Below are 56872 nucleotides of genomic sequence, written 5' to 3'. Positions count from 1 at the left end.
GTTGGAATGCAGGATTTAGGGGCAGCTGGACTTACCAGTTCTTCCTCGGAGATGGCAGCAAGAGGAAACTCGGGGCTCCGGCTTTACCTGGACCGGGTACCGCTCCGAGAAGAAGGGATGACCCCTTATGAAATTATGCTTTCGGAGTCCCAGGAGCGGATGCTTTTGGTGGTGGAAAAGGGATATGAAGAGGAAATAATCAAGATTTTCAAGAAATGGGATTTAAATGCGGTGGTGGTGGGAGAGATTACCGCTGGGGAAGATATAGAAATATTTTTTGGTAATGACTGTGTGGCCAAACTTCCCTACCGCTTGTTAACCGATGAAGCTCCCGTTTATGACCGCCCTTATTTAATTCCAGAGAATAAAAACTTTGGGAAAATCGATCCGGTAGAAGTAGATTGTGGGGAAGCTCTCCGCCTCCTTTTACAAAACCCCAATATTGTCCGGAAGAATTATGTATATGAACAGTACGACCATCAGGTAGGCATTAATACTGTAGTTAAACCGGGATATTCCGATGCGGCAGTTTTAAGGCTAAAGGGTACCAAAAAAGGGGTTGCTGTTAAAACTGACGGTAATGGCCGCTATGTTTACCAAAATCCCCGGGAAGGGGCTAAAAGGGCGGTCCTGGAGACGGCCTTAAATTTAGCAGTTACCGGGGCAAAACCTTTGGGACTTACCAACTGCTTGAACTTTGGCAACCCGGAAAAACCGGAAATAATGGGGCAATTTGTGGAAGTAATTGCGGGGATGAAGGAAGCGTGTGAAATTTTAAATATTCCCGTAACCGGTGGGAATGTTAGTTTTTACAACGAAACCGGAGAAAAAGCTATTTACCCTACACCGGTTATCGGGATGGTAGGTTTAATTGACGATTTGGAAACAGAACTTATTCCCATGGCTTTTAAGACCGAGGGAGATTTAATTTACCTCCTGGGTGAACCCACCGGGGAATTAGGCCAAAGTGAATTTTTAAAGGAGTTTTTTGGGGATGTTCTTGTTCCGGTACCACCGGTGGACCTTCAGGAGGGGAAAAAAATAATTGAGCTTTTACCTTTGTTAAAAAAGCAAGGACTCATTAACTCTGCTCATGATGTGAGCGAGGGCGGAATTGCGGTTTCCCTTTGTGAGGCAGCTTTTGCCGGCAATAAAGGGGTAAACCTTGATTTTACTACTCCCCTTTTACCTCAGGAGTTTCTTTTTTCCGAAAAAATCGGACTGGTGGTAGTCTCGGTTTCAAAAGAGAAAGCAAAAGAGTTTGAAGAGGCGGTAAAAACTTCCGGTATTGGCCTTTTAAAGCTTGGGAAGGTAGAGGGAGAGGAAATAGTAATTAAGATAAACGGCCGGGTAGAAATTGAAGAGAAGCTTTTTAAGTTAAAAGCTTTATATGAGGGGGGCCTAGCTTGGGCGCTGAAATAAGAGAAGAATGCGGGGTGTTTGGCATTTATGCTCCAGGTTACGATGTTGCCAGACTTACCTACTGGGGGCTTTTTGCTTTGCAGCATCGGGGTCAGGAAAGCGCGGGAATTGCGGTTGGCGATGGAAAGGATATTAAACTTCACAAAGGTATGGGGCTGGTGGCGGAAGTTTTTAGCGAGGAGAAACTAAACGAGTTAAAGGGTTTTGTAGCTTCAGGACATGTGCGCTATTCGACCACCGGCGCCAGCGTACCGATAAATGCTCAGCCGTTGGTATTTCATTATAAGTTAGGAAAAATTGCTTTAGGCCATAACGGCAATCTGGCCAACGTTTTGGAGTTAAAGAAAAATCTTTTGTCCCGGGGAGCGATTTTTCAAACCACTACCGATAGCGAAGTAATTCTTAATGTTATTGCCCAGTATGCCCAAACGGATTTAGTGGAAGGTATTTTAAAGGCGATGGTGGATTTAAAGGGAGCGTATTCGCTGGTAATTATGACCGAAAACCAATTAATAGGGGTTCGCGACCCCTGGGGCTTTCGGCCCCTGGTCCTGGGGCGCTTTAAAAATGGCTATGTCTTAGCATCGGAATCGGCAGCTCTTGATACCATTGGGGCGGAATTTATTCGGGATGTGGAGCCGGGGGAAATTATCGTTATTGACGAAAAGGGGCTTAAAAATTATAAGTTTCTCCAGGGAATGAGGCACTCTTTTTGTATCTTTGAATTTATCTACTTTGCCCGGCCGGATAGCATCATAAACGGTTATCATGTAAATACTGTCCGGCGGAAAATGGGCCAGGTTTTAGCTAAGGAGTACCCGGTTAAAGCCGATTTAGTGGTGCCGGTGCCTGACTCGGGTACCGCTGCGGCCCGGGGTTATGCTGAGGCTTCAGGGATTCCCCTGGAAGAGGGGTTGATGAAAAATCGGTATGCTGGGCGTACTTTTATCCGTCCGAGCCAAAGGGAACGGGAAATTGGCGTGAAGTTAAAGTTAAACCCTATTCGGGAGGTTTTAAAGGGTAAAAAAATCGTGGTTATTGACGATTCCATTGTCCGGGGAACCACCAGTAAGCAAATCATAGAGCTTTTAAGAGATGCCGGTGCAAAGGAAATTCATTTATTATTAAGTTCTCCGCCGTTTATCCGTTCCTGTTACTACGGAATAGATATTTCCCGGGAGGATGAATTAATTGCGGCCAAGTACACCCTCGAGGAAATAAAAAATTATATTGGGGCTGATGGGCTTTACTATTTGTCATTGGAAGGTTTGCTGGGGATCTTTAAAGAACGGGAATTTTGTCTTGCCTGCTTTACCGGGGATTACCCGGTACCGATAAATTAAGGCTGGAGGGTAAACCATGGAGGAGTTAACTTATAAAGCTTCGGGCGTGGACATCGATGCGGGCCTTGATGCTGTCCGGCGCATTAAATCGGAAGTGGAGAAAACTTTAAACCCCAATGTTATAGCCGGCATTGGCGGCTTTTCCGCCCTTTATCGCCTGGATGTATCCGGTTATAAAGAGCCGGTGCTGGTTTCCTCTACCGATGGGGTGGGAACAAAGCTTAAGATCGCTCAGACGCTGGGAAAATACGATACCATAGGCATTGATTTGGTAGCGATGGTGGTTAACGATTTACTCACCGTAGGAGCTAAACCGCTGTTTTTCCTGGATTACGTTGCGGTGGGCAAGCTAAATCCGGAACAGGTAACGGACTTAGTGAAGGGAATGGCTCAAGGATGCCTGGAAGCGGATTGCTCCCTGGTGGGGGGCGAGACTGCGGAAATGCCCGGCGTTTACCATCCCGGAGATTTTGATATTGCCGGCTTTGGTGTGGGGGTTGTGGAAAAAAGCAAGATAATCGATGGAAGTTCTGTTAAAGCCGGTGATGTCATGATTGGCGTTGCTTCTTCGGGGATCCACAGTAACGGCTTAAGTCTTGCCCGAAAGGCTCTCCTGGAGTACGGTAAATATCATCTTACCGATTATATCGAAGAGTTTGGGAAAACCCTGGGGGAAGAACTTTTAACACCTACCCGGATTTATGTAAAGCCGGTCCTTGATTTATTGCAAAGGGTGGAGATAAAAGGCATGGCTCATATTACCGGCGGAGGGATTTTAGATAATCTTCCCCGGGTTTTATCGGAAGATGTAGAGGCACGGCTAACCGTAAACTGGGAGGTACCAAAAATTTTTAAGTTAATTGAAAAATCCGGGAATGTGCCGCGAAGCGAGATGTGGCGGACATTTAACATGGGCATTGGTTTTATTTTAATCGTGGAGGAGGCAAAGGTTCAAGAAGCAATTAAGACGTTAGAGAGTTTTAATTATAAATCATGGGTAATTGGAGAAATCACTGCTGGGGAGCGCAAGGTGATTATAAATGAGTAGGGAGGAAGGCGATGTTAAACCTGGGGGTATTGGCTTCAGGACGGGGGAGTAATTTTCAGGCGATTATTGATGCGGTAGAACGGGGAGTTTTGCCGGCAAAAATAAAAGTACTGGTGACCGATAATTCTAATGCTTATGCTATCGAACGGGCCAAGCGGGCGGGTATACCCTGGCATTACTTTGACCCTAAAGGTTTTAAAAGTAAAGAGGAATACGAAAAGGAGATAGTGAAAACCTTACTTTCCTATGATGTTGATATGGTATGTCTTGCCGGCTATATGCGCTTAATTGGCAAACCTTTGCTTTCTTCTTTTCCCATGAGGATTATTAATATCCATCCGGCGCTGTTACCGGCGTTTCCTGGGCTTCATGCCCAGAAGCAGGCTTTGGATTACGGTGTGAAAATTGCCGGCTGCACCGTGCATTTTGTCGATGAGGGGATGGATACCGGCCCCATTATTTTGCAGGCAGCGGTTCCGGTTTACGATGACGACAGTGAAGAAAGCTTAAGTGAGCGGATATTAGAGCAGGAACACCGGATTTTGGTAGAGGCGCTTAAGCTTTTAAGTGAAAACCGCTTATTGGTAGAAGGACGGCGGGTAAAAATCTTGCCGGACAGGGGGGAAGAACATGGAAAGTAAGCGGGCTTTAATTTCCGTTTACGATAAAAGGGGTATAGTGGAATTTGCCAGGAAATTAGTAGATTTAGGCTTTGAAATAATTTCTACCGGGGGAAGTTATAAGGTTTTAAAAGAGGCCGGTATCCCGGTAACGTACGTAAGTGAGATTACCGGTTTTCCGGAAATTTTAGAAGGACGGGTAAAAACTTTGCATCCGGCAATTCACGGTGGTATCCTGGCCAAAAGAATTGAGGAACATTTAAAGGAACTAACATTTCAGGGGATTAAACCAATTGATTTGGTTGTAGTAAACCTGTATCCTTTCCGGGAAACGGTGGCGCGGGGTGCTAATTTAGAGGAAGTTATTGAAAATATAGATATTGGTGGCCCCACTTTAATCCGGGCAGCAGCTAAAAACCACCGGTACGTGACGGTGGTGGTTGATCCGGAAGATTATGCGGAAGTGGCCGAATATTTGAAAAACGGGGAGGTTCCGCCTGACGTCAGGGAAAGGTTAGCTTTAAAAGCGTTCCGCCATACCGCCAGTTACGACATTGCTATTGCCAATTATTTTGCGGGAAGGTTAGAAGATGGGGGTTTTCGGAAAAAATTATATATTGAAGCGGAACAGGTGGAAATGCTGCGGTACGGGGAAAATCCCCACCAGCGGGGAGCGGTTTACCGGGTGGAGGGACATCCCGGATTGGTGGGAGCAGAAATTTTAAACGGTAAAACCATGAGTTTTAATAATTACCTTGATGCCGATGCCGCGTACCGGTTAGTAGGGGAGTTTCGTGAGCCGGCGGCTGCCATTATCAAGCACACCGTACCCTGCGGTGTGGCTACCGGGGAAAATTTAAAGGAAGCTTACGAAAAAGCGTATGCCGGTGACCCCGTGTCAGCTTACGGTGGAATTGTTGCTTTTAACGGTGCGGTTGATGAAAAGGTGGCTGAGCTTTTGGTTCAGCATTTTTACGAGGTTATAATTGCTCCGGACTTTCGTGGTGAAGCCTTAAAAATCTTGCGGGAAAAGAAGAATTTACGGGTTATAAAGGCAAAACCGCTTGCTTTAGATGAAATTAATTTAAGGCAAATAAGCGGGGGACTGCTGCTGCAAGAAAAAGATGGAAAGCTTTATGAAGAATTAAAGGTAGTAGCAGGTAATAATTTAACAGAAAGGCAAAGGGAAGATATAGTTTTTGGCATAAAAGTAGTGAAATACGTTAAATCCAATGCCATAGCTGTTGTAAAAGACAGGATGCTTTTGGGAGCCGGAGGTGGGCAGACCAGCCGGATTGAAGCGGTAAAAATTGCCCTTAATAAAGCCGGGGGTAAAGCCCGGGGAGCTGTGGTGGTTTCCGATGCCTTCTTCCCCTTTGCCGATTCTATCGAAGAACTGGCTAAAGCGGGGGTTTCGGTGGTAGTAGAGCCGGGAGGAGCGGTGCGCGACCGGGAAGTAATTGAGGAAGCAAGAAAAAGGAATATAACCCTTGTTTTTTCAGGAATTCGGCATTTTTTACATTAGGAGGGGGTTTAAGTGAAAGTACTGGTAGTGGGAAGTGGTGGCCGGGAACATGCTATAGTAAAAAAACTTAAAGAAAGCCCAAAAGTAACAGAATTACTGGCTGCTCCGGGTAATGCCGGTATTGCTCAGGAGGCGCGTGTAGTTCCGGTAGAAGTTGATAATTTAGCAGGGCTTTTAGAAATTGCTTTACGGGAAAAAGTGGATTTAACGGTGGTGGGACCCGAGCTTCCCTTAACCCTGGGTATTGTAGATTATTTTAACGAACATGGGCTTTTAGTTTTTGGGCCCAACCGGGATGCGGCCCAAATTGAAGGAAGTAAAAGTTTTGCTAAAGAGATTATGAAAGAAAACAATATTCCAACGGCTTTCTCTGAAACCTTTGATAATTTTGCTGCTGCCCGGGAGTATGTGTACCAAAAAGGGGTGCCGATAGTCATTAAAGCCGATGGTTTGGCGGCCGGTAAAGGAGTTTACGTTTGCCAGGAGTTAGAGGAAGCGCTGAAGGCTTTAGAAGACATTTTTATTAAGCGAATCTTTGGTGCTGCTGGGAATAGGGTAGTTATTGAGGAGTACCTGGAAGGTCAAGAGGTAAGCGTTCTGGCTTTTACCGATGGGGAAACGGTGGTACCAATGGTACCAGCCCAGGACCATAAAAGGGTATTTAACAACGACCAGGGACCCAATACCGGGGGGATGGGAGCTTATGCACCGGCTCCAATATACACCCCCGCAATTGCTGAAAGGGTCCAACAAGAAATACTTCTACCAACAATAAGGGGCCTTAGAAGTAAGGGAATAACTTACCGGGGAGTTCTATATGCAGGGCTTATTTTAACCAGGGAAGGGCCAAAAGTTTTAGAGTTTAACGCCCGCTTTGGTGACCCGGAGACCCAGGTCATTTTGCCCCTGTTAAAAACCGATTTGGTAGAGATTATGCTGGCGGTGGTGGAAAAAAGGCTTTTCGAGGTAAAAATCGAATTTCTGCCCAAGGCCTGTGCCACGGTAGTATTGGCCTCCGGCGGGTATCCCGGAAAATATGAAACCGGCAAAGTTATCCATGGTCTTGACCGGTTACCGCCGGGGGTGGTGGCGTATCATGCCGGAACAGCTTTCAATGGGGATGATATTGTTACCGCCGGTGGTCGGGTATTAAATATAACGGCGGTAGGGGATACCCTCAAGGCGGCTTTAGCTCTTGCCTATGAAGGAGTTAAGGCCGTATCCTTTGAAGGGATGCACTACCGCACCGATATTGGCCAAAAAGCATTGAAATTACAATAGGGCTGTTATTCAATTCGATAATTACTTACTTCCTCCGAAGCCATAGGTATAACCTCTATGGCTTCTTTATTTTTCGGATTATTTGCCCGGAAGAAAACCACGGTAACTTTTTGCTCCTTGGGGCAGTCGGCATAGCGGGCGGTAATTTGGGCTGCGGTTTTAAGAGCAACATAAGAAATATCACTGCCCGTTACCACGGCCAGGGGCCCTTTAAAATCTTGCACCCGCATTAAAAGGTCCTGACCCTCAGCAGATGCTTTTAAAGCTTCATTTTCCTCGTGGTTGCGGCCAACAATAAGCTTTGCTCCAGAGCTTAGCCGAAACTGCCGACCAATGTTTAATCGTTTAATTTCTCTTAAATTATACTGTCCGTACTTTATTAAATCTAAAAGCTTTTTCCCGTATTCCACCTGGGTTAAAAGGCAACCGCCGGCGGGTGATGGGTAATTATGAATACCAAATTCTTTGGCTAAGGCCATTTGGGGTTTACGGTTACGGCCGGAAAAACCAAGAAGTTTTTCCCGGTCAATGAGTCCTAATCGCTCCGGTAGAGTAGGAGGGAGGTTTTTAGCCGTAAGCGGCCGTACTAGGATATCTTCTACTCCCGCTTCCCGGGAGGTTTGTTGCATCGAGTGGCGCATCTGGGATTTCGGCCGCTGTCCCAGCACTTCACCGCTTATTAAAAACGAAGCATTATATTTTGGTAAAAGCTCTTTGGCCTTTTTTAACATAAAAGCCCGGCAGTCAATGCAGGGATTCATGGCTTTGCCATAACCGTATTTAGGTTTTAAGATTAACTCTAAATAATCTTCACCCAGATGTTCTAAAATAAGGGGGACGCCTAATTCCTTGGCTTTTTCTTTTATATATTCGGTTTTTACTTCTGAGACGAAAGGATTTATAAAATGAAGGGCAGTTACATCGGCACCGGCTCTTTGAGCCACTTTTATGGCTAAGATACTATCTAGGCCTCCGGAAAAGAGAGCCAAAGCTTTATTATTCATTAAATTTTCCTCCTTTTAAAGCTTCAACTAATAATATATCGTACTTTAAAAAGAAACAAAAGCTTAAATTAATACCTGCATAAAAAAACGGTTCTACCAAAGGCAGAACCGTTTTACGGTCGTCTTTTTTTATCAAAAACAATGCGATACTGGTTTAGTTCCTGCTCAGTTGCTTTTTCAACCTTAAAAATTTTATTTAAGGAATCATTCCAGATTTTAACTGGTAAGTCCTCCTCAGGAGCGTCGGCGTAACGAGCGGTAATTTTTGCTGCTAATTTTAAGTCTTCTTCCACCGGATTTCCCTGCACTAAAGTCGTGGGACCAACAAAACCGTCTACTTTTAAGAGAAACTCTTCCGGTTTTTTTAAAAAAGAAAGGAGCTCGTTTTCCTGAGCATTTCTTCCTACGATAATTTTGGCTGTGGGTGACAGGCGAAAATGACGCCCAAATTTTAAACGGTCAATCTCTTCAACCGTTAGCCTACCGTTATAACGAATCAGATCCTGCACTTTCCCGGCAAATTCTTTTTTGGTTAAAAGACAACCTCCCGAGGGGCAGGGGTAATCGTTTATACCAAAATTGGCCGCAAGTTCCATCTGGGTTTTCCGGGAGCGACCGGAAATAGCTAAAAGTTTATCCCGGGAAACGTACCCCTCTTGCTCGGCAATCGTTGGAGGAAAGTGCAGAGCCGAAAGGGGGCGAAGAACTAGGCCCTGGATTCCCGCTTCCCGGTCAATTAAATTTATGGCGTCCCGTCGCTGCGAATTAGGTCGCTGCCCTAAGACTTCTCCGGTAATCATAAATTTGGCGCCGATTTCTTCCATAAGTTTTTTTGCTTTTTTAAACTTTAAGATCCGGCAGTCAATGCAGGGATTTAAAGCGCTACCATATCCATGGGGTGGATTTTCCACAATTCTTAAATATTCATCGCCGCAATTTTGGACGTGTAATTTTATCCCTAAATCCGCAGCAAGCTTGGTTGTGGAAGCACATCCCTGGCCTTTAGATAAACAGCGGCAAAAAGGGCTCGTAAAATTAACCGCTTCGACGTCTATGCCTTGTTCTAATAAAAGCTTTATAGCCAAAGTACTATCGAGTCCGCCGGAAAAGAGTGCCAGCGCCTTAACCATGCAAAACACCTCCCTTAGGGACGGTTCTATTGGAGAGTATTTTCTACACTAAAAAGAAAATGTTCTCTTAGAACCGTCTCTAAAAGTAGTATTTTACGAAGTGTAATACAATTAAAAGTATAGCGAAAAAAAGGGAAGAAGACAACCGCGAAATATTGACAAGAAAATTTTAGTATATTAAAGTATTAAAATAAGATAACCGTAAGGGGTGTTGCGATGTTTAAGTACGAGGGAAAGCTTAGGGAACCGGCGTTAGATAGTTTATTTGAAGCGATACTGTCTTTGCAAAATTTAGATGAATGTTATGCTTTTTTTGAAGATATTTGTACCATAGCTGAGTTAAAGGCCCTGGCGCAGCGCTGGGAAGTGGCTAAAATGCTCGAAGCAGATAAGACTTATCAGGAAATAGTCCAAAAAACCGGTGCCAGCACGGCAACTATTAGTCGGGTCAAACGGTGTCTAAATTATGGTGCTTCTGGTTACCGCTTAATGCTTGCTAGACTAAAGGAAGAAGGGAAGTTATGAGAGAAAATTTTAAAGAATTGCCGCCTGGAGTAAGAGATTATTTGCCAGAGGAAGCCCGGGTCCGAAGACGGCTTGAAAACTTGTTTGTAGAACTGGTGGAAAAGGAAGGGTTTCAGGAGATTTTAACCCCTGCCTTTGAGTATTATGAAACCTTACGGGAATCCCAGTCGGAATCCGAATTAATTAAATTTGTAGACCGTACCGGGGAGCTTTTAGCTCTTCGGGGAGATATGACTACTCCCATTGCCCGGGTGGTTTCTACTAAACTAAAACATCAAGAGCTGCCCCTGAAAATATTTTATGCGGCGACCGTTTTTTCTGGAAATTTTTCCGGTAGAAACAGACTTAGGGAGTTTAAACAGTTAGGGATTGAGGTTTTTGGGGACATTACTACTAAGTTAGAAGCATCTCTAATAAAGTTAATGGCGACTTATTTGCTAAAAGCCAAGGTCAAGAACCTGGAAATTTCGCTGGGACATGTGGATATTTTAGTCGGGCTCATTGAAGAGTATGATTTAAACCAGCACTTTCAGGAAATAAAAAATGCCTTAAACCAAAAAGATTACGTAGCCTTAGAAGGTATCTTAGAACGGGCCGGAAAAAGCCAGGTTGTCCGCGAAAGCCTGGTGGATTTTTTGCAGCAGCGGGGTGGTAAGTCAATTCTCAAAAAAGCAAAAAAACTAATTCAGCACCCCAAGGCGCAAAAAGCTTTTACCCAATTAGACGAAGTTTTAGAGAACCTAAATTACGCCGGTATCAAGGAATTAAAACTGGACTTTTCTTTAGTTCGGGATTTAAACTACTACACGGGACTGGTGTTTGAAGCTTATACCCCTTATCTTGGCTATCCCTTAGGGGGCGGGGGACGTTACGATTTTCTCTTAAGAAAATTTGGTTGGGATACTCCGGCCTTTGGTTTTGCCCTGGGCCTGGAAAGAATTATGGAAAGTATTGCTAATAGTATTGACAAATAATTTTTTTAACCGTAATATTTTAGTATATTACTAATTTAATACTTTAATATAATAAAGTGAGGCAGCAAAATGAAAAACGGTTTAACTTTTGCTTTACCTAAGGGAAATTTATTTCCGGATACTGTTCAACTTTTATTTAAGGCAGGCTTACTAAAAGATAAAGACATCCTTTTGGACGGTAGAAAACTTGTAATTAAAGATGAACCGTATACCTTTATTATTTGCCGGCCAACGGATATCCCGACCTTTGTGGAGTATGGAGCGGCCGATTTGGGTATAGTGGGTAAAGATGTGATTGAGGAGCAAAGACGGGAAATATTTGAACTATTAGATTTACAGTACGGGAAATGCCATTTTGCAGTGGCGGCAGCAAGAGATAATCCAAAAGTTCATGATTTGGGAAAACTTACGGAAATAAGGGCTGCCAGCAAATTTCCCGAGGTTACCCGTCGGTTTTTTAAAGGTCTTGGGGTGCGGGCGGAAGTTATCAAAATGCACGGAAATGTGGAGTTAGCGCCACTGGTGGGTTTGGCCGATGTAATTGTGGACCTGGTTTCTACCGGGCGAACTTTAAGGGAAAATAACTTAATTGAAATAACCAAGATAATGGATATTACTGCAAGGCTTATTGCCAACCGGGTGGCGGCCCGGGTTTATGACCGGGAGATTAAGGCAATAGTTAAAAAGTTTAAAAATTTAGTTGGGGGCGAAAAAGATGAAGTTAATCTTAAATAAAGAAGAGCTTTTAAGTAAATATTCCCGACGAAAAGCAATGGAAGAAGACTTAGAGCAAAAGGTAAGAAAAATTATTTATGAGGTGGCAGCTTTAGGGGATGAAGCGTTACTAAAGTACGCCCGGGAGTTTGATGAATTTAAAGGTGATCTAAATAATCTTAAAGTAACTGAAGAAGAAATAACAGAAGCTTACAAAAAGGTGGATAATGATTTTTTAAAGAGCCTTCGCAAAGCAATTTTGCGGGTATCCGCTTTTCACCAAAAGCAACTTCCCAAAAGCTGGTTTACTACTGAAGAAAAGGGTAATATTCTCGGGCAAATTTATACTCCGGTGGAGGTTGCCGGGATTTACGTACCGGGAGGGACGGCCGCCTATCCTTCGTCGGTGGTAATGAATGCGGTGCCGGCAAAAGTTGCCGGGGTGCAAAGAATTGTAATGGTTTCCCCCCAAAAAGGGGAACGGATGAATCCGTATGTTTTAGTAGCTGCCCGGGAAGCGGGGGTTACGGAAATCTACCGGGTAGGGGGGGCGCATGCTATTGCTGCTTTAGCTTTTGGCACGAAAACCATTCCTAAAGTAGACGTAATAACCGGACCGGGTAATATTTATGTTACATTAGCCAAAAAGATCGTTTACGGTATGGTCAATATCGATATGCTGGCCGGCCCCAGTGAAGTGGTGGTGATTGCTGATAGTTCCTCCAGACCTGAGTACCTGGCAGCGGATATGTTGTCCCAGGCCGAGCACGATCCCTTAGCCTCGGGAGTGGTTATTACCTGGGATGAGGAGCTGGCCCGGAGGATAGCGCAAAAAGTGGAAGAGTATCTTTTACGCTTGCCCCGCCGGGAGATAATTTTAGAGGCTTTGGAAAGTTGTGGAGGGATTGTAGTGGTTCGGGATAAAGAGGAAGCTTTTTCCCTTAGTAACCGGCTGGCGCCGGAGCATTTAGAGTTAATGCTAGAAGAGCCGTTTTCCTATTTACCAAAAGTAAAGAATGCGGGGGCCATTTTTTTGGGTAACTTTAGCCCGGAGCCAATGGGTGATTACCTTGCCGGACCAAACCACGTTTTGCCCACTTCCGGTACGAGTCGCTTTTATTCGCCCCTTGCGGTGGATAATTTCTTAAAGAAAAGTAGCGTCATTTATTATTCTAAAGAAGGCTTTTTGGAAGATGCTCAGGATGTTATAAAACTTGCCGAAACGGAAGGACTTTTTGCCCACGCCCTTGCGGTGAAGGTGAGGATTAGCAATGAATAAACCAAGATACTTTAAAGAATCATTGGCCCGGTTAAAACCCTACGAACCTCATTTAGTGCCCTATAACATAAAACTCGATGCCAATGAAAATCCGTATCCTTTTCCCGGAAGTTTACTGGACGAAATATTTACTAAAATTGGTTCGAAGGATTTTCCTCTTTATCCAGATCCGTTGTCTTCCAGGCTCAGGAAAAAACTTGCGGAGAAGCTTGGGGTTTTACCGGAAAATATTGTTTTGGGAAATGGTTCTGATGAATTAATCCTTTGCCTTTATTTAGCTTTTGGCGGGCAGGGAAGAACAGCTCTGGGCTTTAGCCCATCCTTTGTAATGTTCTGGCATCATGCTTTTGTAACCCAAACTGAATTTAGGGAAGTCCCTTACCGGGATGATTTTAGCTTTGATTTAAAAAAGGCTTTAAAAACCATTGAAGAACAGAAACCGCATCTGGTATTTCTTGCCAATCCCAATAATCCCACGGGGAGTTTGGTGGATTTAAAAACTATTGAAAAGCTTTTAGCTTTTGACCACCTGTTAATCGTGGATGAGGCCTACGTGGAGTTTTCTGGTGTTTCTGCAGTGGAATTGTTAAAAGAATATCCAAACCTTGTAATTTTGCGGACCTTTTCCAAGGCCCGGGCGCTTGCGGGCTTAAGGCTTGGCTATTTAATTGCCAATAAGGAAGTAATAAAGGAAATTATTAAAGTAAAAAATCCCTACAACGTTAATATCTTTTCGCAAATTGCCGGTGAAGTGGTTTTAGATAACGAAGAGGTTTTTAAAGAGGAAATAAAAGAAATCATTGCCGAAAGGGAAAAGCTTTTTCAACAATTAATTGCCTTAGGTGTGAGACCGGTCAAAAGCCATGCTAATTTTATCTTGGTGGAATTTGGGGAAAGGGCGAAAACGATTCACCAGGAGTTAATTAACCAGGGCATCCTGGTACGGTATTTAGGTGGAGTTCTTGCTAATTATTTGCGGATAACTGTTGGTACTCCGGAAGAAAATCGACAACTTTTAAAAATACTGGAGGAAAACTTATGAGGCGGGCAGAGGTACAACGAACAACTTTAGAAACTCTGATTAATGTGGAGTTTTCATTAGACGGAAACGGAGAGTTTTCCGGAACTTCAGGCCTTGGCTTTTTTGACCACATGCTCACCCTGTTTTGTAAATTTGGCGGGTTTAATTTAAATCTTTCCTGCCAGGGCGACTTGGATGTGGATGACCACCATACGGTGGAAGATATTGGTCTGGTTTTGGGGGAAGCGTTTTCTAAAGCTTTAGGGGATAAAAAGGGAATTGCCCGCTTTGCTTCGGGTTTTTATCCGATGGACGAGGCGTTAATGCTGGTAGCGGTTGATATTTCCGGACGGCCGTATCTTGCCTTTGAGGCCGAGTTTCCGCCGGTTTTGGCAGGTAAATTTAACTACCAGATGATTGAAGAGTTTTTCCGGGCGTTCGTGCAAAAAGCCGGGATTACGTTACATGTCCGGGAAATTGCGGGCAAAAACTTACACCATAAAGCCGAGGCAATTTTTAAAGGGGTGGGACGCACCTTAAAAGTTGCAGTTACCTTGGAGGGAGATACCCTTCCTTCCACTAAAGGAGTGATTTAAGAAGTGACGGTAGTAGTGGATTATGAAATGGGAAATCTTTTAAGCGTAACCAAAGCGCTTACGGATTTAGGTTATAATCCTGCCATTACTTCGGAACCCAAAAGAATTTTAGAGGAGGATATAGTAATCCTACCCGGGGTGGGGGCCTTTCGCGATGCGGTAAAAAACCTTCGGGAAAAAGGGCTGTTTTCGGTATTAAAAGAACGGGCAGTGTTAGGCCGGCCAATCTTAGGGATATGTCTTGGCATGCAGCTTTTATTTACTAAAAGCTATGAGGATGGCGAGTATGAGGGCTTAGACCTTATCCCCGGGGAAGTGGTCCGTTTTCAAAAGGCTCCCAAAATACCCCATATGGGGTGGAATGATCTTTTGCCTCAGGATGCAAGTAACAGCCTCTTTAAAAACTTAAACGATTATTATGTTTACTTTGTCCACTCTTACTATGCTAATACTGATACGAAGTACGTCGTAGCTTATGCTGAATACGGGGAAAAATTTCCGGCAATAGTAAACCGGGGAAAAATTTTTGGTTTTCAGTTTCACCCGGAAAAAAGCGGGTCGGTGGGGCGGCAAATACTTAAGAATTTGAGGGAGATGCTATGATTTTAATACCGGCAATTGATTTAATGGGGAAAAAAGTGGTGCGGTTAACCCAGGGAGAATTGGCGCGAAAAAAAGAATATTCTCTTTCCCCGGTGGAACTGGCGTTAAAGTACCAGGAAGCAGGGGCAAAGTTAATCCATATCGTGGATTTAGACCGGGCTTTTTTTGGAGAAAGCGAAAACTTTGAAGTTATCGCCCAAATAATAAAAAAAGTATCCGTTCCGGTAGAAGTCGGAGGCGGGATAAGAAGTATCGAAAGTTTTCAGGAACTAATAGACCTTGGGGTCTCCCGGGTAATTATTGGCACGGTGGCTGTAACTAATTCCGAGCTTTTAGAGGAAATGCTGAAGATAAGCTCTGAAAAAGTGGCGGTAGGGATAGATGCTAAAAACGGTATGGTGGCTATTAAAGGTTGGGTGGAGAGTTCTAATTACCGGGCGGTGGAGCTTGCCCACAAGGTTAAAGAGATGGGTGTTACTACCATAATTTATACCGATATTGCCCGGGATGGTAGCTTAACCGGCCCCAATTTTACCGAGACTTTAAAGCTCTATGAGGAAACAGGTTTAAAAGTTATTGCTTCAGGCGGGGTTTCCGGCCTTAATGATTTAAAACGCTGGCGCGAACTTGGAGAAAACAAAATCTACGGGGTTATTGCCGGTAAAGCAATATTAGAAGGAAAGATTGATTTAAAGGAAGGCATACGCCTACTGGAAGGGGAGTTTTAATGCTAACGGTACGGATTATACCTTGCCTTGATGTAAATAAAGGGCGGGTGGTAAAAGGAGTAAATTTTTTAAACCTGGTGGACGCTGGAGATCCGGTGGAGCTGGCCGCTTTTTACGACCGGGCAGGAGCCGATGAAGTCGTATTTTTGGATATTACCGCTTCCCATGAAGGACGAAAAACTATGGTGGAAGTAGCCCGGCGGACGGCCACCACCCTTACCATTCCGTTTACGATAGGCGGTGGCATCGGAAGTATCGATGATATCCGGACACTCCTTGCGTCGGGGGCGGACAAAGTTTCGATAAATTCGGCGGCGGTGAAAAATCCCCGACTTATTAGTGAGGCGGCCCTAAAGTTTGGCAGCCAGTGTATTGTGGTGGCTATTGATGCCAAAAGAAGAAGTGACGGGGGTTTTGAAGTTTATATCCACGGTGGGAGAACTCCTACCGGTTTAGATGCTGTGACCTGGGCCAAAGAGGTGGAAAAGCTTGGAGCCGGGGAGATTTTGCTGACGAGTATGGACCGGGATGGTACTAAAGATGGGTATGACTTAGAACTTACCAGGGCTATTGCCGATGCGGTGAAAATTCCGGTAATTGCCTCAGGCGGAGTAGGGGAGCTTTCCCATTTTTACGAAGGGGTGGCTTTGGGGCACGCTTCGGCTCTTTTAGCCGCTTCGGTGTTTCACTTTGGTAAATTTACCATTAAAGAAGTAAAAAGGTATTTAAAAGAGCGGGGGATACCGGTCAGATTGGGGGATACAGGAAATGGAGCTTAAATTTGACGAAAAAGGCTTGATTCCGGCGGTGGTACAGGATATAAATACCAAAGAAGTTTTAATGGTAGCGTATATGAATGAAGAAAGCTTAAAAAAATCCCTGGAGACCGGCGAGACGTGGTTTTACAGCCGCTCCCGCAACGCTTTATGGCATAAAGGCGAGACGTCCGGTAATACCCAGGAAATTGTGGAAATACGGTATGATTGTGACGCTGACTGTTTATTAATAAAAGTAAAGCAAAAGGGTGTAGCGTGTCATACCGGAAGTTATAGCTGTTTTTTTAGGACCCTTTGGGAAGCAAAGGAGGAAAAAGAAGATTTAAATGCGGTTTTAGCTAAACTCTGGCAGATTATCCTTGACCGGAAAGAAAAACTACCGGAGGGTTCATATACGGCAAAGTTATTTAAAAAAGGAGTTGATAAAGTTGCCCAGAAAGTGGGCGAAGAAGCGGTGGAAACGGTGATTGCCGCTAAAAATGAAGATAAAGGGGAATTAATTTATGAAGCTTCCGATTTAGTTTATCATTTATTGGTTTTACTGGCGGCAAGGGATATTGCTCTTGGCGATATTGCGGAGGAACTAAAAAAACGTTTTAAATAAGTATTTAAATTTGATGGCGCACTCCGGTGCGCTTTTAAATTTTTGCCGATCGCCTATCTCCTACGACCTACCACTTTTTTATTGACAGGAAAATTTGTCCTATGCTAAACTAGTTTCAAAATATATTTAAATATTTAAATATAAATTTGGGGGGAGTTTATTGGAAGACCTTGTTAACATTTTAAAAGCTTTGGCTGATACCCATCGACTACGACTTTTTTTAGAGTTAACGCGACGGGAAATGGGGGTATGTGAGGCGATTTCTCTTTTGGGGTTATCGCAGCCGGCCGTTTCCCACCATTTAAAAGTTTTAAAGCAAGCCGGGCTTATTAAAAACGAAAAACAGGGGAAAATTATTTTTTATTATGCCACTCCTGAGGCGGTGCAACTTTTGGAAAAGGAATTGGGAGGATTTTTGGGGAAGATTCGAAAATTACTGGAGACTCCGGTAAAACCTTCGCCCCTCAGAGAACAACCGGATTTATGCGAATTTTTAGGATTTAAAAAAGAAGTCTGTGAGGAAGGAGAGGAGTTATGAGCCAAACTTCTGCTAAATTATCGTTTGTAGACCGGTATTTAACGGTCTGGATTTTACTGGCAATGGTTTTGGGAGTAGCCCATGGTTATTTCTTTCCCGGGATTGCTGGGCTTTTAGACCGCTTGAGCATTGGTACCACTTCCATACCGATTGCTATTGGCCTTATCTGGATGATGTATCCGCCTTTAGCTAAAGTACGGTATGAAGAGGTTAATAAAATTTTCCGGGGTGGCAGTAAAATTTTCTTATTTTCCATCCTGCAGAACTGGATTATCGGGCCGGTTTTAATGTTTGTTTAAGCTTATGTTTTCCTTCACAATTATCCCGAATATTTTATGGGCTTAGTTTTAATTGGTCTTGCCCGCTGTATAGCTATGGTTATCCTCTGGAATGCTTTAGCAAAAGGGGATTCCGAATATGCAGCGGCGTTGGTGGCGTTAAACTCGCTCTTTCAAGTCTTTTTCTATTCCACTTATGCTTACTTCTTTATTAAAGTAGTACCCGGGTGGCTTGGTTACGATACCAAGGGGGTTGTCCTTGACATTTCTATGGGCGAAAGCCAGCAGTATTAGGAGGGGGGCTATGAATAACCTGGTTACTGTAATTAATTATTTAAAGTCTTGCGGTTGAGGTGGGGAATGTCCGGGGGAGGACCTTATCTTTTGTGCAATAAAGGAAATGCTAGAAGATGAGTTTCCCGGAAAATTTAGCTTTAAGTACGTAAACATTTTTACTCCGGAAATTGCAAATTATCCTGAGGTTTTATCGGCTTTAAAGGAGCGCAAATTAAGTTTACCGGTGGTTCTCCATAATGGTAAAATAATTTTAGCTGGCAAAGATGTTAATTTAACGACGGTTTATAGCTATTTTAATGCTAATGAGACGTAAATACCGGGGATGGGAAAGAAGGCGCCGGAAAAGATGGTTATTTTGTTAGCAATTATTGAGTTTTTGTGTGGTTCGTTAATGTTTTCTTACTGGTTGGGGGTCATGGCGGGCAAAAAGTTAGAAGAAGTGCGGGATGGCAATCCGGGAGCATTTAATCTTTGGTGTGCAGCAGGATATAAAGTTGGTTTTTGGGGTGCTTTTTTGGATTTTTTCAAGGGGTACTTCCCCCTTGTTTATTTCTTTAATAGGGGGTATCTTGATAGCGAGGTAACACTTGCTGTTGTGGCAATAGCACCGGTTTTAGGTCATGCATTTTCTCCTTTTTTAAAGTTTAAAGGAGGAAAAGCGTTAGCGGCCACTTTTGGAGTGTGGAGTGCGGTTACGTCTTTTAAAGCTTCCTTTGCTTACGCGGTGACCTTGGGGTTTTTAAAAGGTTTAGAACGAATTTTTTATTGGGGTAGCCCGTCCCTTCCAGAACGGGATGCAGTGCTTGATATCCTCGGTTTTGCCTTTTTGGGAGCATTTTTTCTTACGGGAATTTTTGCCGGTAACCTTTTTTACCTCTGGTGTCTGAATTTTCTTTTGTTATTTTACAAACGAAAACGAGACTTTGCAATTTTACTCGGAAAAGTCAGAGTTAAGTCATAAAAATTTAGCTTTTTAAAAATAATAGTCATGGTAAAATAATTTTATGGTATAATTAAAAATAAAGATAAAAAACAGGGCGGGGTGAAGATGGGTAAAAAAGGAACTTTTGCCATTATTGCGGTAATTATCGTTGCCGTTTTAGCCCTGGGGGTATACTACGCCACTAACCGTGAATTAAGTTCCCCAGCCAACGGCGGCAATGTAGTGGACCAGTACAATGAAGCTTTAAAAAATCATGAGCCTTTTTTGTTAGAATTTGCTGGCGCAACTTGACCTACCTGCGCCCAGATGGCACCGGTGGTGCAGGAATTAAAGAAAGAATATGAGGGTAGAATGAAGGTAATTGTTGCGGAAGTCAGCCGTTCCGATGGCCAACAGTTAGCGGCAAAATTTGGTATCCAGTATGTCCCAACATTTATTGTAGTTGATCAAAAGGGGAATATTGTTCCCTGGGTTGATGCTCAGGGGAATCAAATGCCGATGTTTGTCGGTGGTCTTACCAAAGAAGAATTAAAAGCCCAGATGGATAAAGTGGCTTTAACGGAAAAAAAAACCCTGAACTAACGGGAGAAGCAAGCAAAAAATCGTTTGCGCAAAGGCTTGCCGATCGTCTGCCGGCACTTCTGGGGAATTCCAAGCTTTTAGCTTTAGTGATTGTTTTTCTTGGCGGAATTGCTACCAGTTTTACTCCGTGTATTTTGGGGATGATTCCTTTGATTATAGGTTATACCGGTGGTTATGCGGGACGATCGCCCGGAAAAGGGTTTATCTACTCGTTATTTTTTGTTTTAGGTCTGGCAACTACCCTTACCCTTTTAGGAGTAGGAATTGGGGTTTTAGGAACTTTTATTAAAAGCCGGTTATTTGCTTTTAATTTTATCTTAGGTATAGTCGCAATTTTAATGGGGCTTGCGGTTATGGGCCTTTATACAATAAGTCTTCCTGGCTTAAAAAGGATGCCGGTAAAAGGTACGGGACTTTTTTCTTCGTACCTAATGGGCTTATTTTTTGGCTTATCCGCCAGCCCCTGTGCCACGCCGGTTTTAATTGTTATTGTAACTTATGCGCTGGCTAAAGCATCGCCTTTATTTGGCGGGGCGCTCCTGTTTTCCTACAGCTTTGGCCACGGTCTACCCTTAATCTTAGCCGGTACTTTTTCGGCCTTTTTGGGCAAGATTACTTCCTTGGGGCGGTACGGGGAAATAATTAATTATATTTTTGGCGGGATACTGATTTTATATGGACTGTATCTTTTGTTTGGGCAGGTGTTCTAAGGGGCAAAAGCCACTTTTGTTTATAATTAAATCTTTTTTCCTATTTTGGCGGATGTATGGCGAAAAATGCTACCGGCTTTGCCAAAATGGCTCGCGGAGCGGCCATGTCTTTGGTAGCCTTTTTCTTCATGGGCAGCGGTGGTGTCGGAACCTCCATTGGAGCCAAGATTATTAGTGCAGCCAATTTTGAAAAATTGTTTTTAGTTTATGGAATTGGGTTATTGGTTTTAACCTTTTTGGCAAAAGTATTGGTTACCGATTTAAGTGAGGTAAAAGCGGGGATGTAGATAAGTAAAAAGCCGGGCGCATAAGCCCGGCTTTTTTGTGCATCCGTCATGGGTGAGACTCACGTGAAAGTCCCGAACAACGTAAAGGTATAGTCTATTTTCAGCTGCTGCTATGATTTTCTCCAGCCCAGTCTAATCTAACTCCACGGTAAGATTCTTTAACGGTCAATAAGAAAAGTATGGCTGAAAATAAAATAAGAAAAATTAATTTTTCAACTACTGTGCCCCAAAGAGGACCTGGAATGGCCATTTCCGTAAAAATATAGAGGACTAAAAATAACGATAAAATTAAAATAGCTTTTAAAATAAATTTCCAGCCCCTTTGGCGGAGTGTTGGGCTTAAATTTACTGCCGTGTTCCAGGTGCATACCGTAAGAGCCACGATAATCATTCCTGGAAAACAAATGATAGTCTGAATCAATGGGATGTTGCTAAACAAAGTTAATATTACTAAAGCTGGAAGTATTAAGACGCTAACTAAAAGTATTTGCTTTCCGACGGCAATTTGCTTTAAAAATTCAAGGCGTGACTGGGGCGGTTTAGTAAGGTTATTAATGGGGAGCTTTTCAACCGGTATAAGAAATTTAGCGCTATAAAGAAGGGCTAGAAAGAAACCTAAAAGGGAAAACTTCCACCACCAATTAAGACGAGCCTCAGGATTAAGTATGCCGAATATTATGGGAGCAATTAAGATGCTACCAACGGTAAAAATAAGAAAACCAAGAAAAGGGTAGAAAAGTGAAACTTTTTTTCTCATAATTTTATCCACCTTCTATTTATATTTTTGGCTTTCACTATATAGGTTTGCCAGCCTCGAATGAACCCCGTTTTAAAGGTATAGGCATCTAATAAGAAGGTTGCAATGCCTAAAAGAGCTAAAATTAAAATAAAGGAAGTTATTTTACGCATTTACTCATCTCCTTATTTTAATTTTATAAATAAACTTAGGGAGCAAGTTAACTTTGGTATGGTTAGTCAATATCCTCGCCATTATGACTTTCTCTACTTGTCCAGTATTGTCTTATCGACCGGTAGGAGTCTTCAAGAATTACAATAAAAGAAATTATTGAAAATAAAAAGAGAACTATTGAGTTACCAATTGTTGTGTTAAGGATAAAGTTACTCACTTTGGGATTGATTATGACAGTCAAAATTGCAAAAATAAATATAAATGGTAAAAGAATTGCTGGGTAAATAAAATTACGCTTCCAAGCAGTTTTTATGAGTTCAGAGTTTAAATTGATTGCTGTGCCCCAGGTACCTGCTGCCAGTGTTGCCATAACCATTCCTGGAAGATAACTGAGAACAATAATTATTGGGATTTTAATAATAAGAATTGAGATTGCTAAAGCAGGAAATATGAGTATAATGGTTAAAAACGTGTGTTTTATGATGGCAATTTGCTTTAAAAATTCAAAACGCGACTTTGGTGGACTTGTGAGATTTTGTATGGGAAGGTTTTCAGCTGAAATAAGATATTCTTGAACATAAAAAGAGGTTAATATGATAATTACAATTGAATCCTTCCACCACAAATTAAAACGACCTTGAATATTTGGTAAATCAGAGATGTAATTACCAATAATAAAACCAAAAACAGTCGAAATGAGAAATCCGAAAAGAAAATATGAGGAAAACGAGGCCTTCTCTTTCGCCACAGTCTTTCACTCCTTTGGTTACCTGTGGTTTACGCCATATGCTTGCCAACCATTGTAAAAACCTTTTCCAAATGTGATTGTATTTGAGACTAAATTATAGACTGTAAGAGCAGGCGAGGCATAACTAAGTAGTTTGGCTGCTTTACTAACTACTGCTCCCTCTTTAATCAGAGTACCCACAGCATTTGAATATCTACCAACTCCTTCAAGTGCTATATTCTTTGCGGCTTCTTTTGGGGTCCAGGTCATCGGATTTAAGTTACTGTTGACAACATCTTTAACCCCTTGCAAAGTAGCATACCCTAAACGCTTTGCGTTGTACTCCACATTATTCAACCAGCTCATCTAATATTTTACCTCCTTCCTGTTTTGGGCGAAAGAGGACCCCGCTTTCCCCGTAACGTGGTCGGTTTCTTGCCAACAATCTGGCCTCAAGGCAACACAGGTTTCTGCCCGTAGGAAAGTCAAACCGCACTTTCCAGGTCCCTTTGGGCATTTCCGGATTAATAAACAACCCATAAGCATAACTCCGAACAAACGTTTTTCCTTCGTACTCCTGAGGCAGGGGCGGGACTTGTCCTACCGAAAAAAACCAAGGCTTTTCTTCATACCACCAGGATAGAAACACAGGTAGCGGACGGTATACACCTGCCAATTCAGCAAAAAAGACTATTTGATAGTCGTCCTGGTAAAAAATATTAGTCGGTGCGACAGGGTAAAGGCTTTCTTTATCTGCCTGGACGTCAAGGCACAGGTTGCATTTTACAATTTCAACATTGCGTTCCAACTTGAGCAGGTCTTCTTTAGTAGTAGTGAAAAGCTGGTTTCCTGATTTACTGATGGTAAAAGGTGCTTTTAGAGGCAAGTTAAAAGGAGTTAGATCCAGGCATCCATCAGGTGGGGTAATAGTTACTTCGTTTATTTCGTTGTTCCACGAAATTTCCAGGATTTCCAACATTTTGACAGGAAAGTAGAGTCGCATTTTTTAACCTCCCTGTATTTCAAAAAACTAAATCACATTTTCTTGTTTTTGAGCTTTATTGTAAAAAAATAAAAAAATTCTGTCAATGGGTATAATTTGTCATATTTTGTCGTTAAAACCCTATCAAGCGTTATGTGCATAACAGGGATAAGGCACAGGTGGGTAGACTCCCGGGCGAGGGTAACAGGGTTAAAAAGAAGATGTTGAAAAAAGTAAAGCCGCAAAAAATGCGGCTTTTACCGGTTGACATGCTCTAAAAGGATTTTTTCCAGTTCTGCTTTGGAGGGGACTCTTCCGGATAAAACGACTTTTTCGTTAATGACCAGGCCCGGTGTGGACATTACCCCGTACTTCATTATTTCCGGAATATCTTGAACTTTTTGAACGCAGGCGTCGATGTTTAGTTCGGCTAAAGCGTTAAAAACCATTCTTTCCAGCTTTTCGCAGTTAACACAGCCCATTCCCAAGATTTTAATTTCCATCATAAAACCTCCTTTGAGAAATTTATTTTAAAAAATAGCATTAAATAAATAACCGGTTAATAAAATCCCAAAACCAACTATGCTCACAAAAGTTGCTAAAAGCTTAGGCTTTAAAACTTTTCTTAAAATAATCATTTCCGGAAGGCTTAAGGCCGTTACCGACATCATGAAGGCTAAAACGGTGCCCAAAGCCACTCCTTTTTCAAATAGGACTTTAACAATGGGGATGACACCGGCGGCGTTAGAGTAAAGGGGAATACCCAAGAGTACCGCAAAGGGTACGGCCCAAAATTGACCTTTGCCGGCGTATTTGATAAAAAAGTCGGTGGGGACATAGCCGTGCATAAAGCCGCCTATGGTGATGGCAACTACAACATAAGGCCAAACTTTTTTAAGAATGTCTTTGGTAGCAAACTTTGCGAATTCTACTCTTTGGGCAAAAGTCATCCCATGGGATGTAGCAGCTTGTTCTCCCATTTTAATCTGGTAAACGTAGTCTTCCACCCAGTGCTCAAGCTTAAGTTTGCCGATGATTATACCTGAAATTATGGCAATTACTAAGCCGGAAGCAACGTAAATTAATGCCACTTTAACCCCAAACATCCCTAAAAGCATGACCAAAGCTACTTCGTTGACCATTGGGGCGGAAACGAGATAAGAGAAAGTAACTCCTAACGGTACTCCGGCTTCGACAAAGCCGATAAACAGGGGAACGGCGGAACAGGAGCAAAAGGGCGTAACAATTCCAAATAAGGCTGCGAGGATATTACCCAAAAATCCAAATCTGCCGCTTAAAACCTTCCGGGTCTTTTCCGGGGTGATATACGAGCGTAGATAGGAAACGACAAAGATAATTACGGTAAGTAAAAGGAAAATCTTTATGGTATCGTAAATAAAAAAGTGAACTGCTTCCCCTAAGGGACTTCCTTTTAAGAGGCCCAAAAGTTTATAAGTTACAAGGTCGGCAAAACTGTTAAGCATTATTATCCTCTCCCTTTAAGAGGTATTCGCTTTCTTTTTTGGTTTCTTCAATAACAATGTCTTTTAATAAATCCACAAGTTCGACAAATTTGGGGTTGGTCAGGCGATAATGAACATTTAATCCTACCCGGCGGGAGCTAACGATTCCCGCTCGCTTTAAAACCGCTAAGTGCTGGGAAATATTGGACTGCTCTAAGGAAAATTCTTCGATAAATTCGCAGACGCAGCGCTCGCGGTCTTTTAGGTAATAAATAACCTTTAGGCGGGTAGGATGGGCCAGAGCTTTAAAAATTTCGGCAAGTTCCGCCAGCAAAAAGTCCATATTTAACCTCCTGTTCACTATATTAGAATTTTATAATATAATAATACACTAAAAAACATGCGAAATCAAGTACAAACTTGTAGTTTTTTACAAAAGGATTATCTGAGGATGGGGTTGAATGGTATAATGGGATGGGGAAAATTAAAAGTAGATGGAGGATATCGATGGAGAAACTGTTAGCGACTTTAAACCCAGCTCAAAGAGAAGCGGTTACCCATGCCCATGGGCCACTGCTGGTTTTGGCCGGAGCGGGAACAGGGAAAACCAGAGTTTTAACCTTCCGTATTGCTCACTTGCTTTATCGGAAAATGGCCTACCCCCATGAAATTTTAGCCATAACTTTTACCAATAAAGCAGCCCGCGAGATGAAAGAACGGGTAGAAAAGTTAATAGGAAGAAGTGCCCGGGAAATTTTGATTTCTACTTTTCATTCCTTTGCTTTAAGGATATTACGGAATGAGATTGAAAAGCTTGGTTTTAGCCGCGATTTTACCGTTTACGACGATGACGACCAAATCCAGGTGATAAAGGAGTGCATAAAAGAGCTAAATATTGACGATAAGCGGTTTGCTCCCAAGGCTATTGCTTACCATATATCTTCCGCCAAGGACAAGCTTATTTCCCCCCGTCAGTATAGAGACGATGCCGATGACTTATTTAAAGAAAAAGTGGCGATAATTTATAATATGTACCAGGAAAAGCTTTCTAAAAATAATGCCCTTGACTTTGATGACTTACTTTATTATGCGGTAAGGCTTTTTGAAAATTATCCTCACGTTCTTGAATACTACCAGCGGCGGTTTAAATACATCTTAGTGGATGAGTACCAGGATACCAGCCACGCTCAGTACCGGCTGGTAAATCTTTTAGCCCAAAAACACCGCAATCTCTGTGTGGTGGGAGATCCCGACCAGAGCATTTATTCCTGGCGGGGGGCAGATATTACTAACATCTTAAATTTTGAACGGGATTACCCCGAGGCGAAAGTAGTAATCTTAAAAGAAAATTACCGCTCTACCCAGAAAATCCTCGATGCGGCTAATGCGGTTATTGCCAATAACCGGCTGCGCAAGGAAAAAGAACTATTTGCCGCTAAAGAACCGGGCCATCCCGTTTACTTTTATCCGGCGGTAGATGAAAAAGATGAAGCAGCCTTTGTGTCCTTAACTATCGAGGATTTGGTAAAAAGCGGGGAATATACTTTTAAAGACATTGCACTCTTGTACCGAACCCATGCGTTATCCCGGAACTTTGAAGAAGCCTTTATTCAGCGGGGTATACCTTATGTAATTTTTGGCGGAAATCGCTTTTATGATCGGAAAGAGATAAAGGACATTATTGCTTATTTAAGGGTAGTGGCTAATCCTTACGATAAAGTTTCTTTAAAAAGAATTATTAATGAGCCCAAAAGGGGTATTGGGGAAGCAAGCTTTGCCAAAATTGAAGCGTATGCGGAAAAAACGGGGCTTCCTATAGGGTTATTGTTACTAAGGGATGAGGCTTTGGCTTTAGTTTCCGGGAAAACCAAAAAGGCCCTTTTGGAATTTGGCGAAATGCTCCACTGGTTTCGGGAGTTAAAGGACAGGATAAGCGTGACGCAACTAACCGAAGAAATTTTAAAGCGTTCCGGTTATCAAGAAGCTTTAGAAGCAGAAGATACGATGGAAGCAAGGAATCGCATTGAAAACCTCAAGGAATTTTTGACGGTTACCCAGGCTTTTGAAAGAGAGAGCGAAGATAAGTCTTTAGAAGCGTTTTTAGGTACCATATCCCTGTTAACCGATGCGGATACCGAAGAGGGCGGCGATAACCGGGTAAGGATGATGACGTTACATGCCGCCAAGGGTCTGGAGTTTCCGGTGGTTTTTTTGGTGGGTTTAGAGGAAGGGATATTTCCTCACAGCCGGGCCATTTTCAGTATTGATCCGCAAGAATTGGAAGAAGAAAGAAGGCTTTGTTATGTGGGGATTACCCGGGCCCAAAATAAACTATATCTGACCCGGGCAAAAAGGCGGATGGTTTACGGCCGTACCGATTTTAACGAACCTTCGCGCTTTTTAGAGGAAATACCCGAAGAGTTAATTGAAAGTTTATTAGAAACGGTTTCCGGAGTTAATGAAGCTGCCAAAACTCTTTCTCCGGGGAGAGAAAAGCAAAATGGGGCTTTTTCTCCGGGAGATAGGGTAAGCCATAAAAAGTTTGGAGTGGGAACGGTGTTAGAAGTTAAGCCCCAAGACGGGGATGTAATTTTAAAGGTGCGGTTTGCCGATGGCCAGGTAAAAGAACTTCTGGGAAGTTTTGCTCCTATGGTAAAAGTCTAAGGAGGTGGATGGATGGATAAGGAAGCTGTCAGAAAGCGTATCGAAGAACTTAGGGCTCTTCTTCATTACCACAACTACCGGTATTATGTTTTGGACCAGCCGGAAATAAGCGATGCCGAATATGACCGGATGCTCCGGGAGTTAATTTCTTTGGAGCAGCAGCATCCCGAGTTTATCACTCCCGATTCTCCATCCCAGCGGGTAGGCGGGGAAGTGGCCAAAGAATTTCGGGAAGTGGCCCATTTAAAACCAATGTACAGTCTTGATAACGCTTTTGGACCGGAGGATTTAAAGGAATTTGACCGGAGGGTGCGTTCCCTTTTACCCGGACAGGAAGTAGAGTATGAGATAGAGTTAAAAATCGATGGCCTGGCCATATCTCTGGTGTACGAAAACGGAGTTTTGGTGCGAGGAGCAACCCGGGGTAACGGTACTACGGGGGAAGATATTACCGCTAACGTTAAAACCATTAAAGCTATACCCTTAAAATTACGGAACTCCGTACCCCTTTTAGAAGTTCGGGGAGAGGCGTACATGCCCAAGGAATCTTTTGCCCGTTTAAATGAGCAACGGGAAGAGCGGGGTGAGCCTTTATTTGCCAATCCCCGGAATGCAGCGGCCGGGTCCTTACGGCAGCTTGACCCCAAAATTACTGCCGAACGGGACCTAAGTGCTTTTATGTATGCTATTGGGGAAGTTCAGGGATATGAGCCCAAAACCCAGGCGGAATTAATGGATTGGCTTTTGGAACTTGGTTTTAAAGTAAATCCTTACCGGGAAGTATTCAATAATATTGAAGATGTGATAAATTATTGCCAGAGCTGGCACGAGAAGAGGTTTTCCCTGCCCTATGTTATTGATGGCTTGGTAATTAAAGTAAATAGTCTTGCCCAGCAGGTAGCTTTGGGGTTTACCGCAAAGTCTCCCCGGTGGGCGATTGCTTATAAGTTTCCAGCGGAAATTGCCGAGACCCGGTTAAAAGATATTATCGTCCGGGTTGGCCGGACCGGAGTTTTAACCCCAACGGCTATATTTGAACCGGTAAGCCTTGCCGGCACTACCGTGACGCGAGCATCGCTTCATAATGAGGATTACATCCGGGAAAAGGATATCCGGATTGGCGATATCATCAGGGTGCAAAAAGCCGGGGAAATTATACCGGAAGTAGTGGAAGTGGTAAAAGAAAAGCGGACCGGTGCGGAAAAAGAGTTTGTGATGCCTGCTACCTGTCCGGTCTGCCAGGGGAAAGCGGTAAGGCTTCCCGGCGAGTCGGCCTGGCGGTGTACCAATGCTTCGTGTCCTGCCCAGTTAAAAGAAGGTATCGTACATTTTGCGTCAAGAGGAGCTATGAATATAGAAGGTCTGGGACCGGCGGTGGCCGAGCTTTTACTGGAAGCTGGCTTAATTCAGAATTATGCTGACCTTTACTATTTATCTGCCGAAGAGGTTGCCAGGCTTCCGCGGATGGGGAAAAAATCGGCCGAAAACCTAATTAATGCTATAGAAAAAAGTAAGCAAAATAGTTTGGAACGGCTTATTTACGGCCTTGGAATCAGGCTTGTAGGGGAAAAAGCAGCGCGGGATTTGGCTGTTCATTTTAAGGAGCTTGACAAGTTAATTGCTGCCGCGGAAGAGGAGATTATGGTGATTCCTTCTGTGGGACCCAAAATGGCGGCTTCAATTAAGGCGTTTTTTGTCCAAAAGGAAAATTTAGAACTTATCGAAAAGTTAAAAGCAGCAGGAGTAAATACCAGGTACTTATCCGAGGTGCGAGATAACCGCTTAGAAGGGTTGACCTTTGTCTTAACCGGAACACTATCATCTTTTACCAGGAAAGAAGCCGAGGAATTAATTCAAAGTCTTGGCGGAAAAGTAAGTTCTTCCGTTTCGAAAAAAACCAGTTATGTAGTGGTTGGCGAAGATCCGGGTAGTAAATTGGCAAAGGCAAAAGAGCTGGGGATTCCAATTTTATCCGAAGAAGAATTTCGAAAAATGGTGATGAGTTAAGATTTTCACTATTTTCTTGCCAATGTTTGTTAGATTTTTGTATAATGGCAAAAGGATATTTTTTAAAGGAGGAACGTTTATGACAATTTCTATTAAGGATGTGGAACATGTGGCAATGCTTGCTCGTTTAGAGTTAAGCGAGGAAGAAAAAGAAATGTACACAAAACAGCTAAACGATATTTTAAAATATGCCGAGCAATTACAGGAGCTTGACACCGAAAACGTGAAACCTACCGCCCACGTGCTACCAATTAAAAACGTCTTTAGGGATGATACGGTTCATCAACATATGGATCCTGAAAAAGCCCTTTTAAATGCACCGGAACGGGAAGAAAACTTCTTTAAGGTGCCGAAAATTATTTAAAGGAGGGTATGGTTTTGGAACTATATTACTTAAGTGCAAAAGAAATAACCGAGAAAATAAAGGCTAAAGAGATATCGGCAGTAGAGGTGGCAAAAGCTACTTTTGACCGCATAGAAGCGGTAGAACCAAAAATTCAGGCTTATGTGACGGTAACCCGGGAATTGGGATTAAAAATGGCCCGGGAAGTCGATGAAAAAATTACTCGAGGGGAAGACCCGGGACCGCTGGCGGGGGTACCGGTGGCCATCAAAGATAACATGTCTACTGCCGGGATTAGAACTACCTGTTCATCGAAAATCCTGGAAAGCTACATACCTCCGTATGACGCTACTGTGGTGGAAAAATTAAAAGCTGCCGGAGCGGTATTTACCGGTAAAACTAATTTAGACGAGTTTGCTATGGGTTCCTCTACCGAAAATTCCCGCTTTTTCCCGACGAAAAATCCCTGGGATTTAGAACGGGTGCCCGGGGGTTCTTCCGGAGGGTCGGCCGCCAGTGTTGCCGCCGGGGAAGCGGTAGTGTCTTTGGGCTCCGATACCGGGGGTTCCATTCGCCAGCCGGCAGCTTTTTGCGGAATAGTGGGCTTGAAACCTACATACGGGGCGGTAAGCCGGTATGGCCTGGTGGCTTTTGCCAGCTCCTTAGACCAAATCGGACCTTTTGCCCGGACGGTGGAAGATGCTGCTCTCTTATTAAACGTAATAACTGGACATGACCCTAAAGATTCTACTTCAGCTAACGTTGATTACCCCAACTATTTAAGCTTTTTAAACCAGGACATTAAGGGCCTAAAAATTGGGCTGCCGAAGGAATATTTTATTGACGGTATTGATGCTGGAGTGAAAAAGGCGATTGATGAGGCAATTAAACTTTATGAAAGCTTAGGGGCGGTATTTGAGGAAGTATCTTTACCGCATACCAAGTATTCTTTACCGGTTTATTATCTCATCGCTCCGGCGGAAGCTTCCTCCAATCTGGCCCGGTATGACGGAGTCCGTTACGGCTACCGGGATTTTGAAGCCGAAGATGTGGTGGAAATGTTCTCCCGGACCCGGGCGGAAGGCTTTGGGGCTGAGGTAAAAAGACGGATCATGCTTGGTACCTATGCTTTAAGTGCCGGTTATTACGATGCTTATTACTTAAAAGCGTTGAAGGTACGAACATTAATTAAAGAAGATTTTGACCGGGCTTTTACCAAAGTAGATCTCCTTTTAACCCCAACCACTCCAACCCCGGCGTTTAAGTTTGGTGAAAAAACGTCCGACCCGGTTTCGATGTATCTTTCGGACATCTTCACCATGGCCGTAAACTTAGCCGGTCTTCCCGGGATTTCGGTTCCGGCTGGTTTTGACGGTCATCTGCCGGTATCGTTCCAGTTAATTGGTAAGCCTTTTGATGAAGGTACATTACTAAAGGTTGCCCATGCCTTTGAGCAAAACACCGAATTTCATAAGGCTCGGCCCAAGCTTTAGGAGGTGCGATATGCGGGACTACGAAGCGGTTATTGGTTTAGAAGTTCATGTGGAATTAAAAACCAATACGAAAATCTTTTGCAATTGTTCTACCGAGTTTGGCGGAGAGCCAAACTCCCATGTTTGTCCGGTATGTCTGGGACTTCCCGGGGTTTTACCGGTTCTAAATAAAAAAGTGGTGGATTACGCGATTAAAGCAGCGCTGGCGTTAAACTGCGAAGTGGCCGAATACTGCAAGTTTGACCGGAAAAATTACTACTACCCCGATTTACCCAAGAATTATCAGATATCCCAGTATGATTTGCCGTTAGCAAAAAACGGTTATCTGGAAATTGAAGTGGATGGGCAGGTTAAAAGAATTGGTATTACCAGGATTCACATGGAAGAAGATGCGGGAAAATTAGTCCATCAGGGAAACCTTGCGGTTACACCTTACTCTTTAGTCGACTACAATCGTACCGGGGTTCCGCTTATTGAAATAGTTTCGGAGCCGGATATTCGTACTCCGGAAGAAGCAAGACTTTATTTAGAAAAACTTAAAGCAATTATTCAATATACCGGAATTTCCGACTGCCGGATGGAAGAAGGAAGCTTAAGATGTGATGCGAACGTTTCGGTTCGGCCCAAAGGGCAAAAGGAGTTTGGGACAAAAACGGAAATAAAAAATATGAACTCGTTTAAGGCCCTGCAAAAAGCTTTGGAATACGAGATTTCCAGGCAAATTGAGGTTTTAGAAGAAGGCGGGCGAATCATCCAGGAAACCCGGATGTGGGATGAGGGAAGGCAGGTAACCCTTTCCATGCGCAGTAAAGAAGAAGCCCACGATTACCGTTACTTCCCCGAGCCGGACCTGGCGCCGGTAGTCATTGACCGGGAGTGGCTGGAAGAAATACGGGCAACATTGCCGGAGCTTCCGGATGCTCGTAAAAAACGGTTTGTGGAACAATATGGCTTAACTCCTTACGATGCTCATGTCCTCACCTTAACCCGGGAGCTGGCGGATTACTACGAAGAAGCGGCGAAGGGTTACAGTAATCCAAAAGCAGTAGCTAACTGGGTCATAAATGAGCTTTTACGCTTACTAAATGCCGCAGGAAAAGAAATTACCGAGTGTCCCATTAAACCGGGACAAATTACCAGGATGTTAGAACTTTTAGATAAAGGCACCATTTCCGGCAAGATTGCCAAGACTGTGTTTGAAGAGATGTTTTCATCCGGTAAAGACCCGGAGGTTATCGTTAAAGAAAAAGGACTTGTCCAGATTACCGATTTGGGTGAATTGGAAACGGTTGTTGCAAAGGTAATTGCTTCTAACCCTAAAGCCGTAGAAGATTACAAAAACGGAAAAGAAAAAGCAATTGGGTTTTTAGTAGGTCAAATCATGAAAGAAACCCGGGGGCGGGCCAACCCCGATGCCGTAAACCAGCTTTTGCGGGACAAATTAGCAAAACTTTAATATAATACTCAACCGCTGTCTTACCGGCAGCGGCTTTTTTTTTTGATTTTCTATTGACCACAAACCACCTACCATTTACCACTGCTTAAGTATACAGTATAAAAACTTTGAAAATCTTTTAACAATTTAGGGGGTGTGTTATCATTAAAAAATAGATTAAGCCACAGGTGGGAGGTTTGAGAAACGTGAAATTAAATGATAAACCCATTTATATTGTCGATACGACGCTAAGAGACGGAGAACAAACGGCAGGAGTAGTTTTTGCTAACAAAGAAAAAATTAGAATTGCTAAGTTTCTAGATGAAATGGGAGTGGACCAAATTGAAGCGGGAATTCCGACCATGGGTGGGGATGAAAAAGAAGCAATAACCGCCATTTGTAAGCTTGGCTTAAAAGCCAGCATCATGGGCTGGAACCGTCCAGTGATCAAAGATATTGAAGAATCGTTGCGTTGTGGTGTAGATGCGGTAGCTATATCCATTTCTACTTCAGATATCCACATAGAACATAAACTTCGGGCCTCCCGGGAATGGGTTATTGAAAATATGGTTAAAGCCTGCGAGTTTGCCAAAAAAGAAGGGTTATATGTTTCAGTGAATGCTGAAGATGCCAGCCGCTCCGATATGGAGTTTTTGGTACAGTTTGGTTTAGCGGCCAAAGAGGCCGGTGCTGACCGGTTAAGATATTGCGATACTGTGGGTATTTTGGACCCTTTTACTACTTTTGAGCGGGTAAAAGAGCTAAGAGAGAGGGTAGGGCTTGAAATTGAAATGCATACCCATAACGATTTTGGCATGGCCACTGCTAATGCTTTAGCCGGGGTTAAAGCCGGAGCTAAGTTTGTAGGCGTTACGGTGATTGGCCTTGGAGAGCGGGCCGGTAACGCTGCTTTAGAAGAAGTGGTCATGGCCTTAAAACATATTTATGGGATTGACCTTGGCTTTAAGACCGAACTTTTCCGTGAAGCGGCCCTTTACGTTTCTATGGCTTCTGGTCGGGAACTTCCTGCCTGGAAAGCTATTGTGGGTTCAAACATGTTTGCCCATGAATCGGGAATTCATGCCGATGGGGCTTTGAAGAACCCCAAAACTTATGAGGCTTTCCATCCGGAGGAAGTGGGTTTAGAACGGCAAATTGTTATTGGCAAGCACTCCGGTTCTGCTGCTTTAAAGGCCAAATTTGCTGAGTATGGCATTCAGTTAACCGATGAGCAGGCAGTAGAGCTTCTGCCCCATGTTCGGGCGCATGCGGTGGAATTAAAGCGGTCGCTCTTTGATAAAGAATTAGTTTTAATTTATGAAGAACATTTTGGAAAGAGGGGAATGTAATTGGGGAAGACAATCATTGAAAAAATTCTCTCCCAAAAGAGTGGTGGAGATGCGTATGCCGGCCAAATTGTCGTGGCCGATGTGGACTATGTTATGGGGCAGGATGGGACTGCGCCATTGGCGATAAAATCGTTTCGGGAAATGGGAGGAACAAAGGTTTTTGACCCGGAAAAAGTGGTTTTTGTCATAGACCACAGCGCCCCAAGCCCTAATGAAGGAGTATCACGCCTGCATAAGCTTATGCGGGAGTTTCGGGATGAATACGGGATTGATTTTCACGACATTGGTGACGGCGTTTGCCATCAAGTGGTACCCGAGAGTGGAAAAGTAGGACCGGGTTCACTGGTGGTTGGAGCCGATTCCCACACCTGTACTTATGGTGCTTTAAATGCTTTTGCCACCGGGGTTGGATCCACCGACCTGGCAGCGGCGATTATCTCGGGTAAGCTCTGGTTTAAAGTTCCTGAAACCATAAAGTTTGTGTTAAAGGGCAAGCTTCCAAAAGGGGTGTTTGCCAAGGACTTGATTTTGTACTTAATTGGGGATGTTACTGCGGATGGGGCAACCTACATGGCTGCGGAATATACCGGGGAAGCTATATCCAACCTGTCTATGGATGGAAGATTTACCATTTCCAACATGGCAATAGAAATGGGAGCAAAGGCCGGCTTAATGGAGGCTGATGAAAAAACCTTTGCTTTTGTTAAAGAACATGGCGGTAGGGATTTTACACCGGTCTTTGCCGATCCGGATGCGGTTTATGCTAAAGTTTTAGAATATGACGTATCGGAGTTGGAACCAATGGTGGCCAAACCGCATACCGTTGATAACACTGCCAAAGTTACCGAGGTGGCCGGTACTCCGATTCACCAGGCGGTACTGGGAACCTGTACAAACGGACGGCTTGAGGATTTACGGATTGCAGCCAAAATCTTAGAAGGACGGAAGATTCATCCTAAAACCCGTCTGATAGTAGCTCCAGCATCAAGGAAAATTTTCTTAAAAGCAATGGAAGAAGGATTTATAAAAATCTTTGTGGAGGCAGGGGCTGCCGTGGTAACTCCTGGCTGTGGTCCGTGCGTTGGCACTCATAACGGTATACCTTCCGACGGGGAAAATGTTATTTCAACTGCCAACCGGAATTTCAAAGGCCGGATGGGCAACAGCAATGCCTTTATTTATTTAGCCTCACCGGCCACGGTGGCCGCATCGGCTATTGCCGGAGAAATTGCCGATCCAAGACCTTACTTTTAAGGATGGTGGAGTAAAAAATGATTTTAAGGGGTAAATGCCATAAATTTGGCAATGATGTAAATACCGATTATATAATTTCCGGTAAATATAAGTTTAAAACTTTAGATATGAATGAGCTGGCTAAGCACGTCATGGAAGACTTAGATCCGGATTTTTACAGTAAAGTTACTTCCGGAGATTTTATCGTTGCCGGCAGTAACTTTGGTTGCGGTTCTTCCCGGGAACAAGCACCGCTGGCTATTAAATATGCTAAAATAGGTGCGGTAATCGCTAAATCCTTTGCCCGGATCTTTTACCGCAATGCCATTAATACCGGTCTTCCGGTTATTGAATGCGATACCGATAAAATAAATGCCGGTGATGAATTAGAAGTAGATCTCTCTAAAGGGACAATCAAAAACCTTACCACCGGTGAGGATATTCCGATAAAACCTCTTCCCGATGTAATGATAAAGATTTTAAGGGATGGTGGTTTAATTGAGCATTTCAAAAAATATGGTACCTTTAATTTTTAAGGAGGTTTATAATGGCGCATAAAGTTACTTTAATTCCTGGTGATGGTATAGGACCGGAAATTGTAGAAGCTACCCGGCGGGTAATCGATGCTAGCGGCGCTCAAATAGACTGGGAAGTGGTAGAAGCGGGGGAAAAGGTCATGGCCGAGTACGGAACTCCCCTGCCGGATTATGTTTTAGAGTCCATCAAGAAAAATAAAGTTGCTTTAAAGGGACCGATGACTACACCCATCGGCACGGGATTTCGCAGCGTGAATGTTGCTTTAAGAAAAGCTTTAGATTTATACGCTAATGTTCGGCCGGCAAAATCCCTGCCGGGAGTTGTTACCCGGTACGAAAATATTGATTTAATCACTGTTCGGGAAAATACCGAGGATTTATACGCTGGAGTTGAACACATGGTAGGGGAAGATGCAGCGGAAAGTATTAAAATTATCACCCGAAAGGCATCAAAGAGAATTGTCCGGTTTGCCTTTGAACTGGCCCGGCGGGAAGGACGGAGAAAAGTTACCGCCGTTCATAAAGCTAATATCATGAAGTATACCGATGGATTATTTCTAGCAGTTGCCAGGGAAGTGGCGGCAGAGTATCCCGATATTGAGTTTGAGGATATGATTGTGGATGCGATGGCCATGAAGCTGGTGCAGTCGCCGGAAAAATTTGATGTAATGGTGATGCCCAATCTTTACGGTGATATTTTGTCTGACCTCTGCGCGGGTTTGGTGGGGGGACTTGGGGTGGCACCGGGAGCCAATATCGGTGACGAATATGCCGTTTTTGAGCCGGTGCACGGAAGTGCCCCTAAGCATGCCGGCCAAAACCGGGTAAATCCCCTGGCGGAGATTTTATCTGGGGTGATGATGCTAAAACACCTGGGAGAAGTGGATGCAGCTGCCAAAATCGAGCGGGCTTTAACCAAGGTTCTTCCCAATAAGGACATGGTTACCTATGATTTAGGCGGGACTGCGAAAACCTCCGAAATGGCCGATTATATTATAAAACATTTATAAAAGCCTCCAGTTTTGGAGGTTTTTATTTTTTACACCTGCGGGAAATGCTAAAATAGAGATGAAAAACAGGAGGGATTTGATGCTGGAAATTCGCTGGAAGTTAAAACATGTGGTTTTAATATTAATATTAACTTTAGTTTTGGTAAATGGGATGAATTTACTGTTGGGATCTCTTCCTCTTCCCGGTCTTAAAAGTTTTGGGGCTAGGGTTATCTTTTTGACTTTTTTTCAGGATATACTGCTATTGGCTTTGGTGTTGTGGGTGGTGGAAAAAAACCGAGGTCACCTATCTGATCTGGGGCTTACGGTAAAAAATTGGGGTAAAGCCTTTAAATGGGGAGTGTTTGGAGGTTTTTTAATTTTAATTGCCGTGGTGGTGGTGGGAGCTTTTAGTTTTAAAATTTTAAAGGTTAATCCTCCTCCGCAGACCTTTGAAAAACTCTTAACCCTGGCTAAAACTCCCACGGAGAAAAACCTGCTGGTCTTTTTGGGAGTTTTTCTCGGCCCTTTTGCCGAAGAGCTTTTCTTTCGCGGTTTTAGCTATCCTATATTAAAAAAATACATGGGTGTGGTTGGAGGGATAGCAGTATCTTCCTTACTTTTTGGAGCGATGCATTTTGATCCTTACCGGTTTTTACCGCTCTCGATAGGGGGAGCAATACTGGCGTATCTTTACGAAAAGACCGGTACGTTATTAAGCCCCTTTGTGGCGCATGCCACCTGGAATGGAATCATGACCTGGTTTGTAATGGGGAAAATGTTTTTTTATTAAGTATTTATGAAAGATAAAGTATTTTATTAATCCAGGAAAAAATGGAATATTTTTGGATTTATTTTCTTTTGCTAATATAATAAGGGAGGAAAAATATAAGGGAGGTTAAATAGTGAATAGCGAACGGTTAATGGAGAAATTTAATGAATATAAGAAGGCTGTTTTAAGACTAAAAGAAGCGTTGGAAGAAGATTTAACAAATCCTTTAGTTTATGATGGCGTAATTCAGCGTTTTGAGTTTACCTATGAACTGGCCTGGAAACTGATGAAGGCCTATCTTGAGTATGAGGGGTATGCAACTGTAAACTCGCCGCGAGCAGCCTTTAAAGAAGCTTTTGCCTATGGACTTATTTTTAATGGGGATGTCTGGATTGATATGATCGATGCTCGAAATCTTACTGTGCACACATATGACGAGCAAATGGCCAAAGAAATCTATGATAAAGTTAAAAAAAAGTATTATGACGCTTTTGCAGCATTTGCTAAGAAGATGGCGGAGGTGCTTAAATGAATTTCGGTTTACCTGAACATATTTTAAACGCTTTAATCAAAGAGTTGCAAAAAAGGGAAAATGTAATTAGAGCGGTTATTTTTGGATCCCGCGCCCGGGGGGATTATAAGTATAATTCTGATATAGACCTTGCGGTTTACTGCGAGGGCAGGATGCCATCGGGGTTATGGTCAGACTTAGATGAGGCAGCGGGTATTTACAAGATTGATGTTATAGATATGAATAGCCCGTTAGATGAAAAGTTTCGGCAAAGGATTGAGGAGCAGGGTATAGAGATTTACCGGAGAGAATAGAAAGTTTAATTCAGGAGGATTTATGGAAGAAATTTTAGAAATAATTGACCTTACCGAAGAAGGACTGGGTGTTGGGAAAAAAGAAAAGCGGGTTTACTTTGTTTCGGGGGATGTCACCGTTGGTGATGTGGTCAAAGTAAAAGTTACCGGCGAAAAAAGAGGCGTTATTCTAGGAGAGGCTCTGGAAATTTTAAATAGTTCTCCTTACCGGGATGTTCCCGGGTGTTCCCATTTTGGTTACTGCGGAGGTTGCAGTTTACAAAACCTTGATTACGAGCAGCAGTTAATACTTAAAAAAATAAAAGTTTATAATATTATGAAAAAAATTGGCCGGATAGATGCTCCTGTTAAACCAGTCTTACCAAATTTTTCTTTTTATCGCTACCGGCAAAAAGTGCATTTTACTTTTGGAATTAACCAGAATAAACTGGCCATTGGCTATTTTGACCGAAAAAATAAATGGTTTCCTCTAACCGATTGCTTAATAGCGGATAAAAACTTAATTGAGGTGGCCCATTATATTACTGAAATGTTGAGTTCCTATAAGCTTAAGGCTTACTTTAGCGATGATGGTGTCTTACGGCATTTGGTAGTTCGTAGATCTTTCACCACTGGGAAAATTCAGGCAGTGGTAACTGCTGCAAAGTTAAATTTTAAGGTAAAGGAAATTGCCGAAAAAATTTTTCTAAATCCCCAAATTCAGTCCCTAACCTTTCATGAAAACCCCAAAAAAACCCGGGAAGTTTTTGGGCCTGGACCAACAATTAATTTTGGGGATGATTTTCTTACCGAAGAACTTCTCGGGATTAAATATCACTTAACGCCGCTTTCTTTTTTTCAAATTAATCCGCCCCAGGCCGAAAAGATTTATGGTATTGCTTTAAATTATCTTAATTTAGTTAAAACCGATGTGGTTTTAGATGGTTATTCCGGAGTAGGTTCATTAACTCTACCGGCAGCTAAAATTGCCGCGACTGCTGTGGGAGTAGAAGAGGTAAAGGAGGCAGTAACAGTAGCCGGTATCAATGCTAAAAATAACGGTATAAACAATATAAAATTTTTTACTGGAAAAGTGGAAGAAAAACTTCCCTGGCTATTAAGAAAAGGTTATCGTTTTAATAAAATTGTCCTGGATCCTCCCCGGGAGGGAGTAAAAAAAGAGGTTTTAGAGGAGATAATAAAGCATGGCCCGGAGCGGATTGTTTATGTATCGTGTAATCCTGCAACCCAGGCCCGGGACTTAAAGATTTTGGCGGAAGCGGGTTATTATCCCGAGGAAATAACCCCGGTGGATATGTTTTCTCAGACAATGCATGTGGAGAGTGTTGCGTTATTAATCAAAATCGGATAAATTTTACCCTGGACCTGGTTCTTTAAAGCCTACTTTTAAAATTGTATGATTAAAAGGCAGATAACGAAGAGAGGTTTCCTGGTAAAAAGCTACCGGTTTCTCTAAAAAATTGTGTTTTTTATTAATAAGGTGTAAGCTTTTTAGTAATTGTTTTTTGTTTTTCTCTAACTCTTCTTGCCGGCAAAGGGCAAAAGATGTTAAAACTGCTGGAGCTGTGAGAAAGCCGAGATAACGAAGTTGCCGGGATGGAGCAAGCTGATAAAATCGGTATGGGTAAGAATCGGAAAAATAGCAACCGGAAAAGTTGAAAACAGGGATTGGACCTTGAACCTTTTCAGAATGACTATGTTTTATACCGGCAAATAAATGCTGTACTGAAGAGGTAGTGGCAAAACTAAAGGATGGAGATAATTCACTGACCTCTACAGCATTCTGCACTTGAAAAAGTCTAAAAGAAGGACCAACTTTAAAAAGAGCCAAAGCATAATTATAGCCAAACAAAACGGCAGCACCCCGGGCGATTTGCAACAAAGGAGCAAGCTCGTAAATTTTACCGCAAGCTTGCGGTAAAAAATCATCGGTTAAACAGACGGCTTCATTTTCAACCCAATAAATCCCGGGGGAGTATGGGGCAAAAAAATCCCTAAGTTGCTGAAGGTAAGGGGATAATGTAATTTTGAAAGCAGCAGCTATTAACAAAGCCTTTTCTCGCACGCGAAAGCCAAGGTGCGGGTAATTCTGGGATTTTAGAATTACCGCCTGGGTAAATTTTTTAAGTAGCCGATGAGCTTTGTTTTCTTTTTCCGGGTAAACCAGAGCAAAAGGCGATATGATGGAAACCACCTGAGCTTTTTTTATTTGTTCGTCGTTTTCTTTTAAGGCCCGGGCAAGTTTTTCCTGGGTTACTTGCAAAACCTCCACCAGTTTTTGAACTCCTTGGGGAAAAGAAAGAGTTGCGTTAAATTGTTCAGGGACAAGGCGTAGATGAGAAATTGGCTTAATACTATTTTCTTGCATCAAAGAAATTGGAGGAGTAAAGTAGATTTTATGTACGTCTCTTTTCGATAATCCTAATAGAGAAAGACAGCGCTGTAACTCATCTAAAAAACTTTTATGGTAAAATTTTCCTTCAAAAAGAAGATACCTGCCCGAACCAGCAATAAGAGTACCATATTGGCCGTTTAAAAAAATTCCCAGCACAACTTTCAAGAAAATACCTCCTTTTTGCGGTAGTAGCGTGGATACAACTTTTCTAAGGGCAGGTAAGTAGTGCGGTAGCCAAAACATTGTGGACCAACCACGTCTAAAGCTTTTCTAATTCTCAGCCGAAGCGGTGCCGGAAGTCCCAGGAGCGCCAGCCGTTGTCCTTCGTAAATTTCGTTGTTGTTTACCGGTTTAAGCTCATTTAAATCAATTGCAGAAATTAAGTCAGGAACGCTAGCAGCAACATTACCGTTTTTAAATGCGAGTAAGTTTTCGTATTGAAAGAGAAGTTGTAATTCTTCACCTTTTGGCGAAATCAATGTGGCAGCTTTCCATTTTGCCGATTCATAGGTCGAGATGTTTTTTACAGTACCCTGGAAAATTTCAACCACAGGACCGTAAAAAGAGTTAGAAGTTACTTCTAAAAGCAAGCCAAACAGCTCCCGGTAATTATCTGCCTGCAGAAAGCACTCTCCTATTTCCCGGGCAAAGGATAACGTCCCCGGAAGAAGGACTCTTCTTAAGATGGAACCGGGATAGGAAAAACCAGCAAAATAACCAACTCCACCTTGTTGGCCAATAATCTGGCGAGTATTAAGCTCTAAAAGAAAAGTATCTTGTTTATCAAGGAACGAATGCAAGTGATAATTGCCGTCAATTAATACCAAAGGAGCTGCAGCCAAGTTTTCAAGATGATAAGTAGTCATTTGTAACTCAGGAAAGGCCCGCCCCATACTGTCGCCATCAGCGATAGGTAAACCGGTTTGGAGCGCAGCCAAGAGTGGGTAAAAAATGTTAACCCCAGCTCCTTCAACAATGGAGATTCCTTTAAACTTGACCCCGGTGTATTTTTCCAGCTCTCCAATTATAATTCCCGCCTCCAACCCCGAAGGCAGATTTTCTTCACTTAATTCCGGTGAACCAAAGAGGCCGGTGCCACAAAAAAAATTGTTTTCCGGTAATTCCTCAAGCGTGAGTAGAGTAATAACACGGTTTTTAAGAGATTTTTGCAGTTCAGTTGCTAAAAGGTGACTTTTTCCGCCACCTCCCGAACCAAGAAAAATGCTGCCATACCAAAGGGGCTCAATCCAATCAACGGTAATTTCCTGCATATTTCCACCTACTTCAGACGGTATTTTTTAAGCCAACGATAGAGGGTTGCGAGGCTAACCCCCAGTTCCTTGGCAATTAACTTTTTGGACTGGGTAGAATGACCGTATTCCGCTAAAAGAATTTCTAACTGTTCTTTTAGTTGATCGTTCTGATTAAAAGGACGTCTGATTTTAACGGCTGGAAACTGAGATACACTGGTAAAAATACCGTTTTGCAGATACTTTGGTAGATAATGCGGAGTAATGACATCACCTTCGCAAAGGGAAACGGCGTAGGCAACTACGTTTTTCAGTTCTCGAACATTTCCCGGCCAGTTATAATCTTTAAGGAGTTGGATGGCTTCCGGATTAAAAATTTTAAAAGGTTTATCTTGCTCTAAACAAATATTTTTTAAATAAAAATCTAAAAGTAGAGGGATGTCGTCACGCCGCTCCCGGAGCGGCGGGATGTGAACGGGAAAAACATTTAACCTAAAGAAAAGGTCTTCTCGAAACTGTTTAGCATCAATTAATTCTTTTAAATTTTTATTAGTAGCTGCAATAATCCTTATATCAACTGGATAGGAAACGGTAGCACCAATTCTTTCCACCCGCCGTTCCTCCAAAACCCGGAGGAGTTTTGCCTGTAATTGGGTAGGCATATCGCCGATTTCGTCAAGAAAAATTGTTCCACCATTGGCGAGCTCAAATTTACCTGGCTTGCCCCCGCGACGGGCACCAGTAAAAGAACCGTCTTCATAGCCAAAAAGTTCGCTTTCCAGCAGGTTTTCGGGAATGGCAGCGCAGTTTATGGCAATAAAAGGCTGCTCCTTTCGAGGACTTAAGTAATGGATATAGCGGGCAAAGAGTTCTTTACCGGTACCACTTTCACCCTGGAGTAGTACCGTGTTATCAGTGACAGCGATTTGCCGAACAAGCTTTTTTATTTCTAAAAAACGGGGGTTTTTGCCCGGAATAGTAAAAAGAGATTCGTTTTGTAATAAGGATTCAGTTTCTTCCTGCCGGTTTGGTTCCGTTTTCCAGGCCAGCAAACCTGTCATCTTACCGTTTTTTGAAAAAACGCGGTAATAAAAGTTTCCCCCCTTAGTTTCTATAAAACCTTCGGGCTCACTTGTCCGACTTAACTTTTCCCAGAGGGCAGAGGTAGAAAATGGTTTAGGAGTACGACTTTGGCTTAAAATTACCTGCCCCTTATTGTTAAAAAGAAAAAAGTCTGTTTCTAAGTGGCTTGCCAAAAATTGCAATGCGTCTGTGGTTGAGGAATTGTCTAATTTTTGTTCAGCAGCATGTATGGTTTCCATGACTGTTAAAAGAAATTTAAGGAGCAAAGCAGTGGTTATGGTCAAGTTATTGGTTTTTTCTTTAGGCCAGGCAGTCCAAAAAACATCTTCTTGTAGTTTAAAGGCTAGTATCAAGCTGTAAGGGCAACCAGCGCCTTCCAGGCAGGTGGGGGTACAGGGCGGTGTCCAAATCTGATAACCTGTTTTTGGAGGCGAAATTAAAGAAAGGCATTTTTCTGGAAGTTCAATTACAAGACCAAAGGTTTCTTTAAGCGATTCAACAAAAGCTTTTCTCATAGATTTATCACCGTTAAAAAATGAGAAATATTAAGAATAAATAAGAAAATACAAGAAAACATAAGAAAAATACATCACATTTATATTTTATTATAAAAAAAGTCTTATGACAACTGGGTTTTCTCAGCATAAATTAAAGAATTTTAATTGAAAAATCCAGAAAAAAGTTGGCATAGAATTTGCTTATGTAAAAAAGGCAAGTCTACAAAATAAAAAGGGAGGATGGAAACATGGTAAAAGGCGATGATTACGCATTATCAAGAATTCCTATGGAAGAACGGCGTCCAATGTGGGAAGTGTTTATGATCCGTTTTGGAGCCGTGGTTACCCTATCGCAATTTATTTTGGGGGCAGCCCTCGGTTACGGGATGAGCCTGAAAGAAGCTTTGTTTGCGACCTTACTAGGTTCAGTACTTCTAGAAATTATTAGCTTTTTAAACGGTGTTGCGGGTGCTTGGGAAGGACTTTCAACTTCTCTTTTAACAAGATGGAGCGGTTTTGGTAGATTAGGCTCAAGCTTAATTGGGCTAATTGTTGGTATTTCGTGTATTGGCTGGTTTGGGATTCAAAATACCATATTTGCTGAGGGAATCAGTCAAGCCTTTGGAGGGGCAATAAATACTAAAATAATGTCGGTGATAACCGGTATTATCATAACATTACTGGTTGTGTACGGTTATAGAATGTTAAGTTATACCGCAAATATTGCAGTACCGGGCTTTTTGTTGGCAGTGGGTATTGCAACGTATCACTTATTAAGTAAGTATGACTTTAATGCTCTGTTAACCTCTTTACCCCCTGGTCCGCATTTAAATTTTGGTGTTGCAGTTACAATGGTTGCAGGAGGATTTATGGTTGGTGCGGTTGTTACTCCTGATTTATCGCGATATAACCGCAACGCTAAAGATGTTTTCTGGATGACCCTTTTAAGTATTTTTGCTGGTGAACTTTTAATAACTTTTATTGCTGTTTTAATGTCTCATGCAGTAAAAAGTTCCGATGTTATAACAATAATGTTAAATCTTGGAGGTTGGGTTTCTGCAGCCTTAGTAATATTTTCGACGATTAAGATTAATGACTTAAACTTATATGCTGCATCCTTAGGGATTGCAAATTTTCTTGATGCAGTTTTTGGTGTAAAAATTAGTAGAGCGCTTTTAACAATTATTATAGGGAGCTTAGGAACTTTGGGTTCGGTACTAGGCATCCTAGATAAATTTACCAATTTCTTGGTTATCCTTGGGATAGCAGTCCCACCGGTAGGTGGAATTATGGTTGTAGATTACTTTATATTGAAGAGATATAGAAAAGAACTTGAAGAAAGTCGAAAACTTGGTAGTTTACCAAGTGAGGTTGAGGATTGGAATCCAATTGCAATTATTAGTTTGGCTTTAGCATTTTCAGTAGGATATTTCTACAAAGGTGGCCTAAATCAAGCTTTAAATTCATTACTGGCAGGGATGATTTTCTATTTTGTGTTAATGAAAGTATATTTGGCAATTTCACCCACACAAAATGCAAAATTTCTTAAAAAAACAGAGGTTAGGGAGGGGTAATCATGGCAAAAATTGACGTGCAAATGGTGGAGGATATTGCAGTAGGGGCTGCTCTTCTTGGAACTGGTGGAGGGGGAGACCCCTATGTAGGCAAGCTTATGGCAATTCAAGCTTTACAAAAAAACGGTCCTGTAGAACTTATGGAGGTTGACGAGGTGCCTGATGATGCCTTGGTTGTTCCAGCGGCTATGATGGGAGCACCAACGGTTTTAGTGGAAAAAATACCATCAGGGAAAGAAATATTCAAAGCCTTTGACAGCCTGCAAAATTACCTGGGAAAAGAAATTTTCGCTGTTATTCCCATTGAAGCCGGTGGACTTAACTCCATGATTCCAATCACTGTAGCCGCAGAAAAAAAACTTCCCCTTGTAGACGTTGATGGAATGGGAAGAGCTTTTCCCGAACTACAAATGGTTACTTTCCATTTATATGGTGTTTCGGCCACCCCTATGGTTTTAGCCGATGAAAAAGGTAATTCCTTGCTTTTGAATACTATCAATAATTTCTGGACAGAAAACCTGGCAAGAAATGCTACGGTAGTTATGGGTGGGTCAGTAATGATAGCAATTTATCCAATGTATGGTAGAGATTTAAAGAAGGCTGGGATTCGAAACATCGTTAGTTACTCGGCGAAAATTGGCCGGGCAATCCGGGAAGCCCGTAAAAACGGTGATGATCCCATTGAAGCGCTGTTAAAAGCGACCGGTGGTTATACCCTTTTTAAAGGAAAAATTTCTGATGTACAGCGGCGTACTACTGGTGGTTTTGTCCGGGGAGAAGCTCATATCGATGGAATTGACCAGTATAAAGGGGAACTCATGACCATTGATTTTCAAAATGAGAATTTAATAGCCCGGCGCAACGGAAAAGTTGTAGCGACAGTACCGGATTTAATTTGTACTGTTGATGCCCATACAGCACTTCCGATAACTACCGAAGGTTTACGTTATGGTCAGCGCGTATTTATCTTAGGGATTCCCTGTGATAAAAAATGGCGGAGTGAAAAAGGGATAGAAACAGTTGGTCCGCGCTACTTTGGCTATGATGTGGATTATGTACCTGTAGAAGAACTAAATAAGGGTTAAAAGGGGGTAGGAGAAAGATGGAATATCGGCTTGGAATTGATGTTGGTGGAACCAATACCGATGCAGTTTTGGTAAATGAAATGATGGAACTTGTTGCAAGTATTAAAGTACCCACTACTAAAGATGTATCCACGGGGATTTTTGAAGCACTCCATCAGGTATTAGCTAAAAGTAATGTAGACCGCAAAAAAATAAAGTATGCCATGTTAGGAACAACCCATGCAACCAACGCCATTGTGGAGCGTAAAAGACTTTGCAAAACCGCAATTATCCGTATTGGACGCCCGGCTACAGAAGCAATTGCTCCCCTTGTAGCCTGGCCCAAGGATTTAGTTAAAGCGGTAGGAAACCATTATTACTTAATTGCCGGGGGCAATGAATTTGACGGCAGAGAAATAAGCCCCCTTGATGAAGATGAACTTAGGAAAATTGCTCAGGAAATTAAAGGTAAAGTTGAAAGTGTTGCGGTGGTCTCGGTTTTTTCACCGGTTAGTAGCAAACATGAATTACGGGCAAAAGAAATATTACAAGAAGTTCTGGGGGAAATACCCATATCTCTGTCTCATGAAATTGGCTCTATTGGCCTAATTGAACGGGAAAATGCTACAGTTTTAAATGCTGCTTTGGTGGAAGTTGCCCGGACTACTGCTAATGGTTTTAAGGAGGCTTTGGAACGGGAAGGAGTTACCGACGCTAAAGTATTTCTTTGTCAAAATGATGGAACTTTGATGTCAATTGATTATGCTATGCGTTATCCTATCTTAACAATTGCCTGTGGCCCAACAAACAGTATTCGCGGAGCTGCTTTTTTAAGCAATTTAGAAAATGCTATGGTACTGGATGTGGGCGGAACTACCAGTGACATTGGTATTATTTCGCAGGGATTTCCAAGAGAATCGTCAATTGCTGTAGAAATTGGTGGGGTACGGACGAACTTCAGGATGCCTGATTTAATTTCTATTGGGCTTGGTGGTGGAACTATTATCCGGGAGGAAAACGGTGAAGTTAAAGTAGGTCCTGATAGTGTAGGATACCGAATTACCCAAGAGGCTTTGGTCTTTGGGGGAAAAACTATTACTGCTACTGACATTGCTGTTCGTCTGGGATTAGCGGAAGTAGGTGACAAAGAAAAAGTAAAGGAATTACCTATAGAGTTTGCTGAGCGGGCATATGCCAAAATGCAGGAAATGATTGATGAAGCTATTGACAAGATAAAAACCAGTAAAGAACCGCAACCCCTGGTCTTGGTTGGTGGTGGGAGTATTATTGTGGGTGAGAAGATAAGCGGCGTAAGTCAAGTGATAAGGCCGCAAAACTTTGGGGTAGCGAATGCCTTAGGGGCTGCTATAGCTCAGGTTAGTGGTGAAGTGGACCGTATTTACTCCTTAAGCGAAATGACTAGAGAAGAAGCTTTAAAGGATGCAAAACAGCAGGCAACAAATGAAGCTATCAAGGCAGGAGCTAATCCTGAATCGGTAAATATTGTTTACGTGGAAGATATACCTCTTGCTTATCTTCCTGGAAATGCAGTAAGAATTAGAGTTAAAGCGGCGGGGGATTTAATTTAATTATTTTAAATAATTTTAAAAATCAGGGGGGGACATTTATGAAACTTAAGGTTATTATGCCTATTACCTCAAATGTATTTAATGAGGAAATTAAAGAGGAAGTTAAGCATTACGTGGGGTCTAATGACTCTTTAGATGTGGAGAATTTAAATTACGGTCCGGCATCAATTGAAAGTGAATTTGATGAGGCTATGGCTGTACCTGATATCTTAAACAAGGTAAAAAAAGCCCAGGCAGAAGGATTTGATGGGGTAGTTATTGATTGTTTCGGGGATCCGGGAGTAAATGCTGCCCGTGAACTTGTTGATATACCAGTTTGTGGCGGTTTTGAACCGGCTATGCAAATTGCTTTGGGGCTCGGTAAAAACATTGGCATTGTTACAGTTTTACCCAATGTAGTTTCCATGATACAGGATTTGATTTCCAAAATGGGAATTGAAAAACGGGTAAAGTCGATACGTTACGTAAACATTCCGGTATTGGACTTAGGGGATAAGCAAAAATTAGAAGATGAGCTTTTTAACCAAAGTTTAGAGGCAATTAAAAGCGATCATGTTCATGTAATCGTGCTAGGATGTACCGGCATGATGGGAATGGCGCATAACTTAATGCGGCGGTTAAAAGAGGCTGGTTATGATGTGCCGGTGGTAGATCCGGCTTTTGCTGCTGTGACTATGGTTAGAAGTTATGTGCAAATGGGATTAAAGCATAGTCGGTTGACTTACATGACGCCACCTGTAAAACCCTATTCCTGGTGGGGGAACTAAAAAAGATTTTGTTTTTCTTACTAAACCCTTTTAGGTAGAGAAACGGTAAGAAACCATGTAAAAATCTACTTAAAAGGGTTTTTTTATAGCTATGAGGAGCTAATTAAGGGAAATGATTTTAGAGGCTTTAGGCAAAGGGCGATTTCAGAAAAAAAGGTCTGCCTTAAAAAATTATTAGGGTTTATTTGGTTGGTGCTAAATTAAACCTTGAATTTTAATTTTTCTTTTCAGACAAAATAGCGAGGACACAAAATTTTTCGTTTTTTCATCTACTCCGCTATCCTTTTTGCTTTTTTTTCGTCTTAATTAGTGAATATGGTTGGCGCCGCCATATTGTGACAAAGTAAAAGAATTAACAGGAGGAGATCGGAGTGGCTAGAACTTTTAGCTTACAGGAACTACAAAAATATAATGGGTTAAAAGGTAATCCAGCTTATATTGCTTATAAAGGCAATGTATATGATGTTACAAAAATCTTTAAAAATGGAGAGCATGCGGGGGTTAAGGCTGGAACTGATATCACCGAAATTTTTAGTAAAAGCCCTCACGATGAAAACATTTTTGCTAATGTTCCGGTGGTTGGTGTTTAAGGTGAAGAGAGCAGTTTTATGAAAAAAATATTAAAGGTATCACCGCAAAGGGCGGATCTTATTTTACGGCTTGGTTTGGGGATTGTGTTTTTTGCTCATGGTGCTCAGAAATTGTTAGGTTGGTTTGGAGGCTATGGCTGGGCTGGAACCATAGGATTTTTCACAAAAACCCTGGGAATCCCGGCATTCCTGGCTGCAATTGCGATTTTAACTGAGTTTTTTGGCGGTATAGCTCTTATTTTTGGCTTATTTACTCGGCTGGCAGCTTTAGGATTAGCTATTACCATGCTGGTAGCTGCGCTGAAAGTTCATTTGGCTAATGGCTTCTTTCTAGATTTAAAAGGCCCTGCGGATGGGATTGAATATGTTTTTGTCCTGTTTATGCTGGCATTATATTTTGTCGTAAAAGGTGCCGGACAAATTTCTCTTGACTATCTTATTACCAAAAGGGAAAATTAAAGAAGCCCTTACTTTGGGCTTCTTTTCTCCTTTATAAAGAAGGGAGGGGTAAATATTGCATATAAAGGAAAATTCTTTTTGGCATGAATCCACTGAAAATACCCCCACTTTTGAAGAGGTGATTACGGAAAATGAAAACAAAATTATGAACTTACTTTACGGAATGACTGGAGATTATCACTTAGCCCAGGATTTGACCCAGGAAACATTTATTAAAGCCTTTAAATCGTGGCATAGTTTTAAAGGAAGAGCTGCAGTTTCAACATGGCTTTATCGAATTGCAGTAAACGTAGCCCTTGACTATCAACGTAAAAGGGCTGTTCGTTATGAACGAGTATCTGAAGAGATGGAAAGTTTAACGGTATCATTTAATAATTATGAACAGGATCCGGACAATGCTTGTCAGAAAAATGCTTTGAGAGACATTCTTTTTGCTTCAATAGCGAAGCTTCCTCCCCAGCAAAAGGAAGTATTTATTTTAAGGGAAATAAATGGCTGTTCGACAAAAGAAGTAGCTGCGATTTTAGATTGTTCTGAGGCTTTAGTCAAATGGCGCTTGCATAAAGCAAGGTCTGCCTTAAAAAAACTTTTGCAACAGGAACAATTTTATAAAAACGCTGGTAAGTTTAAGTTAAACGGTTTAGGGATTGAATAAAGTCTAATTTAAATTTATAATTTGGGGAAAAAGCCTGAAATTCCGCTAAGGATTTCAGGCTTTTAGTGTTATAATATTATGTGTTAAAAAAGAAGCACACTAAAAGGAGTGGAGACGATGGAATATAGAAAAATTGGCAAAAGTGGGATAGTTGTTAGCCGGCTTGGTTTTGGCGGGATTCCAATTCAAAGGGTGGATGTTCGTGAGGTACGGCCGGTTCTGGATGTTTTAAAAGATGGAGGCGTGAACTTTATTGATTCTGCCCGGGCGTATACGGTAAGTGAAAGTTTCATTGGGGAGGCGCTAAAACATGACCGCAAAGACTGGGTAGTGGCGACGAAATCAATGGCCAGGAGTTACTCTGACATGGCCCGGGATATTGATATTTCGCTTGCTGAACTTCAAACCGATTATATTGATATTTATCAGCTTCATAATATAAAAACCGAGGAAGAGATGGACAAGGTTCTAGCACCCGGTGGGGCTTTGGAAGCTTTGGTGGAAGCCAAAAAAGCGGGGAAGATTCGGGCTATAGGTATTACTACCCACAATAAAGATTTATTAAAAAAACTTTTAGCGGCTTATGAGTTTGAAACGATGATGTTACCGTTAAATTTAGTGGAAACTGATAAAGAAGATGCTTTTATTAATGCGAAAGATTTAGGAGTTGGTACCATTGCTATGAAGCCCTTAGCGGGGGGCTTTTTTGGGGAAAGTCAGGAGTTTCCGGCAGATGTGGCTCTTTATTATTTAAAAAACTTTTCTGCAGCAGATGTGGTTTTGGTTGGAATGGCGGAAGTGAACGAAGCTCGACAAAACCTTGAAATATTTAATTCGGAAGTAGATTTAGCCGCGAAGGTGGAAGCTTTAAAAGAAAAAGCTTCTTTTGCTGCCCGGGAGTTTTGTCGCCGCTGTGGTTATTGCCAGCCCTGCCCGGTGGGGATTGGCATTCCTACAATTTTTGTGTTAGAAACTTATTACGACCGCTATGGCCTTCCTGGCTGGGCAAAGGAACGATACAAAAACCTTGCAGTTAAAGCGGATGCCTGTCAGGAATGTGGCCTTTGCGAAAGCCGTTGTCCCTATGGCATTCCCATAAGAAGGAAGCTTAAAGAAGTTCACCGGAAGCTTGGCGTAGAGTAAGTAAAGCTTCTTTAAAATCTCCGGCTAGTGGGCAAGTCAAATTAATGGTTTCTTCAAATACCGGGTGGAAAAAGGAAAGGCGGTACAGGTGCAGAGCCTGTCGACTTAAAAGATTTAATTTTCCTCCGTATAAATCATCTCCAGCCAGCGGATGGCCTATGGCGGCAAAATGAGCCCGAATTTGGTGAGTTCTTCCGGTTAATATTTCTACCAGCAAAAGTGTATGTGAAGGAAAAAGCTTTAAAACCTGAAATTTTGTTAAGGCAGGTTTGCCGGAAACGGAGGCTTTTCGTTTTATGAAACTGTTTGGCTCTAAACCAAGCGGCAAGTCTATTATCCCTTTTTGTTGTACAATTTGCCCTTCGGCCAGGGCAAGGTAGGATTTTTTAATATTTCCCAGTTTTAAGTGGAAATTTAACATTTCTGCGATTAAACTGTACTTGGCGATTAGCATTGGCCCCGAAGTGTTTCGATCAAGACGGTAAATAGGATAAAAACCCTCAAAGCTTTCACTGTGTTGTTTATAATGTGAAAGTATGGCTTCCCTTACCGAAGGCGCTGGGTGGTATTTAACTGGATGAGCAAGGATGCCAGCGGGTTTATTGATAATTATCAGGTATTCGTCTTCGTATAAAAAATCTCCTTTATGCAATGATTCGATGCTAGTTTCGGTATATTTTTCTGCGGGAAGGGCGGGAAGTTTTATTACAATTTGCCCCTGGTTTTCAATCGGTTGGCTTAGAACTACCGGTTGATTATTTAGATAAACCGCCTGGTGATTTTTTAATTTCCTTAACTGTCTTTTACTTAAGCCGTAACTTTTTAATAAGTGTAAAACTGTTTTTCCTATAAATTCTGGTTTTATAGCAAGGCGTAGTTCCAAAACTATCCCTCTTTTTTGTTTTTTATTTTTATTTTTTATAGAGTAAAAATAAATGTCAAGCTTGAAATTAAAAGAGCAGTTGTTGTAGAATAAATTAAGCTTTAAATTTACATACTATGTTTGAATTTGCAGAAAGGGGTGTACATTATGAAAGTATCAGTGGACCAAGATCTTTGCGTAAGCTGCGGTTTTTGTGTGGACAACTGTCCGGAAGTGTTTTCCTGGAACGATGAAGGAAAATCCCAGGCTATTGCCGGGGATGTACCGGAAGATTTGGAGGAAGCTACCCGGGAATGCATTGAAGGTTGTCCCACCGAGGCAATAAAAGAATTATAATAGCAAAACGATAAAGCCACCCCCAAGGGGTGGTTTTTTATTTTTTTGTTTTTTGGTAAGATATAAAAGAGAATACGGGGGTGAGGGTTTTGAAAATAATTGTTTGTGACCGGTGTAAAACCACCCATACCGAAGGGCTTGTTTGTAAACACTGTGATACCGCTTACTGTTACGACTGTTTGGACTTGTTTCCCAATGGTATCAAATTTTGCAAAACCTGTGGAGAATTTATCTGTGACGAATGCTATGAAGGAATGGTTGAATGTGACCGAGAAAAAAGTCGCTAAAATAGTTTTGGAACTAAAAAAACTTTTTCCCGAGGCAAGAACCGAATTAAATTTCTCTACTATATTTCAGTTAGTAATTGCTGTGGTGTTGTCAGCTCAAAGTACTGACCGTCAGGTAAATAAGGTCACGGAAAAGCTTTTTTTATTAGTAAAAGAGCCAAAGGATTTGTTAGATTTGGGGGAAGAAGAGCTATCCCGGCAAATCCGTTCTTTGGGATTATACCGAAGTAAAGCCAAAAATTTAATTAAGCTTGCCAAAATCCTGGAAACGGAGTACCAGGGTCAAGTACCCGATAGCTTTTCTGATTTAATTAAACTTCCGGGGATTGGGCCAAAGACTGCCGAGGTGATACTGGGGGTAGGGTTTAATAAGCCTTCCTTTCCGGTGGATACCCATGTATTTCGGGTAGCCCGGCGTCTTGGTTTATCTAAAGCCAAGACTCCTACTGGCGTATCTTTAGATTTAAAAAAGATTTTTCCCCATCGATACTGGCTTGATTTACATCATCGCTTTATTTTTTTTGGAAGAAAAATATGCAAAGCAAAAAAACCAAATTGCGCTATCTGTCCCTTTATGGAATTCTGCCACAAGGAGGAGCTAAATGTTTAACATTGTACTAGTGGAGCCGGAAATTCCTTATAACACCGGAAATATAGCTCGTACCTGTGCTGCCACCGGTTCAACCCTTCATTTAGTGAAACCCTTGGGTTTTTCAACCGAGGATAAATACTTAAAAAGAGCGGGCCTTGACTACTGGGATAAGGTAAAGGTTATTTATCACGAAAACTTTCAGGAACTAAAAGAAAAGTATCCAGAGGGCCGCTTTTTTTACCTTTCTACCAAGGGTCAGCGTTATTACCATGAGGTAACTTATAAGCCTGGCGATTTTTTGGTGTTTGGTAAGGAGACCCGGGGACTGCCTCAGGAGCTTTTAGAAGCCAATAAAGAATTTACTTTCCGAATACCAATGTTACCGCAAATACGGTCGTTAAATTTATCGAATACCGTGGCCATAGTGGTTTACGAAGCTCTACGTCAAATACAATTTCCAGACTTTATCTAAGGTGATTTTGATGTCTAAGAATGCAAAAATGCCCCTTGGGGTTGTGTTAGGATTAATCTTTATGGTGCTGGCCTCCTGGTTCACTTTAAATATCCTTCATTTTAAGAATTTAAATAGTTCTGGAGGTTTTTCCAGCCTTCCAAGACCAATAGGTCGTGAACCGGTACTGGTAACCACTATTGGTCAGGGGATTGATGGACTTTTGGTGAGTGAGTATTTCCGTGATTTGCATGCTTTTACCGCTTTTCGGCAAAAGGCCGAAGCAGAAGATTTGCGCGATATGCGTACTTTTGTTTTGGTAATTGGTACAGAATTTGAAACTAATCAAAAGTTAGATAAGCAATTTCAAGAAGAATTAGCCCGTGAACAAAGGTTAATTACTAAAGCCAAAAAGCTTAATATTCCGGTGGTTTTAGTTTGTCTTCGAAATTATCCCAATTTAAACCGTTACGATAGAGCATTGTTTTCCCGGGCCCTTTTAGAAAGTGACTATGTGCTTTTAGTTGGAAACTGTGCTCTGGATAAGCTTGTTTCTGGATACAATGGTTATTATACCCGGGTTTTACGTTTGCAAGATTTAAAAGTTCCATTAAATAGTATCTTAAGGTAAAACGGTGGTAAAATGCCCAAAAAATTTTTCCAAATTTTATTTTTGGCAATTTTAATCTTGTTAGCTTTTCTTTTACCGTATAAAGCAACTGAGATAGCGCGGGTAATTGACCGTTTTATTATAGCTAGTATTTGGGAAGGACAAAGCTCAAAAGTATTTCAAGCAGTATTAATAGGTACTGGATATTACCTGGTGCGGGACTTAGGAGCTTTAATTTTTATCTTTTATTTTTTTGAATCATCTAAAAAGCTAAAACCTTTTTACAGGGCTTTTTTGCCGTTTTTGCTCTTAATTTTATTTTATGCATATTTATACTTTAAATTTCAAATTGGAGATTATGTTTTTGGTATTTTGGTTGGGATCGTATTGTATTTGTTATTTACTGGTCTAACTATCCCAGAAAATATTTTTTGGAGTAAAAGTTTTTTGGTATTACAAGTACTTTTGGCGTTTTCCTGGTTGAAATTTTCTCCGTTTATCAATAATTTTTTTTATAGCTTTGGAACTCCAGCGGAGGAAGTATGTTTAGTTGCTCAGTTTTATGGTGCGGATATTGCTTTAAACTGGATTGCGATAATTATGTTTACCATAATTATGATGACTGCTTTAATTTCAACCCTTCTCATTTCTATTTATTCCAACCAAATCGAGATCATGTCCCGACAAAAAGAACATGAATTGGAGGTTGAAAGATACCGGCTTCAAGTTCAAGAGGCCAGGGTTTTTCAAGAGCTTCACAGCTTAGTTCATGATTTAAAAACCCCATTAATGACAATTCAAGGTTTAAATTCATTAATTGGCTTGATGGTAGATACTCCCAAACTTAAAGAATATGTTCAAAAAATTGAACAAGCGGTGGAAAACGTCAATAAAATGGTGTCGGAAATTCTTTATGATGATGTAAGGAAAGTTATTACGGTAGAAGACTTAATAAATTACGTTCGGGCCCATGTTTTTCCAAAATACACCGGGCAGGGAATTTTTTTTGAGCTTTTAGACCAGGAGGAAAAGCTAGTAGTAAATCATATAAGAGTGGCCCGTTCTTTAATAAATGTTATTGAAAATGCCTTTGCCGCAACTGCCGGTAAACCTGACGGGAAGGTTACTATAAAAACCTACCGCCAGGGAAATTATATTTGCTTTGAAATTGCCGATAATGGAGTTGGTATACCTTTGGATATGCAGGAGGAAATTTGGACCTGGGGTTTTAGTCAAAAGGAAAAGAAATCAGGTTTAGGTCTGCCTTTTGTAAAAAGGGTAGTGGAGAACCATAATGGCTATATTGATCTGCAATCGGAAGTAAATCGCGGAACGACTGTAAGAATATTCTTGCCACTGGAGGGATATGGTGAAAATACTAATCATTGATGATGATGAAGGGATTCGGTATACTGTAGGGGAAATCGTGTCCTTTATGGGGTGGGAAGCAATCAAGGCGGAAAACGGGGCTGTTGGCGTGGAGAAGTTTGTCCGGGAGAAGCCAGATATAGTGCTGGTAGACTATCATATGCCAGCGTTAGATGGATTAGAAACGGTGGAAAGAATTCGCGAAATCGACCGTGTTGTTCCTATAATCGTTTTAACGGTGGATGAACGCCAGCAAATTGCCGATAAATTTTTAACGGCTGGGGCTTCTGACTTTGCTTTAAAGCCAATAAAAGCACCAGATTTGATTGCTAGACTCAAGGTTCATGCCCGGATGCTGGAAATAGATCGCTCTTCAAAGAAAAAAGAGCAAGATATATTTTTGGCTAAGGGGATTAATAAAAAAACCTTTGATTTAATTGTAGAATATCTTGAACGGCAAATTGAGCCCCAGACCATTGAAGAGATAACTGAAGGAGTAGGGCTTGCTTACCAAACAGTCCACCGTTACTTACTTTATATGGTAAATGAGGGGATTGTCAGTATTGAATGCGACTACGGTCGAATTGGACGCCCGAAGAATAAATATAAGTATTTACCCCGCCTTTAACCGGGAACTGGTAAAAAGATAGTAGACAGATAAAAGTCTACTATCTTTTTATTTTGTATAATAGAGAACAAAGGAGATGATGAGTATGCCATCAG

Annotated in this window: 62 protein-coding genes and 2 pseudogenes (1 of these 64 cut by a window edge); 50 read left to right on the top strand and 14 right to left on the bottom strand. The window is 42.0% G+C overall.

Going from position 1 to position 56872, the window contains the following annotated elements; all coding sequences use genetic code 11:
* The 6 genes in view from purL to purD are tightly spaced (at most 16 nt apart) and all read left to right on the top strand, a layout consistent with a single transcriptional unit that may run on beyond the window.
* Window positions 1-1422: the 3' portion of a phosphoribosylformylglycinamidine synthase subunit PurL gene (gene purL, locus cpu_RS12630; RefSeq protein ID WP_439951481.1), read on the top strand. Its footprint begins 744 nt before the window's first position; the window shows 1422 of its 2166 coding nt (coding positions 745-2166); the start codon falls outside the window, past its left edge; the stop codon is at window positions 1420-1422.
* Window positions 1407-2765, top strand: a complete 1359-nt coding sequence (gene purF / locus cpu_RS12625) for an amidophosphoribosyltransferase (RefSeq protein ID WP_075860340.1) — start codon at window positions 1407-1409, stop codon at window positions 2763-2765. Before purL ends, purF begins: the two co-directional genes overlap by 16 nt.
* Before the next feature lie 16 nt (window positions 2766-2781).
* Window positions 2782-3813, top strand: coding sequence for a phosphoribosylformylglycinamidine cyclo-ligase (gene purM, locus cpu_RS12620; RefSeq protein WP_075860339.1), 1032 nt, complete (start codon window positions 2782-2784; stop codon window positions 3811-3813).
* An 11-nt stretch (window positions 3814-3824) separates the two neighbouring features.
* Complete coding sequence (gene purN, locus cpu_RS12615) at window positions 3825-4454, top strand: phosphoribosylglycinamide formyltransferase (protein WP_075860338.1); 630 nt, start codon at window positions 3825-3827, stop codon at window positions 4452-4454.
* On the top strand, window positions 4444-5958 hold the full coding sequence (gene purH / locus cpu_RS12610; protein ID WP_075860337.1) for a bifunctional phosphoribosylaminoimidazolecarboxamide formyltransferase/IMP cyclohydrolase: 1515 nt from the start codon (window positions 4444-4446) through the stop codon (window positions 5956-5958). The genes purN and purH overlap by 11 nt, the downstream gene beginning before the upstream one ends.
* Before the next feature lie 12 nt (window positions 5959-5970).
* On the top strand, window positions 5971-7239 hold the full coding sequence (gene purD, locus cpu_RS12605) for a phosphoribosylamine--glycine ligase (protein ID WP_075860336.1): 1269 nt from the start codon (window positions 5971-5973) through the stop codon (window positions 7237-7239).
* Window positions 7240-7244: 5 nt separating this feature from the next.
* On the opposite strand, the gene cpu_RS12600 is transcribed toward purD, so the two are convergent.
* Together cpu_RS12600 and cpu_RS12595 are read right to left on the bottom strand one after the other, a co-directional pair.
* Window positions 7245-8243 carry a 7-cyano-7-deazaguanine synthase gene (locus cpu_RS12600; RefSeq protein WP_075860335.1) on the bottom strand — a complete coding sequence of 333 codons (999 nt, stop codon included), beginning with the start codon at window positions 8241-8243 and terminating at the stop codon, window positions 7245-7247.
* A 113-nt stretch (window positions 8244-8356) separates the two neighbouring features.
* Window positions 8357-9373, bottom strand: a complete 1017-nt coding sequence (locus cpu_RS12595; RefSeq protein WP_075860334.1) for a DUF814 domain-containing protein — start codon at window positions 9371-9373, stop codon at window positions 8357-8359.
* Between the two features lie 216 nt (window positions 9374-9589).
* On the opposite strand from cpu_RS12595, the gene cpu_RS12590 reads away from it, so the two are divergent.
* The 16 genes and pseudogenes from cpu_RS12590 to cpu_RS12500 all read left to right on the top strand — a co-directional run bounded on the left by cpu_RS12590 (window position 9590) and on the right by cpu_RS12500 (window position 20828).
* Entirely contained in the window at window positions 9590-9898 is a 309-nt protein-coding gene (locus cpu_RS12590) for a YerC/YecD family TrpR-related protein (protein ID WP_075860333.1), read from the top strand.
* Complete coding sequence (hisZ, locus tag cpu_RS12585; RefSeq protein ID WP_075860332.1) at window positions 9895-10872, top strand: ATP phosphoribosyltransferase regulatory subunit; 978 nt, start codon at window positions 9895-9897, stop codon at window positions 10870-10872. The genes cpu_RS12590 and hisZ overlap by 4 nt, the downstream gene beginning before the upstream one ends.
* 69 nt (window positions 10873-10941) lie before the next feature.
* Complete coding sequence (hisG, locus tag cpu_RS12580) at window positions 10942-11607, top strand: ATP phosphoribosyltransferase (protein ID WP_075860331.1); 666 nt, start codon at window positions 10942-10944, stop codon at window positions 11605-11607.
* Complete coding sequence (gene hisD / locus cpu_RS12575) at window positions 11588-12865, top strand: histidinol dehydrogenase (protein WP_075860330.1); 1278 nt, start codon at window positions 11588-11590, stop codon at window positions 12863-12865. The genes hisG and hisD overlap by 20 nt, the downstream gene beginning before the upstream one ends.
* Window positions 12858-13907: a histidinol-phosphate transaminase gene (gene hisC / locus cpu_RS12570; protein ID WP_075860329.1), complete on the top strand. Its 1050-nt coding sequence runs from the start codon at window positions 12858-12860 to the stop codon at window positions 13905-13907. The genes hisD and hisC overlap by 8 nt, the downstream gene beginning before the upstream one ends.
* Window positions 13904-14482: an imidazoleglycerol-phosphate dehydratase HisB gene (hisB, locus tag cpu_RS12565; RefSeq protein ID WP_075860328.1), complete on the top strand. Its 579-nt coding sequence runs from the start codon at window positions 13904-13906 to the stop codon at window positions 14480-14482. The genes hisC and hisB overlap by 4 nt, the downstream gene beginning before the upstream one ends.
* A gap of 3 nt (window positions 14483-14485) precedes the next feature.
* Entirely contained in the window at window positions 14486-15085 is a 600-nt protein-coding gene (gene hisH / locus cpu_RS12560; protein ID WP_075860327.1) for an imidazole glycerol phosphate synthase subunit HisH, read from the top strand.
* Window positions 15082-15813, top strand: a complete 732-nt coding sequence (gene hisA, locus cpu_RS12555; protein ID WP_075860326.1) for a 1-(5-phosphoribosyl)-5-[(5-phosphoribosylamino)methylideneamino]imidazole-4-carboxamide isomerase — start codon at window positions 15082-15084, stop codon at window positions 15811-15813. Before hisH ends, hisA begins: the two co-directional genes overlap by 4 nt.
* Entirely contained in the window at window positions 15813-16592 is a 780-nt protein-coding gene (hisF, locus tag cpu_RS12550; RefSeq protein ID WP_075860325.1) for an imidazole glycerol phosphate synthase subunit HisF, read from the top strand. Before hisA ends, hisF begins: the two co-directional genes overlap by 1 nt.
* Window positions 16582-17193, top strand: a complete 612-nt coding sequence (gene hisIE / locus cpu_RS12545; RefSeq protein ID WP_075860324.1) for a bifunctional phosphoribosyl-AMP cyclohydrolase/phosphoribosyl-ATP diphosphatase HisIE — start codon at window positions 16582-16584, stop codon at window positions 17191-17193. The genes hisF and hisIE overlap by 11 nt, the downstream gene beginning before the upstream one ends.
* Window positions 17194-17353: 160 nt before the next feature.
* Window positions 17354-17731, top strand: a complete 378-nt coding sequence (locus cpu_RS12540; RefSeq protein ID WP_075860323.1) for an ArsR/SmtB family transcription factor — start codon at window positions 17354-17356, stop codon at window positions 17729-17731.
* Window positions 17728-18303 (top strand): annotated as a pseudogene (locus cpu_RS13410) (arsenic resistance protein). Before cpu_RS12540 ends, cpu_RS13410 begins: the two are co-directional and overlap by 4 nt.
* Window positions 18304-18409: 106 nt before the next feature.
* Window positions 18410-18619, top strand: coding sequence for a hypothetical protein (locus cpu_RS12525; RefSeq protein ID WP_075860320.1), 210 nt, complete (start codon window positions 18410-18412; stop codon window positions 18617-18619).
* A 33-nt stretch (window positions 18620-18652) separates the two neighbouring features.
* Window positions 18653-19267, top strand: coding sequence for a glycerol-3-phosphate acyltransferase (locus tag cpu_RS12520; protein ID WP_075860370.1), 615 nt, complete (start codon window positions 18653-18655; stop codon window positions 19265-19267).
* A gap of 87 nt (window positions 19268-19354) precedes the next feature.
* A pseudogene (locus cpu_RS14395) lies at window positions 19355-20541 on the top strand (cytochrome c biogenesis protein CcdA).
* Between the two features lie 56 nt (window positions 20542-20597).
* Window positions 20598-20828: a hypothetical protein gene (locus cpu_RS12500; RefSeq protein WP_075860316.1), complete on the top strand. Its 231-nt coding sequence runs from the start codon at window positions 20598-20600 to the stop codon at window positions 20826-20828.
* Between the two features lie 100 nt (window positions 20829-20928).
* Here cpu_RS12500 and cpu_RS12495 read toward each other — a convergent pair whose 3' ends face one another.
* The 8 genes from cpu_RS12495 to cpu_RS12465 form a co-directional block, all read right to left on the bottom strand.
* Window positions 20929-21585 carry a hypothetical protein gene (locus cpu_RS12495; RefSeq protein ID WP_075860315.1) on the bottom strand — a complete coding sequence of 219 codons (657 nt, stop codon included), beginning with the start codon at window positions 21583-21585 and terminating at the stop codon, window positions 20929-20931.
* Window positions 21582-21737, bottom strand: a complete 156-nt coding sequence (locus cpu_RS13715) for a hypothetical protein (RefSeq protein ID WP_159434017.1) — start codon at window positions 21735-21737, stop codon at window positions 21582-21584. Before cpu_RS13715 ends, cpu_RS12495 begins: the two co-directional genes overlap by 4 nt.
* A 62-nt stretch (window positions 21738-21799) precedes the next feature.
* The gene (locus tag cpu_RS12490) at window positions 21800-22486 is read right to left on the bottom strand and encodes a hypothetical protein (protein WP_075860314.1); all 687 of its coding nucleotides are present in this window, start codon (window positions 22484-22486) and stop codon (window positions 21800-21802) included.
* Window positions 22487-22504: 18 nt separating this feature from the next.
* On the bottom strand, window positions 22505-22831 hold the full coding sequence (locus cpu_RS12485) for a hypothetical protein (RefSeq protein WP_075860313.1): 327 nt from the start codon (window positions 22829-22831) through the stop codon (window positions 22505-22507).
* Window positions 22815-23468 carry a hypothetical protein gene (locus cpu_RS12480; RefSeq protein WP_075860312.1) on the bottom strand — a complete coding sequence of 218 codons (654 nt, stop codon included), beginning with the start codon at window positions 23466-23468 and terminating at the stop codon, window positions 22815-22817. Before cpu_RS12480 ends, cpu_RS12485 begins: the two co-directional genes overlap by 17 nt.
* Window positions 23469-23704: 236 nt before the next feature.
* Complete coding sequence (locus cpu_RS12475; protein WP_075860311.1) at window positions 23705-23950, bottom strand: thioredoxin family protein; 246 nt, start codon at window positions 23948-23950, stop codon at window positions 23705-23707.
* Window positions 23951-23977: 27 nt separating this feature from the next.
* Window positions 23978-24931, bottom strand: coding sequence for a permease (locus cpu_RS12470; RefSeq protein WP_075860310.1), 954 nt, complete (start codon window positions 24929-24931; stop codon window positions 23978-23980).
* Window positions 24924-25253 (bottom strand): ArsR/SmtB family transcription factor, encoded by a 330-nt coding sequence (locus cpu_RS12465; RefSeq protein ID WP_075860309.1) that lies wholly within the window; start codon window positions 25251-25253, stop codon window positions 24924-24926. The genes cpu_RS12470 and cpu_RS12465 overlap by 8 nt, the downstream gene beginning before the upstream one ends.
* 164 nt (window positions 25254-25417) lie before the next feature.
* Here cpu_RS12465 and pcrA point away from each other — a divergent pair, with 164 nt between their 5' ends.
* The 13 genes from pcrA (at window position 25418) to rlmD (ending at window position 39907) form a co-directional block, all read left to right on the top strand.
* On the top strand, window positions 25418-27574 hold the full coding sequence (gene pcrA / locus cpu_RS12460) for a DNA helicase PcrA (RefSeq protein WP_075860308.1): 2157 nt from the start codon (window positions 25418-25420) through the stop codon (window positions 27572-27574).
* A 12-nt stretch (window positions 27575-27586) separates the two neighbouring features.
* Window positions 27587-29581, top strand: a complete 1995-nt coding sequence (gene ligA, locus cpu_RS12455; RefSeq protein ID WP_075860307.1) for an NAD-dependent DNA ligase LigA — start codon at window positions 27587-27589, stop codon at window positions 29579-29581.
* A gap of 79 nt (window positions 29582-29660) precedes the next feature.
* Window positions 29661-29945, top strand: coding sequence for an Asp-tRNA(Asn)/Glu-tRNA(Gln) amidotransferase subunit GatC (gene gatC / locus cpu_RS12450; protein ID WP_075860306.1), 285 nt, complete (start codon window positions 29661-29663; stop codon window positions 29943-29945).
* Between the two features lie 14 nt (window positions 29946-29959).
* On the top strand, window positions 29960-31417 hold the full coding sequence (gene gatA / locus cpu_RS12445) for an Asp-tRNA(Asn)/Glu-tRNA(Gln) amidotransferase subunit GatA (protein WP_075860369.1): 1458 nt from the start codon (window positions 29960-29962) through the stop codon (window positions 31415-31417).
* Between the two features lie 10 nt (window positions 31418-31427).
* The gene (gatB, locus tag cpu_RS12440) at window positions 31428-32873 is read left to right on the top strand and encodes an Asp-tRNA(Asn)/Glu-tRNA(Gln) amidotransferase subunit GatB (RefSeq protein WP_075860305.1); all 1446 of its coding nucleotides are present in this window, start codon (window positions 31428-31430) and stop codon (window positions 32871-32873) included.
* Between the two features lie 185 nt (window positions 32874-33058).
* The gene (gene nifV, locus cpu_RS12435) at window positions 33059-34201 is read left to right on the top strand and encodes a homocitrate synthase (protein WP_075860304.1); all 1143 of its coding nucleotides are present in this window, start codon (window positions 33059-33061) and stop codon (window positions 34199-34201) included.
* Window positions 34202-35455, top strand: coding sequence for a 3-isopropylmalate dehydratase large subunit (locus cpu_RS12430; RefSeq protein ID WP_075860303.1), 1254 nt, complete (start codon window positions 34202-34204; stop codon window positions 35453-35455).
* A gap of 17 nt (window positions 35456-35472) precedes the next feature.
* Complete coding sequence (locus cpu_RS12425; protein ID WP_075860302.1) at window positions 35473-35970, top strand: 3-isopropylmalate dehydratase small subunit; 498 nt, start codon at window positions 35473-35475, stop codon at window positions 35968-35970.
* 11 nt (window positions 35971-35981) lie between these two features.
* On the top strand, window positions 35982-36980 hold the full coding sequence (locus cpu_RS12420) for an isocitrate/isopropylmalate dehydrogenase family protein (protein ID WP_075860301.1): 999 nt from the start codon (window positions 35982-35984) through the stop codon (window positions 36978-36980).
* A 79-nt stretch (window positions 36981-37059) separates the two neighbouring features.
* Window positions 37060-37752, top strand: coding sequence for a CPBP family intramembrane glutamic endopeptidase (locus tag cpu_RS12415; RefSeq protein WP_075860300.1), 693 nt, complete (start codon window positions 37060-37062; stop codon window positions 37750-37752).
* Between the two features lie 112 nt (window positions 37753-37864).
* Entirely contained in the window at window positions 37865-38263 is a 399-nt protein-coding gene (locus cpu_RS12410) for a nucleotidyltransferase substrate binding protein (protein ID WP_075860299.1), read from the top strand.
* On the top strand, window positions 38260-38556 hold the full coding sequence (locus cpu_RS12405) for a nucleotidyltransferase family protein (RefSeq protein WP_011344033.1): 297 nt from the start codon (window positions 38260-38262) through the stop codon (window positions 38554-38556). The genes cpu_RS12410 and cpu_RS12405 overlap by 4 nt, the downstream gene beginning before the upstream one ends.
* Window positions 38557-38578: 22 nt before the next feature.
* Window positions 38579-39907 carry a 23S rRNA (uracil(1939)-C(5))-methyltransferase RlmD gene (rlmD, locus tag cpu_RS12400; protein ID WP_075860298.1) on the top strand — a complete coding sequence of 443 codons (1329 nt, stop codon included), beginning with the start codon at window positions 38579-38581 and terminating at the stop codon, window positions 39905-39907.
* A 3-nt stretch (window positions 39908-39910) separates the two neighbouring features.
* On the opposite strand, the gene cpu_RS12395 is transcribed toward rlmD, so the two are convergent.
* From cpu_RS12395 to cpu_RS12385, 3 genes are read right to left on the bottom strand one after another with little or no spacing between them, the layout of a single operon-like run.
* Entirely contained in the window at window positions 39911-41107 is a 1197-nt protein-coding gene (locus cpu_RS12395; RefSeq protein WP_234970257.1) for a hypothetical protein, read from the bottom strand.
* A gap of 5 nt (window positions 41108-41112) precedes the next feature.
* Complete coding sequence (locus cpu_RS12390) at window positions 41113-42222, bottom strand: DUF917 domain-containing protein (RefSeq protein ID WP_075860296.1); 1110 nt, start codon at window positions 42220-42222, stop codon at window positions 41113-41115.
* An 8-nt stretch (window positions 42223-42230) separates the two neighbouring features.
* Window positions 42231-43799 (bottom strand): sigma-54 interaction domain-containing protein, encoded by a 1569-nt coding sequence (locus cpu_RS12385; protein ID WP_075860295.1) that lies wholly within the window; start codon window positions 43797-43799, stop codon window positions 42231-42233.
* A 230-nt stretch (window positions 43800-44029) separates the two neighbouring features.
* Between cpu_RS12385 and cpu_RS12380 the strand changes: the two genes are divergently transcribed.
* The 8 genes from cpu_RS12380 to cpu_RS12345 all read left to right on the top strand — a co-directional run bounded on the left by cpu_RS12380 (window position 44030) and on the right by cpu_RS12345 (window position 51622).
* Entirely contained in the window at window positions 44030-45355 is a 1326-nt protein-coding gene (locus cpu_RS12380; RefSeq protein ID WP_075860294.1) for a purine-cytosine permease family protein, read from the top strand.
* Between the two features lie 2 nt (window positions 45356-45357).
* Window positions 45358-46440, top strand: coding sequence for an S-methyl thiohydantoin desulfurase family protein (locus tag cpu_RS12375; RefSeq protein ID WP_075860293.1), 1083 nt, complete (start codon window positions 45358-45360; stop codon window positions 46438-46440).
* 17 nt (window positions 46441-46457) lie between these two features.
* Window positions 46458-48008, top strand: coding sequence for a hydantoinase/oxoprolinase N-terminal domain-containing protein (locus cpu_RS12370; RefSeq protein WP_075860292.1), 1551 nt, complete (start codon window positions 46458-46460; stop codon window positions 48006-48008).
* Window positions 48009-48046: 38 nt separating this feature from the next.
* Window positions 48047-48775 (top strand): aspartate/glutamate racemase family protein, encoded by a 729-nt coding sequence (locus cpu_RS12365; protein WP_075860291.1) that lies wholly within the window; start codon window positions 48047-48049, stop codon window positions 48773-48775.
* Window positions 48776-49146: 371 nt separating this feature from the next.
* The gene (locus cpu_RS12360; RefSeq protein WP_075860290.1) at window positions 49147-49365 is read left to right on the top strand and encodes a cytochrome b5 domain-containing protein; all 219 of its coding nucleotides are present in this window, start codon (window positions 49147-49149) and stop codon (window positions 49363-49365) included.
* 18 nt (window positions 49366-49383) lie between these two features.
* Window positions 49384-49824, top strand: a complete 441-nt coding sequence (locus cpu_RS12355; RefSeq protein WP_075860289.1) for a DoxX family protein — start codon at window positions 49384-49386, stop codon at window positions 49822-49824.
* 55 nt (window positions 49825-49879) lie between these two features.
* On the top strand, window positions 49880-50479 hold the full coding sequence (locus tag cpu_RS12350; RefSeq protein ID WP_075860288.1) for an RNA polymerase sigma factor: 600 nt from the start codon (window positions 49880-49882) through the stop codon (window positions 50477-50479).
* Between the two features lie 117 nt (window positions 50480-50596).
* Complete coding sequence (locus cpu_RS12345; protein ID WP_075860287.1) at window positions 50597-51622, top strand: aldo/keto reductase; 1026 nt, start codon at window positions 50597-50599, stop codon at window positions 51620-51622.
* On the opposite strand, the gene cpu_RS12340 is transcribed toward cpu_RS12345, so the two are convergent.
* Window positions 51588-52505: an RluA family pseudouridine synthase gene (locus tag cpu_RS12340; protein WP_159434016.1), complete on the bottom strand. Its 918-nt coding sequence runs from the start codon at window positions 52503-52505 to the stop codon at window positions 51588-51590. The two genes, cpu_RS12345 and cpu_RS12340, sit on opposite strands and share 35 nt — an antisense overlap.
* A gap of 147 nt (window positions 52506-52652) precedes the next feature.
* Here cpu_RS12340 and cpu_RS12335 point away from each other — a divergent pair, with 147 nt between their 5' ends.
* The 7 genes from cpu_RS12335 to cpu_RS12310 all read left to right on the top strand — a co-directional run bounded on the left by cpu_RS12335 (window position 52653) and on the right by cpu_RS12310 (window position 56777).
* On the top strand, window positions 52653-52841 hold the full coding sequence (locus tag cpu_RS12335; RefSeq protein WP_075860286.1) for a ferredoxin: 189 nt from the start codon (window positions 52653-52655) through the stop codon (window positions 52839-52841).
* An 89-nt stretch (window positions 52842-52930) separates the two neighbouring features.
* The gene (locus cpu_RS13405; protein ID WP_077177352.1) at window positions 52931-53128 is read left to right on the top strand and encodes a hypothetical protein; all 198 of its coding nucleotides are present in this window, start codon (window positions 52931-52933) and stop codon (window positions 53126-53128) included.
* Window positions 53076-53738, top strand: a complete 663-nt coding sequence (gene nth, locus cpu_RS12330) for an endonuclease III (protein WP_234970253.1) — start codon at window positions 53076-53078, stop codon at window positions 53736-53738. The genes cpu_RS13405 and nth overlap by 53 nt, the downstream gene beginning before the upstream one ends.
* A complete protein-coding gene (gene trmL, locus cpu_RS12325; RefSeq protein WP_075860285.1) occupies window positions 53731-54192 on the top strand; it encodes a tRNA (uridine(34)/cytosine(34)/5-carboxymethylaminomethyluridine(34)-2'-O)-methyltransferase TrmL in 462 nt (153 codons plus the stop codon). Before nth ends, trmL begins: the two co-directional genes overlap by 8 nt.
* A 10-nt stretch (window positions 54193-54202) precedes the next feature.
* Window positions 54203-54802 (top strand): DUF6305 family protein, encoded by a 600-nt coding sequence (locus cpu_RS12320; protein ID WP_075860284.1) that lies wholly within the window; start codon window positions 54203-54205, stop codon window positions 54800-54802.
* A 12-nt stretch (window positions 54803-54814) separates the two neighbouring features.
* On the top strand, window positions 54815-56170 hold the full coding sequence (locus tag cpu_RS12315; RefSeq protein WP_075860283.1) for a HAMP domain-containing sensor histidine kinase: 1356 nt from the start codon (window positions 54815-54817) through the stop codon (window positions 56168-56170).
* A complete protein-coding gene (locus cpu_RS12310; protein WP_075860282.1) occupies window positions 56151-56777 on the top strand; it encodes a response regulator in 627 nt (208 codons plus the stop codon). The genes cpu_RS12315 and cpu_RS12310 overlap by 20 nt, the downstream gene beginning before the upstream one ends.
* Window positions 56778-56872 lie beyond the last annotated feature (95 nt).

Source organism: Carboxydothermus pertinax, from assembly GCF_001950255.1.
In the GTDB taxonomy this organism is placed as follows: Bacteria; Bacillota; Z-2901; order Carboxydothermales; family Carboxydothermaceae; genus Carboxydothermus; species Carboxydothermus pertinax.
The sequence above is the reverse complement of the archived record's forward strand: the minus strand, read 5'-3'. Positions and strand labels throughout refer to the sequence as shown.

Bases quoted from the DNA above. Each gene is read 5' to 3' on its own strand.
- gatB (WP_075860305.1), top strand. From the start codon at position 31,428: ATGCGGGACTACGAAGCGGTTATTGGTTTAGAAGTTCATGTGGAATTA.
- hisG (WP_075860331.1), top strand. From the start codon at position 10,942: ATGAAAAACGGTTTAACTTTTGCTTTACCTAAGGGAAATTTATTTCCG.
- cpu_RS12390 (WP_075860296.1), bottom strand. From the start codon at position 42,222: ATGCAGGAAATTACCGTTGATTGGATTGAGCCCCTTTGGTATGGCAGC.
- cpu_RS12475 (WP_075860311.1), bottom strand. From the start codon at position 23,950: ATGGAAATTAAAATCTTGGGAATGGGCTGTGTTAACTGCGAAAAGCTG.
- cpu_RS12345 (WP_075860287.1), top strand. From the start codon at position 50,597: ATGGAATATAGAAAAATTGGCAAAAGTGGGATAGTTGTTAGCCGGCTT.
- pcrA (WP_075860308.1), top strand. From the start codon at position 25,418: ATGGAGAAACTGTTAGCGACTTTAAACCCAGCTCAAAGAGAAGCGGTT.
- cpu_RS12480 (WP_075860312.1), bottom strand. From the start codon at position 23,468: ATGCGACTCTACTTTCCTGTCAAAATGTTGGAAATCCTGGAAATTTCG.
- cpu_RS12425 (WP_075860302.1), top strand. From the start codon at position 35,473: ATGATTTTAAGGGGTAAATGCCATAAATTTGGCAATGATGTAAATACC.
- cpu_RS13715 (WP_159434017.1), bottom strand. From the start codon at position 21,737: ATGCGTAAAATAACTTCCTTTATTTTAATTTTAGCTCTTTTAGGCATT.
- cpu_RS12315 (WP_075860283.1), top strand. From the start codon at position 54,815: ATGCCCAAAAAATTTTTCCAAATTTTATTTTTGGCAATTTTAATCTTG.
- rlmD (WP_075860298.1), top strand. From the start codon at position 38,579: ATGGAAGAAATTTTAGAAATAATTGACCTTACCGAAGAAGGACTGGGT.
- hisF (WP_075860325.1), top strand. From the start codon at position 15,813: ATGCTAACGGTACGGATTATACCTTGCCTTGATGTAAATAAAGGGCGG.
- cpu_RS12595 (WP_075860334.1), bottom strand. From the start codon at position 9,373: ATGGTTAAGGCGCTGGCACTCTTTTCCGGCGGACTCGATAGTACTTTG.
- cpu_RS12520 (WP_075860370.1), top strand. From the start codon at position 18,653: ATGGTTATTTTGTTAGCAATTATTGAGTTTTTGTGTGGTTCGTTAATG.
- cpu_RS12380 (WP_075860294.1), top strand. From the start codon at position 44,030: ATGGTAAAAGGCGATGATTACGCATTATCAAGAATTCCTATGGAAGAA.
- hisIE (WP_075860324.1), top strand. From the start codon at position 16,582: ATGGAGCTTAAATTTGACGAAAAAGGCTTGATTCCGGCGGTGGTACAG.
- cpu_RS12335 (WP_075860286.1), top strand. From the start codon at position 52,653: ATGAAAGTATCAGTGGACCAAGATCTTTGCGTAAGCTGCGGTTTTTGT.
- purM (WP_075860339.1), top strand. From the start codon at position 2,782: ATGGAGGAGTTAACTTATAAAGCTTCGGGCGTGGACATCGATGCGGGC.
- cpu_RS12320 (WP_075860284.1), top strand. From the start codon at position 54,203: ATGTCTAAGAATGCAAAAATGCCCCTTGGGGTTGTGTTAGGATTAATC.
- cpu_RS12600 (WP_075860335.1), bottom strand. From the start codon at position 8,243: ATGAATAATAAAGCTTTGGCTCTCTTTTCCGGAGGCCTAGATAGTATC.
- cpu_RS12415 (WP_075860300.1), top strand. From the start codon at position 37,060: ATGCTGGAAATTCGCTGGAAGTTAAAACATGTGGTTTTAATATTAATA.
- gatC (WP_075860306.1), top strand. From the start codon at position 29,661: ATGACAATTTCTATTAAGGATGTGGAACATGTGGCAATGCTTGCTCGT.
- cpu_RS12365 (WP_075860291.1), top strand. From the start codon at position 48,047: ATGAAACTTAAGGTTATTATGCCTATTACCTCAAATGTATTTAATGAG.
- hisA (WP_075860326.1), top strand. From the start codon at position 15,082: ATGATTTTAATACCGGCAATTGATTTAATGGGGAAAAAAGTGGTGCGG.
- cpu_RS12355 (WP_075860289.1), top strand. From the start codon at position 49,384: ATGAAAAAAATATTAAAGGTATCACCGCAAAGGGCGGATCTTATTTTA.
- cpu_RS12485 (WP_075860313.1), bottom strand. From the start codon at position 22,831: ATGAGCTGGTTGAATAATGTGGAGTACAACGCAAAGCGTTTAGGGTAT.
- cpu_RS12525 (WP_075860320.1), top strand. From the start codon at position 18,410: ATGCTAGAAGATGAGTTTCCCGGAAAATTTAGCTTTAAGTACGTAAAC.
- cpu_RS12590 (WP_075860333.1), top strand. From the start codon at position 9,590: ATGTTTAAGTACGAGGGAAAGCTTAGGGAACCGGCGTTAGATAGTTTA.
- cpu_RS12405 (WP_011344033.1), top strand. From the start codon at position 38,260: ATGAATTTCGGTTTACCTGAACATATTTTAAACGCTTTAATCAAAGAG.
- hisD (WP_075860330.1), top strand. From the start codon at position 11,588: ATGAAGTTAATCTTAAATAAAGAAGAGCTTTTAAGTAAATATTCCCGA.
- hisC (WP_075860329.1), top strand. From the start codon at position 12,858: ATGAATAAACCAAGATACTTTAAAGAATCATTGGCCCGGTTAAAACCC.
- cpu_RS12375 (WP_075860293.1), top strand. From the start codon at position 45,358: ATGGCAAAAATTGACGTGCAAATGGTGGAGGATATTGCAGTAGGGGCT.
- ligA (WP_075860307.1), top strand. From the start codon at position 27,587: ATGGATAAGGAAGCTGTCAGAAAGCGTATCGAAGAACTTAGGGCTCTT.
- cpu_RS12420 (WP_075860301.1), top strand. From the start codon at position 35,982: ATGGCGCATAAAGTTACTTTAATTCCTGGTGATGGTATAGGACCGGAA.
- cpu_RS12385 (WP_075860295.1), bottom strand. From the start codon at position 43,799: ATGAGAAAAGCTTTTGTTGAATCGCTTAAAGAAACCTTTGGTCTTGTA.
- hisB (WP_075860328.1), top strand. From the start codon at position 13,904: ATGAGGCGGGCAGAGGTACAACGAACAACTTTAGAAACTCTGATTAAT.
- trmL (WP_075860285.1), top strand. From the start codon at position 53,731: ATGTTTAACATTGTACTAGTGGAGCCGGAAATTCCTTATAACACCGGA.
- cpu_RS12465 (WP_075860309.1), bottom strand. From the start codon at position 25,253: ATGGACTTTTTGCTGGCGGAACTTGCCGAAATTTTTAAAGCTCTGGCC.
- hisZ (WP_075860332.1), top strand. From the start codon at position 9,895: ATGAGAGAAAATTTTAAAGAATTGCCGCCTGGAGTAAGAGATTATTTG.
- cpu_RS12370 (WP_075860292.1), top strand. From the start codon at position 46,458: ATGGAATATCGGCTTGGAATTGATGTTGGTGGAACCAATACCGATGCA.
- purN (WP_075860338.1), top strand. From the start codon at position 3,825: ATGTTAAACCTGGGGGTATTGGCTTCAGGACGGGGGAGTAATTTTCAG.
- cpu_RS12500 (WP_075860316.1), top strand. From the start codon at position 20,598: ATGGCGAAAAATGCTACCGGCTTTGCCAAAATGGCTCGCGGAGCGGCC.
- cpu_RS12495 (WP_075860315.1), bottom strand. From the start codon at position 21,585: ATGAGAAAAAAAGTTTCACTTTTCTACCCTTTTCTTGGTTTTCTTATT.
- cpu_RS12470 (WP_075860310.1), bottom strand. From the start codon at position 24,931: ATGCTTAACAGTTTTGCCGACCTTGTAACTTATAAACTTTTGGGCCTC.
- purH (WP_075860337.1), top strand. From the start codon at position 4,444: ATGGAAAGTAAGCGGGCTTTAATTTCCGTTTACGATAAAAGGGGTATA.